The sequence below is a fragment of the Pseudomonas oplopanacis genome (assembly GCF_057128725.1).
In genome coordinates this window covers 114,286-171,678 of sequence record NZ_JBSKHV010000013.1, presented here as the reverse complement: position 1 = coordinate 171,678, position 57,393 = coordinate 114,286, and the positions used below count along the sequence as shown (strand labels likewise).

Sequence of the window (57,393 nt, the reverse complement as noted above, 5' to 3'; positions counted from 1 at the left end):
GCCGGGCTCAACGAGCCACTGACTTTTTCATCAATGGACACCAGCGGGCTGAACGCACTGTCCCCCGCATACAGCTTTTGCAGCGGGCTGGTCTTGCTGGCAATCGACTGTGCTGAAAATCCACCCCAGCCGAGCATTCCCATGATTTCTTCAAGGGCTGCGGGTGCAAGGTAGGCGCGGTACTGACCCGGTGCCAGCGTGCGCAATGGCCGACCGAGATACGCCAATTGCTCGCGCGCCAGGGCGAAGCGTTTGGCAAATCCTTCGCTGCTCCAGTCATGCCCGGCGTAGCTGGCTTTCACCGCTTGGCCATTTTCATGAAACAGGCTGAAGTCGAAGTTGAAACTGTTGGCCTGATGCCAGCCGAACGCGCCCGAGGAGCTGGCGAAACCGCGACTGATCGGGCCCGCCGCGTAGAAACCCACCAGGTCCAGCCCTTCGGCGGCCTGAGTGATTTCGGCGACCACTTGCTCGGTGTCCGGCAGCGGATGATCCTGCACGTTCTTGCTCTGCCAGCCGTTGTGGTTGAGCAGCAGGTACGGGTCCGGCGGCAGCAACGGCAGGGTGTCGCGCAACTGTTGCAGACCTTCGGCCAGACGTTGCACGTCCACTTCCGGGTCGCCGGCCAGCGTGATGTCGAGGTCGGCATGCCGGCCATCGTCGATCAGCTTGAGGCCGATGCTCGCTTGCTGCACCTGACCGGCCTGGCGCACCTTGGCGTGATTGAAACGCACGAAGGCCGACGACTCGGCGGCGTAGCTGAGGGTGAATTGTTCCGGCTCGCGAATGGCGTCGCGCAGCCAATTAACCAAGGCCTTGAACCCATCGGCCTGATTTTTTGAAGTACTCATCAGGCGTCTCCCCCAAACACATCCACATTGCTGAACACGCAGGCTGGCGACGCATGGCCGACGCGAATCACCTGGTTCGGCTCACCCTTGCCGCAGTTCGGCGTACCCAGCACCTTGACGGTGTTGGCGTCGCCGACGGCGCTGAGGCTTTTCCAGAACTGTGCGGAAATCGCCCGGTAGTTCGGGTTTTTGACCACGCCCTTGAGTTCGCCGTTTTCGATCAACTGCGCCCATTCGCAACCGAACTGGAACTTGTTGCGTGCATCGTCGATGGACCACGAGCGGTTGGTCGACATCATGATGCCGTGCTCGATGTTGCCGATCAGTTGCGCCAGCGGTTGATCGCCGGGCTCGATGTTGAGGTTGGCCATGCGGTCGATCGGCGGGCGGTTCCAACCACAGGCGCGGCTGTTGGCGACGCCATTCATACCGGCGCGAAATTGCGACAGCGCGCCGCCCAACGGGCGCAGCAACACACCTTCCTTGATCAGGAATTGCTTGCTCGCGGCGGTGCCGTCGTCGTCATGGCCGTAGCTGGCGAGCTGCTCGGGGATGTCCGGGTCGAACGTCACGTTAAGCAGTTTCGAGCCGTATTGCAGGTGGCCGAAGTCTTCTGCCTTGACGAAACTGGTGCCGGCGTAATTGCGTTCATCGCCCAAGATGCGGTCCAGTTCCAGCGGGTGACCGATGGATTCGTGAATCTGCAGCATCATCTGGTCGGGCATGAGCAGCAGGTCGCGCGGGCCTTGCGGGGTGTTCGGCGCCAGCAGCAATTGCAGCGCCTGGTCGGCGACTTGCGGGCCGGCACCGATCAGGCCACAGCGGCTGATCACATCTGCGCCGCCCTGCTGGCCGAAGTTCTCGCGGCCGAGGCTGCGGGTCTGGCTGTCGCTGCCGTCATAGGCCGTGACGTCGAGGCCCGGGTAGACGAAACGCTGGGCCTGGCGCAGTTCGGCACCGGCGCTGTTGAGGTAGATCTGCTCGACGTTGGTGATGCCGATGCTCACTTGCCAGTTCACCAGCCGCTCGTCCTTGGGCACGGACGCGGATTCGGCACCGAGCAGTTGGTAGCAATCGCTCAGGGACGGGAAGGGCTGGTCGAGGTTGGGCGAAAAATAGTCGGCGCGGTCGTTGGAGACGGCTTGGTCGCGCAGGTCGAGCAGCGCGTGGGGCTTGAGTCGGCGGGCTTGCTGTTCGGCGCGGTCCAGCGCTGATTGCAGGCCTTGTTGCGACAGGTCGTTGGTCGCGGCGTAGGCTTCGACGCCGTTGACGCGCACGGTCAGCATCGCACCTTCATCACGGCTCAGGCTTGGAGGTTCGGCGACATTCTTGCGCACCGACAGGTATTGGCCGGACTCGCGTACATAACGCAGCGAAAAGAATTCAGCGCCCGTGCGCAAGGCAGCGAAGCGCTGCTTGAGCTGGGGGTGGAAATCGAACATTCGGGAACCTCCTTGGAATGGAGTGGCGGTGTTGCGGTGTTGCGAAGGGGGAGGTGAAACGTTTGCGTGGCGCTAGATTAGGCCTGCGCGGGGGGTAGGATCAAGCTTGGATCGGTGTAGGAAAAGGAATGCCGAGAGTTGTGTGGTGTTTTGTAGGGCCCCTTCGCGAGCAGGCTCGCTCCCACATTGGATCTGTGTCGTTCACAAATCTAATGTGGGAGCGAGCCTGCTCGCGAAGGCGGCGCCTCGGTGTAACGGTCTTACTGAGCAGTAGCGCTCACATCCCGCAACGGCTTGCCTTTCACCGGAGCATCACCGGCTACAAAGTAAGCGGCCTTGCTGCGCGGCAGCGGCTGGCGGCCACGGATCTTGTCGGCGATTTTCTCGGCGATCATGATTGTTGGCGCGTTCAGGTTGCCAGTGGTGATGATCGGCATGATCGAGGCATCGACCACGCGCAGCCCTTGCATGCCGTGCACACGGCCTTCGCCATCAACCACGGCCATTTCGTCGGTGCCCATCTTGCACGAGCAGGACGGGTGGAACGCGGTTTCGGCGTGTTCGCGGATGAACTTGTCGAGCTGCTCATCGGTTTGCACGTCGATGCCCGGGCTGATTTCACGGCCACGGAAAGCGTCCAGCGCTGGCTGTTGCATGATTTCACGGGTCAGGCGGATGCCGTCGCGGAATTCCTGCCAGTCCTGCTCGGTGGCCATGTAGTTGAAGAGGATGCTCGGGTATTCGCGCGGGTCTTTCGACTTCGCTTGAATACGGCCACGGCTTGGCGAACGCATGGAACCCATGTGCGCCTGGAATCCGTGCTCTTTCACACCGTTGCTGCCGTTGTAGTTAATCGCGACCGGCAGGAAGTGGTACTGGATGTTCGGCCAATCGAATTCCGGACGAGTACGGATGAAACCGCCGGCTTCGAACTGGTTGCTGGCGCCGATGCCGGTGCCGTTGAACAGCCATTCGGCACCGATGGCCGGCTGGTTGTACCAGAGCAGCGACGGGTACAGCGAAACCGGTTGGGTGCAGGCGTATTGCAGGTACAGCTCAAGGTGATCCTGCAGGTTTTCGCCGACGCCTGGCAGGTCATGGACCACCGGGATGTCGAGCTTGTTCAGCAGTTCGGCCGGGCCGACACCGGAGCGTTGCAGGATCTGCGGCGACGCGATGGCGCCGGAGCACAGCAGCACTTCTTTGCGGGCGCGGGCTTCAACGCGCTCTTCAGCGGCACCGATCAGGTAACGCACGCCGACCGCGCGCTTGCCTTCGAACAGGATCTTGTCGGTCAGGGCGTGGGTGACGATGGTCAGGGTCGAACGCTTCTTGGCGACGTCCAGGTAACCGCGAGCGGTGCTGGCGCGACGGCCGTTCGGCGTCACGGTACGGTCCATTGGGCCGAAGCCTTCTTGCTGGTAACCGTTGAGGTCTTCGGTGCGCGGGTAACCGGCTTGCACGCCGGCTTCAACCATGGCGTGGAACAGCGGGTTGTTGCCGGCTTTCGGCGTGGTCACGCTGACCGGACCTTCGCCGCCGTGGTAATCGTTCGGGCCGATGTCGCGGGTTTCGGCTTTGCGGAAATACGGCAGGCAGTTCAGGTAATCCCAGTCTTCCAGACCTGGCAACTTGGCCCAGTTGTCGTAGTCCATCGCGTTGCCGCGGATGTAGCACATGCCGTTGATCAGCGAGGAACCACCGAGGCCCTTGCCGCGACCGCATTCCATCCGGCGACCGTCCATGTGTGGCTCTGGATCGGTTTCGTACGCCCAATTGTAGCGACGGCCTTGCAGCGGGAACGCGAGGGCGGCCGGCATTTGCGTGCGGAAGTCGAAACGGTAGTCCGGGCCGCCGGCTTCGAGCAGCAGGACGGTGACGCCTTCGTCTTCAGTCAGACGGGTCGCCAGGGTGTTACCGGCCGAGCCGGCACCGATGATGATGTAATCGAATTCTTGGGACATTGAATGCACCCTCTTTGAAGTTGGTCAGGTCAGGCCATGGCGAGTGCTGCGCACTCGATTCGCGAGCAGGCTCGCTCCCACAAGGACAGCGCATGACCTGTGGGAGCGAGCCTGCTCGCGAAGACGGCCTCGCAGGCGAAGCAGATTCCGCCTTAGAACACCGAGGCGTAATCGCCCAGTTCGACCTGTACCGATTTGATGCGTGTGAAGTTGTTCAGCGAGCTGATGCCGTTCTCACGGCCCACACCCGACTGCTTGTAACCGCCGACCGGCATCTTCGCGTCGGACTCGCCCCAGGCGTTGATCCAGCAGATACCGGCTTCCAGTTGATGAATCACGCGGTGAGCGCGGTTCAGGTCCTTGGTGACAACACCAGCGGCCAGGCCGAAGTCGGTGTCGTTGGCACGACGGATCACTTCTTCTTCGGTTTCGTAGGTCAGGATGCTCATCACCGGGCCGAAGATTTCTTCGCGCACGATGGTCATCTCGTCGGTGCAGTCGGTGAACACGGTCGGAGCGACGAATGCGCCTTTGGCGAATTCGCCGTCGGTCAGACGACCGCCGCCGCACAGCACGCGAGCGCCTTCTTCCTTACCTTTGGCGATGTAGCCCAGCACGCTTTCCATGTGGGCGAAGCTGACCAGAGGACCGAAGTTGGTGTTCTCGTCTTCCGGGTTGCCGACGCGGATGCGTGCAACGCGTTCAACGATCTTGGCTTCGAACGCAGCCTTCAGGTGGCTAGGTACGAACACGCGAGTGCCGTTGGTGCAGACCTGACCGGAGCTGTAGAAGTTGGCCATCATCGCGGTGTCGGCGGCGCGATCGAGGTCGGCGTCGTCGAAAATGATCAGCGGGGATTTGCCGCCCAGTTCCATGGTCACGTCTTTCAGCGACGAGGCAGAAGCGCTGGCCATGACCTTCTTGCCGGTGTCGGTGCCGCCGGTGAAGGAGATTTTTTCGATGCGTGGGTGTTCGGTCAACCAGGTGCCGACTTCACGGCCGCTGCCGGTCAGTACGTTGAACACGCCAGCTGGCAAGCCTGCTTCGGTGTAGATCTCGGCCAGTTTCAGGGTCGTCAGGGAAGTGACTTCGCTAGGCTTGAAGATCATCGCGTTACCGGCCGCCAGGGCTGGTGCGGATTTCCACAGGGCGATCTGGATCGGGTAGTTCCACGCGCCGATACCGGCAACGACGCCCAGCGGCTCGCGACGGGTGTAGACGAACGAGGTGGTGCGCAGCGGAATCTGCTCGCCTTCGATAGCCGGGACCAGACCTGCGTAGTACTCCAGCACGTCAGCGCCGGTGACGATGTCGACGTATTTGGTTTCGGAGAACGATTTGCCGGTGTCCAGGGTTTCCAGGGCGGCCAGTTCATCGTTGCGCTCGCGCAGGATGTCGACGGCGCAACGCAGGATGCGCGAACGCTCCATGGCGGTCATCGCGGCCCAGATTTTCTGGCCCTTTTCGGCGCTGACGACAGCGCGTTCAACGTCTTCCTTTGTCGCGCGTTGTACTTTTGCGAGGACTTCACCGTTAGCCGGGTTGATGGCTTCGAAAGTTGCGTCGCTGCTGGCGTCACTGTAGCCGCCATCGATGTAGAGTTTTTGCAGTTCGAAACGGGCCATAAAGTCCTCGCAAGTGCATAAGTGGTTGGCGTTGACCACTGGGCGTGCCGTGTTGCGCTGGCACGCTGGTCAGTGGCGGTTCGGGGGTTGAGCGTTCTGTGTGTGCTCTAACTCACCCGCTTGGCCAGTTGGAAATCCATGTATTCGTAAGCGATCCGGTGCGCCTGCTCGGTGTCGAAAGCATCTCCCGACAGCGCGCCGCGCAACCACAAACCGTCAATCAACGCTGCCAGGCCACGGGCTGCACTGCGCGCATCATCGAGCGGCAATACGCGGCGGAACTGGCAGCACAGGTTGGAATACAGACGGTGATCGTTGATCCGCTGCAACCTGTGCAAAGACGGGTGGTGCATGCTGGTGGCCCAGAAGGCCAGCCAGGTTTTCATTGCCGGGCCATTGACCTGGCTGGCGTCGAAGTTGCCTTCGATGATCACCTGCAGATGCGCCCGCGGGCTCTCATCTGTCAGCGCCTGACGGCGTGCGGTGACGTTCTCGCTGAGGACACTCATCAGGTACTGCGCCGTGGCAGCGATCAGGCCGTTCTTGTCCTGAAAGTAATGACTGATGATGCCATTCGAGACACCGGCCAAACGGGCGATCAGCGCAATGCTGGCGTCCCCCATGCCGACCTGATCGACGGCCAGCAATGTGGCTTCGATCAATTGCTGGCGGCGGATGGGTTGCATACCGACCTTGGGCATCTTGCACATCTCCTTAGGCCTTCCGGTGGACGTCAAACGGCTACCGGATTGAGGGCCAGTCTATTTTGTTTTGATTGAACGTTCAATCAACAAAGAATAAGATCTGCGACAAATCGTCGCTGCCTACAGGTTTTTCCTACGCGCAGTGGCGGAAAAAACGACTTCCGAAAATGCTCGAAACCTACGCGCACTGGCGCTTCCGGGGTTTCGGGCTTTTTTCGGGGTGTCTTTATATCACCCGCCGGTCGGCTGCCAACTAACCGATTGGTCGGGTAGCGCGTTGCCTTGTGTTCTTCTCTCGCACTGCCTGGAGCATCTGTGCCATGAGTTCTGCCTCTCTTATAAAGACCCCACCCGATAAGGTGACGGTCAACGGTTGGGTGTTCTACACCTCTACCGCGCTGATCCTGTTGTTGACCGCCATTCTGATCATCGCCCCGCAAGAGGCCGGCAGATTGCTCGGTATTGCCCAGGCCTGGTTGTCCCGCAGCTTCGGCTGGTACTACATGGTGGTGATCGCCGCTTACCTGGTGTTCGTGGTCGGCCTGGCGTTTTCGTCTTACGGCAAGCTCAAGCTGGGCAGCAAGGACGACACTCCGGACTTCAGCTACGGCGCCTGGGCGGGGATGTTGTTCTCGTCGGGTATCGGCATTTCGCTGCTGTACTTCGGTGCCTCCGAGCCGCTGGACCACTACTTCAACCCGCCGGAAGGCGTGGCCGCGAGCAACATGGCCGCTCGTCAGGCCGTTCAGCTGACGTTCCTGCACTGGGGCCTGCATGGCTGGGCGATCTACGCATTGGTCGGTCTGGCCGTGGCTTACTTTGCCTACCGTCACAACCAGCCGCTGGCGTTGCGTTCGGCGTTGTATCCGCTGGTGGGCGAGCGTTGGGTCAAAGGCGCGGCCGGTCATGCGGTGGACGGCTTTGGCATGTTCGTGACCCTGCTGGGTCTGGTGACGAACCTGGGGATTGGTTCGTTGCAGGTGTCGTCCGGGTTGGAAAACCTGTTCGGCATGGAACACAGCAACACCAACCTGCTGATCGTGATCATCGTGATGAGCACCGTGGCGACCATCGCCGCGGTGTCCGGTGTGGAAAACGGTATCCGCCGTCTGTCCAACCTGAACATTGTGCTGTTCAGCGGCCTGCTGATTTTCGTCCTGCTGTTCGGCCCGACCCTGCACCTGCTCAACGGCTTTGTGCAGAACGTAGGTGACTACCTGAACGGCGTGGTGCTGAAGACCTTCGACCTGTATGTGTACGAAGGCGACAGTGAGAAGTCCGACCGCTGGTTGGGCCTGTGGACCCTGTTCTACTGGGCTTGGTGGATTTCCTGGGCGCCATTCGTGGGCATGTTCATCGCGCGTATTTCCCGTGGTCGAACGGTGCGTGAACTGGTGGCCGGCGTGCTGCTGATTCCGCTGGGCTTTACTCTGGCGTGGCTGTCGATCTTCGGTAACTCGGCCCTGGACCTGGTGATGAACCATGGGGCGGTGGAGCTCGGGAAGACGGCGCTCGAACAGCCGTCCATGGCGATCTACCAGTTGCTTGAGCATTACCCGGCGTCGAAGGTTGTGATCGGCGTGTCGATCTTTGTCGGTTTCGTGCTGTTCCTGACCCCGGCAGATTCCGGCGCGGTGATGATGGCCAACCTTTCGTGCAAGGGCGGCAATGTCGACGAAGATGCGCCGCACTGGCTGCGGATTTTCTGGTCGGCGGTGATCACCCTGGTAACCATCGGCCTGCTGTTCGCCGGTAACTTCGAAGCCATGCAAACCATGGTGGTGCTGGCCGGTCTGCCGTTCTCGGTGGTGCTGGTGTTCTTCATGTTCGGCTTGCACAAGGCCATGCGCCAGGACGTGCAGATCGAACAGGAGCAAGCGGAGCTGGCTGCGCGCGGTCGCCGTGGTTTCAGCGAGCGTTTGACTCAGTTGGACCTGCAACCGAACCAGTCGATTGTCCAGCGTTTCATGGACAAGCAAGTCAGCCCGGCGCTGGAAGATGCGGCGGTGCAATTGCGTGGTCAGGGTCTGGATGTGCAGACGTTGCTGGGCAAGTCGAAACGCTGCATGGGCGTGCGGATCGAGATGGAAGAGGGCAACCCTTTTGTCTACGAAGTGAGCCTGGACGGCTATCTGGCGGCGGCGAGTGATGCGGCTTCGGCTGAAAGTGCTGATGAACCGCGCGCACGCTACTACCGCGCCGAGGTGTACCTGCACAACGGCAGCCAGGATTACGACTTGATGGGCTTCACCCAGGATCAGATCACCCGTGACGTGCTCGATCAGTTTGAAAGCCATCGGCAACTCCTTGGCCGTGTCTATAGCTAAACCTTGATAGGACGCGGTGTTTCGGTCTGAAGCACCGCGTTATCTTCTTCGCGAGCAGGCTCGCTCCCACATTGGAATGCATACCCCTGTGGGAGCGAGCCTGCTCGCGAAGGGGTCATCAGCTTCAAAACTGCTTTACCCGATGTCCCGATAAACAAAAACGCCGCGATCCTCTCGCGGCGTTTTTGTGTCTGCTGCCTTACCCCAGATTCTTGCCGAGCAGCGCGTGGTACAACTCGCTGTCCCCGAGAATCCCGACCACCTTGTTGTTGTCGTGCAACACCAGTTTGTTGCCTGTCTGATAGCGAATCTGCAGCGCATCGCGCATGCCGATGTTCGAGTCCACCAGCGTCGGCCGACGACCCAGACCTTCCACCGCTTGCCCTGGAATCCAGTTCTGCAGGTCCAGGCTCGCGCCGTTCTGGCGTGCGCCCTTGATGGTGTTGCCTTCGGCCAGGTCCAGCCACGAATCGCCGCCCGGATCGAGGCACACCGAACCGTTGATGCGCTTGCAGTTGTCCAGCGTGCGCATCAGGCTGCGGCCGCACAACACGTTCAGCGGGTTAGTGTGCGCGACGAAGGTCCGCACGTAGTCGTCCGCCGGGTTCAGAACGATCTCTTCCGGCTTGCTGTACTGAATGATCCGGCCGTCTTTCATGATTGCGATACGGCTGCCGAGCTTCAGGGCTTCATCGAGGTCGTGACTCACAAACACGATGGTCTTGCTCAGCTTGCGTTGCAGTTCCAGCAGTTCGTCTTGCAGGCCCTGGCGGATCAGCGGGTCGAGTGCCGAGAACGGTTCGTCCATCAGCAGAATGTCGGCGTCCATCGCCAGTGCGCGGGCCAGGCCCACACGTTGCTGCATACCGCCGGAGAGCTCGTTGGGTTTCTTGTTGCGCCATTGGGTCAGGCCCACCAGCTCCAGCTTGTCATCCACCAGTGTGCGGCGTTCTTTCTCGGGGCGACCCTGCATTTCGAGGCCGAAACTGATGTTCTCGCGCACCGTCAACCAAGGCATCAGGGCGAACTTCTGGAACACCATCGCAATGCGCTTGGTGCGCATCATTTTCAGTTCTGCCGGGGTGCAGGAGGCGATGTCGATCTGCTTGCCTTCGTGCTCGACGAACAGCTTGCCGCGGCTGACGGTGTTGAGGCCGTTGATGCAACGCAGCAGGCTGGACTTGCCGGAGCCGGACAGGCCCATCAGTACGCAGATTTCACCTTTTTCGACGTCCAGGCTGGCCTTTTCCACACCAACGATCTGCCCGGTCTTTTTCAGGATCTCGTTACGGGTCATGCCTTGATCCAGCAGCTTGAGTGCCTCGCGTGGATCTTTGGAGAAGATTACGTCGACGTTATCGAAGCGAATAATGCTCATGCGTCACCCCCTACTTTGGCGTCGGGTTGTTTGCAGATACGGTCGAGCATGATCGCCAGCAATACGATCGCCAGGCCTGCTTCGAAGCCCAGGGCGATATCAGCAGTGTTCAGTGCGTTGACCACGGGTTTGCCCAGGCCGTCGGCGCCTACCAGTGCCGCGATCACCACCATCGACAGCGACAGCATGATGCACTGGGTAATGCCGGCCGCGATGCTTGGCATGGCGTGGGGCAATTCAATCCGTGAGAGCAGTTGACGTCGCGAGCAGCCAAAGGCCTTGCCAGCGTCCATCAATTCTTCCGGAACATCGCGAATGCCCAGGTAAGTCAGGCGGATAGGCGCGGCAATCGCGAACACTACCGTCGAGATCAAGCCCGGGACCACACCCAGACCGAAGAGGGTCAGGGTAGGAATGAGGTACACGAACGTCGGTACGGTCTGCATCAGATCGAGCACCGGACGCATCAGTGTGTAGAACATCGGTTTGTGTGCGGCGACGATGCCCAACGGCACGCCGATGACCACGCAGACCAGGGTGGCGAACAGCACCTGGGCGAGGGTTTCCATGGTTTCCTGCCAGTACCCCAGGTTGAGGATCAGCAGGAAGGAGGCGATGACGAAGACCGTCAGTCCCCACTTGCGTTGAATGAAGTGTGCCAGTAGCGCGATGAGGCCGATCAATGCCAGCGGGTTGAACCAGGTCAGCGCAAAAGTCACGCCGTGGATCATAGTTTCCAGTGTCACGGCGATTGCGTCGAAGGTGCTGGCGCCGTGTTGCGTCAACCATTCAACGAAGCCCGCGATGTACTGGCCTAAAGGGATTTTCTGATCAATCAGCATGGTAGTGAACGTCCGCATGCAAGGAAATAAACAGCCCGGACGGCCTAAGCCGTCCGGCGTAAGCGATTACTGCGCGAGCTTGGCTTTCACGGCCTCCAGGCCTGGTTTACCGTCAATGGTGGTCACGCCAGCGAGCCAGGTATCGAGGACCTGTGGATTCTTTTTGAGCCAGGCCTTGGCGGCCGCGTCAGGCTTCATCTTGTCGTCCAGGATGTTGCCCATCAGAGAGCTTTCCATGTCGACGTTGAATTCCAGGTTCTTCAGCAGTTGGCCGACGTTGCTGCATTCCTGGGTGTAACCCTTGCGGGTGTTGGTTGCCACGGTGGCGGCGCCGAAGTCGGGGCCGAAGAAGTCGTCACCACCGGTGAGGTACTGGATCTTGAAGCGCTTGTTCATAGGGTGCGGCGCCCAGCCGAGGAAGACCACGGCGGTGTCGCGCTTCTGCGCGCGATCGACCTGCGACAACATGCCGGCTTCGCTGGACTCGACCACTTTGAAACCAGCGTCTTTAAGGCCGAAGGCGTTCTTGTCGATCATACTCTGGATCAGACGGTTACCGTCGTTACCAGGTTCGATGCCGTAGATCTTGCCGTCGAGCTCTTTCTTGAATTTGGCGATGTCGGCGAAGTCATGCAGCCCTTTGTCGTACAGCGCTTGTGGCACGGCGAGGGTGTATTTGGCGCCGGTCAGGTTGGTGCGCACAACGTCGACGGTGCCGGCATCGCGGTAGGCCTTGATGTCGTTTTCCATGGTCGGCATCCAGTTACCCAGGAAGACGTCCATGTTCTTGCCGTCGGCCAGGGACTTGTAGGTCACCGGCACGGAAATCATCGTGGTTTTGGTCTTGTAGCCGAGGGCGTCGAGCACGACGCTGGTGGTAGCGGTTGTCGCGGTAATGTCGGTCCAGCCGACATCGGAGAAGTTTACGGTACTGCACTGAGCGGGTTCTGCAGCTTGAGCCAGTAACGGCAGACTCAGCATGGCGGCCAACAACAACGACGGGGAACCTTTCATGGATGGACTCCTTGGTGTTTTTTTTGGCAGTGTTCCGACTGGACCACCGCACTTATAGGTTGCGGTTGGATGGCGTTTTGGAGACAGCTCTACCACGGCGCCTTGCAATCGAGTCGATACGATCATGTACCAGTGAAAATCTGACGCCTACAGGGGGCGTCGTATCCAGTACAGGGATGGTCGCATCCAGTGTCGGTGACGTCGTTTACAGCTTTTTTCAGCCCTCTTTCCCCCTCTGATCCGCTAAAAAACGGCGAAAACATTGCGTCACCGCCCTGCGGCGTTAGTGGGCATGAGTGCGTCGGTGTGAGACGTCGAACGACATGACAAAAGCCTGATGATGCGGCCATCTCGGCGGATTGCAGCTTGAGCGTAGCAGCTCCGCCACTGGGCGCCTTTGCGTCTGGAGTCGGCACATCCAGGAGTTCGGCAGTAATGGCTATCAGCGTTTTCGACCTGTTCAAAATCGGCATCGGTCCTTCCAGTTCGCACACCGTGGGGCCTATGCGGGCCGCTGCGCTGTTTGTCGAGTCGCTACGGGACAAGCATCTACTGGAGCAGGTGCGACGGGTCGAAGTTCAACTTTATGGTTCGCTGTCGGCCACCGGCATCGGTCACGGCAGCGACAATGCGGTGATCATGGGCCTGATGGGCGAGTGGCCCGATGCGATCGATCCGTCGCAAATCGGCATCCGCATCGAAACCCTGCGCGAAACCCATACGTTGCTACTCGACGGTCGTTTGTCGGTGCCGTTCATTTGGGCGCGGGACATGCGCCTGATCGACGAGAACCTGCCGTTCCACCCCAATGCCATGACCCTGATCGTCGAAGGCGATCACGGTGAGCTGCATCGCGACACCTACTATTCCGTCGGCGGTGGTTTTGTCGTGGATGAGGCGCAGGCGTCCAGCGGCGTGGTCGATCTGGACCGCACCGTGTTGCCTTACGATTTCTCCAGTGCCGTCGAACTGTTGAGCCTGTGCCAGACGCACAACCTGCGCGTGGCTGAATTGATGATGGCCAACGAGAAGGTCTGGCGCAGCGAAGAGGAGATCCGCGCCGGCCTGATGAAGTTGTGGCGTGCCATGCAGGATTGCGTCGACCAGGGCCTCAAGCACGAAGGCATCCTGCCCGGTGGCCTGAATGTGCGCCGTCGCGCGGCGAAGTTGCACCGCAGCCTGCAGGAGCTGGGAAAACCCAATGTGATCGGCTCGACCTTGAGCGCCATGGAGTGGGTCAACCTGTTTGCGCTGGCAGTCAACGAAGAGAACGCCGCGGGTGGGCGCATGGTCACGGCGCCGACCAACGGCGCGGCGGGAATCATTCCGGCGGTGTTGCACTACTTTATGAAGTTCAGCGAGGTGGTGACGGAGGCCAACGTGGTCGACTATTTTCTCAGCGCTGCGGCGGTGGGGATTCTGTGCAAGAAGAACGCCTCGATCTCCGGCGCCGAAGTCGGTTGCCAGGGCGAAGTGGGTTCGGCCTGCGCAATGGCGGCAGCGGGGCTGGCGGAGATTCTCGGTGCTACGCCGGAGCAGCTGTGCAACGCTGCCGAGATTGGCCTGGAACACAACCTTGGCCTGACGTGCGACCCGGTGGGCGGACTGGTTCAAGTGCCGTGCATCGAGCGCAATGCGATTGCCGCGGTGAAAGCGATCAACGCGGCGCAGATGGCGCTGCGTGGGGATGGTCAGCACTTTATCTCGCTGGACCGGGTGATCCGCACCATGCGCGATACCGGCGCCGATATGCATGACAAATATAAAGAGACATCGCGGGGTGGGTTGGCGGTTAGCGCGGTGGAGTGCTGAGTCAGTAATACCGAGTCGCCTTCTTCGCGAGCAGGCTCGCTCCCACATTGGAATGCATGCCTACACTGTGGGAGCGAGCCTGCTCGCGAAGGGGCGAGACCAGTCAAAACTGCGCGCTAAATGAACACGCGATCCCAAACACGCCACGTTTTGGCGCGTCGCTTACAGATAAGCGCCGTTCTCAAACACAGGGATCCAAACCGGCCCTGACCACTCGTCACCCGTGCTTGCGGTGACACTCTGTCCCGGCACCTCGCAGCCCTGTTCCCACAAGTGCTACCGATTTGCTCACGCCCAACGGGGCAGGGCGTCTATCGCCGATAATGGCACTTATATCCCCCCTTCTCCGCGCGGCTTATATAGACATGTCGCGACGTCGTTTTCAGGAGTTATTGAACGCGCATTCAATTTTAGGCATGGCAATTGCTCTGTCATTACAAAGCCCGTCTCCCACGCGAGAACGATGGCAATAACAAGAGCCTCCGCCTGAGGCCATCACCCGCTTTGTGTGAGGAGATACCGCGATGACGACGTCCAACTCCGGGGCCCAACCCCAGAACCGTGCGCCTCAATCCATCGGCTTTCTGCTGTTGGACAATTTCACGCTTATTTCTCTGGCCTCCGCAGTTGAACCCCTGCGCATGGCCAACCAATTGTCCGGCCGCGAGCTGTATCGCTGGTCCACACTCACCGTCGATGGCGGCCAGGTCTGGGCTAGTGACGGTCTGCAGATCACCCCCGACTGCTCCATGCACAAAGCCCCGCCACTGGACACCATCATCGTCTGCGGCGGTATCGGCATCCAGCGCACCGTTACCCGTGAACACGTGTCATGGCTGCAAAGCCAGGCGCGTCAATCCCGTCGCCTCGGCGCGGTCTGCACCGGCAGCTGGGCCCTGGCCTGCGCCGGCCTGCTGGACGGTTTCGATTGCAGCGTGCACTGGGAATGCCTGGCCTCGATGCAGGAAGCTTTCCCGCGTGTGGCCATGAGCACCCGCTTGTTCACCCTGGACCGTAACCGGTTCACCAGCTCCGGCGGCACTGCGCCACTGGACATGATGCTGCACCTGATCAGCCGCGATCACGGCCGTGAACTGTCCGCCGCGATCTCGGAAATGTTTGTCTACGAACGCATCCGCAACGAGCAGGATCACCAGCGCGTGCCGCTCAAGCACATGCTCGGGACCAACCAGCCGAAGTTGCAGGAAATCGTTGCGCTGATGGAAGCCAACCTGGAAGAGCCGATCGACCTCGACGAACTGGCGGTGTACGTCGCCGTTTCGCGTCGACAGCTTGAGCGCCTGTTCCAGAAATACCTGCACTGTTCGCCATCGCGCTACTACCTGAAGCTGCGCCTGATCCGCGCCCGGCAGTTGCTCAAGCAAACGCCGATGTCGATCATCGAAGTGGCGTCGGTGTGCGGTTTCGTGTCCACGCCGCACTTCTCCAAGTGCTACCGCGAATACTTCGGCATTCCGCCGCGTGACGAACGCGTAGGTTCCAACACCACGCAACAAGTGGCGATGATGCCGCTGCCGCAAGCGCTGGTGCTGTCGCCGTTGTCCGGGCCGTTGTCGGCGCTGAGTCAGGCGCGGAACGAGTCGACATTCGCTAGCGTACGGCTCTAGACCGAGTCGCTTCATTCGCGAGCAGGCTCGCTCCCACAGGGATATGCGATCCAATGTGGGAGCGAGCCTGCTCGCGAAGGCGGTTTGTCAGGTTCGAGGGCTCTGCTGGTATTGCGCCAATGCTGGCAGTAATTGCCTATCGATCGCCTGGCGCACCGCTGGCAGGATGGTCGCGCTGCTGGTGTACATCTGCTTGACCATGGTCCGCAGTTCCATTGCCCGTTCGTTGTTCAAACCGCGTACCGCGCATTCGCAGGCCTGCTCCGCGGTGGCGCCAGGGGGCACTGCAAAGCCCAACGCCTTGAGCTGGCCCAACAGGTCTTCCTGGTCGATCAAATCGGCGTACATCATGACGCAATCCTTCTTCAGGGAACGGTGTCTTGGCTCGATTCTGGTAGGGGGATGAAGTGGCGGCAAGGGCGATTTGTCGCAATGGCCGCAATACCTATGAACAGGTCGTTTTCGGCTAACTTGTCAATCAAGGGAGTGGGCACACTGGACTCAGCTGGCAACACGAAGGTTTGGTCACCCTCGCGCAACGGCTCCTCAACAGTACCCTCCTCAGCTCCGATCCTGTCACGGCTTGATCGGGGTTTTTTTTGCCTGTAAATCAAGGAAAGTTGTGTTGTCTGGGCTGACGCCTTCGCGAGCAGGCTCGCTCCCACAGTTGACCGTATAACCCTGTGGGAGCGAGCCTGCTCGCGAAGAACGATGACGCGGTTTTAGCGTTGCAACACCAATATCCGCGACAACAACTCATCACGGTCGACATAGCACCCCTGAAAATGCCGGGCGCCACTGGCGGGATCAAACGCATTGCGCGCATGCAGGGTACGGCGATTATCAAAACACCACAGCTCGCCCGGATTCAGCCGCGTCATCAGCCGAAACCGCGCTTCCCGAGTCATCGCAATGAACCGCCGGTAAGCGCGATACAGCTTGGGCATCTGCTCCACCGACGCATCAAACGGTCCGCGCAGGAAGTTCGCCATGCGGATCTCCGACACCTGCCCCCGTGCATCCAGCGCGATGATCGGCGCCAGGCAGCGGTAGTCGCTGTGACGGTCCTTGTTGCGGAACTCCACAGGTATTTCACAGAGACTTTTAAACGCCTCGGGATCCTCATTGCGCAAGGCATCGGCGATGGCAAAACCGTCGACAAAAATACTCTCGCCACCGTCGGCATCATTGACCAGACAGTGCAGGAATTGCAGGCCCGGTTGCAGCTCCCGCGTCGGCAGATCGCTGTGCAACGGCAGGTTGAAAGCGGTGTAGGCATTGCTGTCGGCATCGGCCTTGGATTGCACGTTGAACAGCACGCCGAAATTGCTCTCGCGGATGAAGGAAATCCGCTGGGCGATCAATTTCAGCGAGCCCGGTTCAGTGGGGACGCCGCGCACTTGAGTCAGGCCGATATCGCGCACTGCCAGCAGCCATTGCAACAGGGCGTCGTTGTCATTCATCAGCGCCTGGTAATCGAACACCGGCAACTGCAAATCCCGCTGCCAAAGCCTGGCCTTGGGTTTGCGGGCCTCGCGTTCGGCGCGGGATTCATCGTCGTAGGCGTGGGCGCGCAGCCAGCCCGGATCAAAGCGGCTGAGATGGCCGTCCTGCCAATCGACGCAGAGACAACCTTCAGCATCGACGCGGGAGTCCGTGGGCAACAGGATTTCGGCGACATCGACGATTTCCAGCACTTGCTCGCGGGTCACGGAATAGACGCATTGCGGGCACGGGCAGTTGTCGCGCAGCCACTGATGATGAAAGGGGCTGACACGACCGTCCGCCCAGTTCACTTGAATTCGATCCGCCAGGGTGTGCACGGCGGTCAACGCGCTGATCAACGGGTAGGTACGGAAGTCGGCAAAAGCGGCGGCGGTATTCAATGGCGATCTCCTTGTTATTTTTTTGGAGGTAGAGCAATCACTCGGCCAATGTACTCGGGGGTGGGCAGGTCGATCTGCTCGGCGACGATGGCTTGCAGCTTGCTCAGCGACAGTTCGCTGAATGGCGCGGATCGAGGTCCGGCAAGGTCGACGTGCAGCAACATCTGCTCGTTGCCGGCCAGCTCCTTGTCGTCACCAACCCGATGCAGGCTGTGGTAGAGGTGCAGGCGTTTACTGTCGTGGCCGATGATTTGCGTGTGCACTTCGACGTCGGCATCGAGCTTCACCTCGTGCAGGTAATTGAGGTGCAATTCGAGGGTGAACAGCGAATTGCCGCTGGCTTCGCGGTTGTTGCTGTCCATGCCCAGACGATCCATCAGCGCGTCGGTGGCGTAGCTGAAAATCAGCAGGTAGAAGGCGTCGCGCAGGTGGCCGTTGTAGTCGACCCAGTCGGGGATGATGCGGGTTTGGTAGGTGGTGAGGGTGGGCATGATGAGGATCCAGAATGTGGGGTGACTGGGCTGCCGTCTTCGCGAGCAGGCTCGCTCCCACATTAGATTTGTGAACGACGCAAACCACTGTGGGAGCGAGCCTGCTCGCGAAGGGGTCAGACCTGCTGATGCGTTACTCGCTGAAGGCCATCCCATGCTTCTCTTTGGTGGTCTTCACCGCCTCCAGCACTGCCAGCAGGCAATCATCACGATAGCGCTCCAGCGCCGAAATGCTGTGCGTCCCCAACTGATCAGTGGTGCCATCCACCACATCATCGATCAATTTGTCGGTCAGTTCCGGCGCTGGCAAATAGGTCCACGGCAACTGCAAGGCCGGACCGAACTGCGCCATGAAGTGACGCATCCCGGCATCACCGCCGGCCAGCGTGTAGGTCAGGAACGTGCCCATGAACGACCAGCGCAGACCTGCGCCAAAGCGAATTGCGTCGTCGATTTCACCGGTGGTCGCCACGCCGTCGTTAACCAAGTGCAGCGCTTCACGCCAGAGCGCTTCGAGCAAGCGGTCGGCGATAAATCCAGGGACTTCCTTGCGCACGTGCAGCGGACGCATCCCCAGGGATTCATACACTTTCATCGCGGCTTGAACGGCTTCCGGCGCGGTGTTTTTGCCACCGACCACTTCCACCAGCGGCAGCAGGTAAACCGGGTTGAACGGGTGGCCGACCACACAGCGTTCCGGGTGTGTTGCGCTCTCGTAGAACTCGCTCGGCAACAGGCCCGAAGTACTCGAGCCGATCAGGGCATTGGGCTTGGCGGCGGCGCTGATTTTGCTGTGCAGTTCCAGTTTCAGATCGAGGCGCTCGGGGGCGCTTTCCTGGATGAAATCGGCATCGCGAACGCATTCTTCAATCGTCGCGACAAAGCGCAGGCGGTCCTGGGAAGCGCCAGGCGCCAGGCCTTGTTTCTCCAGTGCGCCCCAGGCATTGGCGACGCGTTTGCGCAGGGCGGCTTCGGCACCGGGCGCCGGGTCCCAGGCGATAACGTCAAGGCCATGGGCGAGGGCGCGAGACACCCAGCCGCTGCCGATGACACCGCTGCCCAAGGCTGCGAAGGTTTTGATTTCGGTGATAAAAGTCATGGCGACGTCCTGAAAGAATTCGGTGGTCCCCTGTGGGAGCGAGCCTGCTCGCGAATGCGCAGTGTCAGTCAGCAGAGATGCCGGATATGACGGCCCTTTCGCGAGCAGGCTCGCTCCCACAGTTGGAAAATGTTGTTGGCCGTTAACCGCGCTTGGTCAGGCCCATTTTTGCCCGGCCTTCCGCCGGCGTCAGAACCCGGGCGCCGAGGCGGCTGAGGATTTCGCCGGCGCGTTCGACCAGTTGGCCGTTGGTCGCCAGTACACCCTTGTCCAGCCAGATGTTGTCTTCCAGACCGACCCGCACGTTACCGCCGAGCAGCACTGCTTGCGCCGCCATCGGCATCTGCATGCGCCCGATGCCGAAACCCGCCCACACGGCATTGGCCGGCAGATTGTCGACCATGGCTTTCATGGTGGTGGTGTCGGCGGGTGCACCCCACGGGATGCCCAGGCACAGTTGGAACAGCGGGTCGTCGAGCAGGCCTTCCTTTATCAGCTGTTTGGCGAACCACAGGTGACCGGTGTCGAAGATTTCCAGCTCGGCTTTCACGCCCAGCTCTTGAATGCGTTTGGCGCCGGCGCGAAGTTGCGCAGGAGTGGACACGTAAATCGTGTCGCCATCGCCGAAGTTCAGGGTGCCGCAATCGAGGGTGCAGATTTCCGGCAGCAGTTCTTCGACATGCGCCAGACGGGTCAGCGGGCCGACCAGGTCAGTGTTCGGGCCGAACTCCATCGGGTTCTCGCCGGCGCCGATTTCCAGGTCGCCACCCATGCCAGCGGTGAGGTTGACGATGATGTCGACATCGGCCTCGCGAATGCGCTCCATCACTTCACGGTACAACGCCACATCGCGGCTGAACTTGCCGGTTTCGGGGTTGCGCACGTGGCAGTGGACCACGGTGGCGCCAGCCTTGGCGGCTTCCACGGCGGCCGCGGCGATTTGTTTCGGGGTGACCGGCACGTGTGGGCTCTTGCTGGTCGTGTCGCCAGCACCGGTGAGTGCGCAGGTGATGATGACGTCGTGGTTCATTGGGCGGTTCCTTACAGGCGAGTGTTTTTCAGGAGAAAGGCCGGGCGAAATGGCCCTGTTCGCAGCCCGGTCGGGCTGCGAATCGGTGGTTCGGTTTTAAAATTTATTTAATGGTCAGTTGCAGGTTTTCAGCCGCCGGTTTGCCATCGAAGGTGGTCACACCTTCGAGCCAGCGCTGCTTGTCTTGCGGGTGATCTTTCAGCCATTGCTTGGCCGATTCGAAGGCGTCCTTGTGATCCAGCAGCGGCTGCATCATCCGGCTCTCGTCTTCGGCGGTGTAAGTCAGGTTGCTCAGCAACCGACCGATGTTCGGGCACTGTTCGGCGTACTTCGGCGCGGTGACGGTCCAGACCGTGGCCATGCCTTCGTTCGGGCCGAGGGCGTCGTCACTGCCGGTGAGGTAGGTCATTTTCACGTTGACGTTCATCGGGTGCGGCGCCCAGCCGAAGAACACCACGGCCTCGTTGCGGCGCACGGCGCGATCCACGGCGGCAAGCATGCCGGCTTCGCTGGACTCGACCAGCTGGAATTTGCCGAGGCCAAATTGATTCTTGGCGATCATCGCCTTGATCTGGGTGTTGGCGCCTGAACCAGGCTCGATGCCGTAGATTTTGCCGCCCAGTTCTTTTTCAAACTTGGCGATGTCGGCGAAGGTTTTCAGGCCCTTGTCGGCGAGGTAAGTCGGTACGGCGAGGGTCGCGCGGGCGTCTTTCAGGCTCGGGGCTTGCAGCACTTTGACCTGGTTGCCATCGACGAACGGGGTGATGGTCTGGGTCATCAGCGGGTTCCAGTAACCGAGGAACAAGTCCAGGCGCTGGTCGCGGATCCCGGCGAAGATAATCTGCTGGGACGCGCTGGTTTGTTTGGTGTTGTAGCCGAGGCCGTCGAGCAGGACCTGGGTCATGGCACTGGTGGCGATCACGTCGGTCCAGTTCACTACGCCCATGCGCACGTTCTGGCACGAGGCGGGTTCGGCGGCCATGACGCTGGCGCTCAGCAAAGCGGTACCACTGAGTGCAAGAACACAGCTGCTGATCAGTCGTTTCATCTCAGGTTCCTCGGCAGTTCGTTTATTGTGGGTCCGGTCGTCTTTGTGCGCCGGTGATGCCAAGTTACGCAGCTAAGCCCCCATGAAAGCGCACTACGGCGACCAGCTCTTGCACTGCAGCGACCTGTCCTCTTGAATGCCATCGACAAGTGGCGTATCAACGTCAACACGCTCCCCGCCCTGACATTACCCGCCAATCGAGTGCGCTCCATGTCCCAGGATTTCTACTTCTTGTTGATGCCGGGTTTCTCGGCGATTGGATTTATCTCGGCCATCGAGCCGCTGCGGGTCGCCAATCGGTTTCGCGGCGAGCTGTATCGCTGGCATGTATTGAGCGCCGATGGCGGGGCAGTGCTGGCCAGCAACGGCATGTCGGTCAACGCCGACGCGGCGCTGGAGCCGTTGAAGAAAGGCGCGACGCTATTGGTCGTCGCCGGTTTCGAACCGCTGAAATTCGCCACCCCGGCACTGGAGCACTGGTTGCGCCGTCTCGACAATGAAGGCGTGACCCTCGGCGCCATCGACACCGGCAGCTTCATCCTCGCCGAGGCCGGCCTGCTCGACGGCCATCGCCTGACCCTGCACTGGGAAGCCATCGACGCCTTCAAGGAGTCGTATCCACAGCTCAGCGTCACCCAGGAGCTGTTCGAGATCGACCGCCGCCGTATCACTTCGGCCGGCGGCACCGCCTCCATCGACCTGATGCTCGACCTCATCGCCCAGGCCCACAGCCCGGAACTGGCAATCCAGGTCAGCGAACAATTCGTACTCGGCCGCATCCGCCCACGCAAAGACCACCAACGCATGGAAGTCGCCACGCGGTATGGCATCAGCAACAAGAAGCTGGTTCACGTGATTGGGGAGATGGAACAGCACAGCGAACCGCCGCTGACCACGCTGGAACTGGCCGAATCGATCAAGGTGACGCGGCGGCAACTGGAGCGATTGTTTCGCTTGCACCTGAACGACACGCCGAGCAATTTTTATCTGCGCTTGCGATTGGAAAAGGCCCGGCAGTTGTTGCGGCAGACGGACATGAGCGTGCTGGAAGTGAGTATTGCGTGCGGGTTTGAATCGCCGTCGTATTTCACCCGTAGCTATCGGGCGAAGTTTGCGCGGTGCCCGCGCGAGGATCGCCGACGGTTAGGTGATGGGCGGGAACTGGTTTGAACACAGATTCAAACAACACCTTACAACCCCTGTGGGAGCGAGCCTGCTCGCGAATGCAATCTGTCAGCCGCCATTGATGTCGACTGACCCACCGCTTTCGCGAGCAGGCTCGCTCCCACAGTTTTAATCTGCTTTGGTCTTACTTCTTCATCAAGGCCGAGCAGGCTGCTTTGTAGGCTTCATGCTGATACTTGTTCAGCGTCGCCGGCGGTTCGAAATCATGCTTCTTGCTCTGCGCATTGATCGTTTGCGGCGACAGCAGCGTCACCTCGCAATTCTCCAGCAGCTGAAACACACCCTCGATCTTGAATGTGGTCGGCCCACCCGCGAACTCGCCTTTCTTGCTGCGCTTCTTGATCGCAATCCGATCAATTGAATTCTCACGCACAAACGACGCCACCTGAGCAGCAAAGACTTTGACGTTCGCCGCGTCCTCGTCATCGTCGAGGGCGATCTTCTTGGTGGCCAACGCAACGTGGCTCAGCACCTGGTCGTCGAGGGAGGCCACGGCGATGATCGCTTCGCTGCCTTTGATTTCAATGCCGCAGATTTTCATTTGAGTCCCTTTCTCGGTAGATGACGTGCAGCTTATAGCTCAAAGAATAAACGTAATGGGCGCACAAGAGGTCGGAAAGGTCTTTTTTGCCTATAAATAAAAGATCAAATGCTATCCGTTAAATGCTCATAATCTATTTTTGAGTCAATATATTGTCTTTTAAATATTAGTTTTCTATCGCGCTGCTACACTTGCTCACATTCCTCTTGAGGTCAACCTATGGCCCTTACCCATATTCTCTACTCCCCCGGAGAGATCGCACTACAGATTGCCGGGAATGCCAAGCGCCTGAGACTCGGCAAGAACCTTTCGCGACGCACGCTCGCGCAAAAATCAGGTGTCCCCGAGTCGAATATCAAGCGCTTTGAAACGACCGGAAAGATCTCTCTGGATGGCTTGTTGCTCATTGCAATTTGCCTCGGGGCGGAAGAACCGTTGACGAGTTTGTTCGCCTCTACGCCGTCGCTGACACTTCAGGAACTGAAAAATTACGAAAGGGCTCGTGGCCGACAATGAAAATCGTCAACGCACTCAGCGTCATGCTTCAAGGTTCAAGAGTCGGCGAGTTGGTCGCGATTCCTCGTCGGGGCGTGTTCTTTTCTTATGATCCGGGGTGGTTGGCGAAAGGCTTCAACCTTGCGCCGTTTCATATGGATTTCTCGATCAAACCCCAGAGTGCGGCTGATCCGTTACTGTTCGACGGTCTGCACGGCGCGTTCAGCGATTCGTTGCCCGATGGTTGGGGACTACTGCTCATGGATCGATTCTTCCGCAGTCAATTGGGCGTCGAGCGCCACGCAATCGGTCCGCTGGATCGTCTGGCCTACATGGGAAATCGCAGTATGGGCGCGCTTGAATACGTACCGATGATGGAAACCGTTGAAGCAGACGAAGACCTCGACCTGGCTGCCCTCTACGAGGCTTCACAAACGATACTTTCAGGCAGTACTGACGACGTCATCAATTCTCTGCGACTGGCAGGTGGTTCCCCCGGTGGTGCACGACCTAAAGCGGTGATCGGTCTTTCGCCAGACAAACATCGCGCCGTTTCGTCATTTGGCAAAATGCCCGTCGGTTTTGAGCACTGGTTAATCAAGTTTCGTTGTGAAGAGGAGCATCGAGACAGCGGCGCTGTTGAGCAGGTTTATGCACTGATGGCCCATCGAGCAGGCATCGAAATTTCCGAATCGAAACTGTTTCAAGTAGAAACCACAAAGGGCAAAGAGCAATTCTTCGCCACGAAACGCTTCGATCGAAAGGAAGGCGCCAAGCGCCACATGCTTACCGCTGCGGCGATTCTATACGCGGACTTCCGGACGCCAAGCCTCGATTACAGTGATTTACTGCGAGCGACCTGGGCAATGACCAAGGACGCGGCAGAGGTCGAGAAAATGGCCCGATTGATGGTGTTCAACGCTCTCGCTCACAACCACGATGATCACGCAAAGAACTTCTCGTTTTTTGGCGAGAAGGATGGCTGGAAAATGGCGCCGGCCTACGACCTGACCTTTTCCAGCACCGCCGGGCGCGGTAACGAACACACCACAGCATTCGCGGGAAGAGGCAAACCCTCACGCAAGGCACTCATTGAAGTGTGCAAACCCTTCAGTTTCCTAGCGCCGGAGCGCTACATGGAACAAACACTGGATGCTTTTTCCGGGTGGAATGCCTGTTGCGCCGATCTGGGCATCGATAAAACGACGAACCAAAAATTGCTGGCGACGCTTGAGTCTGTATGGCAGGCGCTCTAACGCGTCACTCCTGCCCAATCGACTCTAAAAACTCCGACCGCTCATCACTCATCCGCGCCACGCAATCATTTTGCGCAATCGTAAACGCCTTGCTACCACTCGTCGCCGGAAACGCTTCGACTGCGCAATCCGCGTCCCGAGTCTTCAGCCATTGCTGTTGGGCTGCCTTGAGTTTGGCGGTGATGTCGGCCAGTTGCGCCGGGTTCTTGCCGTAGGCCGTTTGCATGCGTTCGGCCAGGCCCTGGTAGTTCTCTTTGAGGAGGTCTTCGGCGGTGGTTCGGCTGAAGGCCGAACATTCGAGGGTCTGGACGTCGTTTTCGACTTTGTCGCAGGGGTTGTCGTCGGATTCTTCAGCGGCGTGTACGCCGGTCGCTATCAGTGCCAAAGCCAGGAAGATCGATTTCATTGCGTCGCCGCCCCAATCCAAAAGTGCATTCAGTAAAGCAGCGAATTCTGGCCCATGCGCAGACCCTTGAACAGGTGGGCAATCGTGCCCCGCGGCGACCCTTTGTCGCGGATTGACGCTTTCGGCAAACCCCCTGTCGTTTTTGCACCCGGCTGCCCCGTCCCTCAGGCATATGCTGGCCCCAAAGCGCCGGCACACGATTCGGCGCATGAATTGCCAAAAGGGGACAGCCTGATGAGCCCAGCCGAATTGCACGCCGACAGTATCGTTATCGACGGGCTGATTATTGCCAAGTGGAACCGTGAACTGTTCGAAGACATGCGCAAGGGCGGTCTGACCGCAGCCAACTGCACCGTGTCGGTGTGGGAGGGCTTCCAGGCCACCGTCAATAACATCGCCGCCAGTCAGAAGCTGATTCGCGAGAACAGCGACCTGGTGATTCCGGTGCGCACCACCGCCGACATCCGTAAAGCCAAGGAGCAGGGCAAGACCGGCATCCTGTTCGGCTTCCAGAATGCTCACGCGTTTGAAGACCAGATCGGCTATGTCGAGGTGTTCAAGCAGCTCGGCGTCGGCATCGTGCAGATGTGCTACAACACCCAGAACCTGGTGGGTACCGGCTGCTACGAGCGCGATGGCGGCCTGTCGGGTTTCGGTCGTGAAATCGTCGCCGAGATGAACCGCGTGGGCGTCATGTGCGACCTGTCCCACGTTGGGTCGAAAACCTCCGAAGAAGTCATCCTCGAATCGAAGAAGCCAGTGTGCTACTCGCACTGCCTGCCGTCGGGCCTGAAAATCCACCCGCGCAACAAGTCCGATGAAGAACTGAAGTTCATCGCCGATCACGGCGGTTTCGTCGGCGTGACCATGTTCGCGCCGTTCCTGGCCAAGGGCATTGATTCGACCATCGACGACTACGCCGAAGCCATCGAATACACCATGAACATCGTCGGCGAAGACGCCATCGGCATCGGCACCGACTTCACCCAGGGCCATGGCCAGGACTTCTTCGAATACCTGACCCATGACAAGGGCTACGCCCGCCGCCTGACCAGCTTCGGCAAGATCATTAACCCGCTGGGTATCCGCACCGTCGGCGAGTTCCCGAACCTGACCGAAACCTTGCTCAAGCGCGGCCATTCCGAGCGCGTGGTGCGCAAGATCATGGGCGAGAACTGGGTGAACGTCCTCAAGGACGTTTGGGGCGAGTAAGCCACCGCACCTCTGAATCCTTTCCCCCGGCCATCCGCGCCGGGGGCAACACCAAAATTTTTCTGGAGTTAAGTTTCCATGGCCAAGATCGCCCCGCAATTGCCAATCGAAGTCGACAGCGAAACCGGTGTCTGGACCTCCGACGCCCTGCCGATGCTGTACGTGCCACGTCACTTCTTCGTGAATAACCACATGGGCATCGAGGAAGTGCTGGGCGCCGAAGCCTACGCGGAAATCCTTTACAAGGCCGGCTACAAATCCGCTTGGCACTGGTGCGAAAAAGAAGCTGAATGCCACGGCCTGGAAGGCGTTGCGGTGTTCGAGCACTACATGAAACGCCTGTCGCAACGCGGCTGGGGCCTGTTCAAGATCCAGGACATTGACCTCGACAAAGGCACCGCCAGCGTCAAGCTCGAACACTCGGCGTTCGTCTACGTCTACGGCAAGGTCGGGCGCAAGGTCGACTACATGTTCACCGGTTGGTTTGCCGGTGCCATGGACCAGATTCTGCAGGCCCGCGGCAGCAAGATCCGTACGGTTGCCGAGCAAGTCTACGGTGGCTCCGAAGAAGGCCACGACGACGGTTTGTTCACCGTCAAGCCGTTGTAAGTCGAGGACCCCGCCATGGCTTTCGAAGCAATGTTCCAGCCGATCCAGATCGGCAAACTGACCATCCGTAACCGCGTGCTCAGCACCGCGCACGCCGAGGTCTATGCCACCGACGGCGGCATGACCACCGACCGGTACGTCAAGTATTACGAAGAGAAAGCCAAGGGCGGGATCGGCCTGGCGATTTGCGGCGGTTCCTCCAGCGTGGCCATCGACAGCCCGCAAGGCTGGTGGAAGTCGGTCAACCTGGCCGACGACCGGATCATCCCGCACTTCCAGAACCTGGCCGATGCCATGCACAAGCATGGCGCCAAGATCATGATCCAGATTACTCACATGGGTCGTCGTTCTCGCTGGGACGGCGAGCATTGGCCGACCCTGCTGTCGCCGTCGGGTATCCGTGAACCGGTGCACCGTGCAACCTGCAAAACCATCGAGCCGGAAGAAATCTGGCGGGTGATCGGCAACTACGCCAGCGCCGCTGCGCGTGCCAAGGCCGGTGGTCTCGACGGTGTCGAACTGTCGGCGGTGCACCAGCACATGATCGACCAGTTCTGGAGCCCGCGCGTCAACAAACGGACCGACGAATGGGGCGGCAGCTTCGAAAACCGCATGCGTTTCGGCCTCGAAGTCCTCAAGGCTGTGCGCGCTGAAGTCGGCCCGGACTTCTGCGTCGGCATCCGTCTGTGCGGTGACGAGTTCCACCCGGACGGTTTGTCCCACGAGGACATGAAGCAGATCGCCAAGTACTACGACGACACCGGCATGATCGACTTCATCGGCGTGGTCGGCTCGGGTTGCGACACCCACAACACCCTGGCCAACGTTATCCCCAACATGAGTTATCCGCCGGAGCCATTCCTGCACCTGGCGGCCGGGATCAAGGAAGTGGTCAAGGCCCCGGTCCTGCACGCGCAGAACATCAAGGACCCGAACCAGGCGACCCGTATTCTGGAAGGCGGCTACGTCGACATGGTCGGCATGACCCGCGCCCACATTGCGGACCCGCACCTGATCGCCAAGATCAAGATGGGCCAGGTCGACCAGATCAAGCAATGCGTCGGCGCCAACTACTGCATCGACCGCCAGTACCAGGGCCTGGACGTGCTGTGCATCCAGAACGCCGCGACCTCCCGTGAATACATGGGCGTGCCGCACATCATCGAGAAGTCGACCGGTGTGAAGCGCAAAGTCGTGGTGGTCGGTGCCGGTCCTGCCGGAATGGAAGCCGCTCGCGTGTCGGCCGAACGTGGCCACGACGTGACCCTGTTCGAGAAGAAAGAATTCATCGGCGGCCAGATCACCACCGCTTCGAAAGCCCCGCAACGGGACCAGATCGCCGGTATCACTCGCTGGTTCCAACTGGAATTGGCGCGTTTGAAAGTTGACCTGCGCCTGGGCGTGGCGGCCGATGCGGCAACCATTCTCGACCTGCGTCCGGACGTGGTGGTACTCGCCGTCGGCGGTCATCCATTCCTGGAGCAGAACGAGCATTGGGGCGCGGCTGAAGGCCTGGTGGTCAGCAGCTGGGACATCCTTGACGGCAAAGTAGCGCCGGGCAAGAACGTGCTGGTCTACGACACCATTTGTGAATTCACCGGGATGTCGACCGCCGACTTCCTTGCCGACAAGGGCAGCCAGGTCGAGATCGTCACTGACGACATCAAACCGGGCGTGGCGATTGGCGGCACCTCGTTCCCGACGTACTACCGCAGCATGTACCCGAAAGAAGTGATCATGACCGGGGACATGATGCTGGAGAAGGTCTACCGTGAAGGCGACAAGCTGGTGGCGGTGCTGGAAAACGAATACACCGGCGCCAAAGAGGAGCGGGTGGTGGACCAGGTCGTCGTCGAAAACGGCGTGCGTCCAGACGAAGAAATCTACTACGCGCTGAAGGAAGGCTCGCGCAACAAAGGCCAGATGGACATCGAAGCCTTGTTCGCGATCAAGCCGCAACCTTCGCTGAGCCAGGCGGGCGACGGCTACTTGCTGTTCCGCATCGGCGACTGCGTGGCGCAGCGCAACACCCACGCGGCGATCTACGACGCCCTGCGGTTGTGCAAGGATTTCTAAGAGCTTGTGGATAAACCTGTGGGAGCGAGCCTGCTCGCGAATGCAATCTGTCAGCCGCCATTGATGTCGACTGACCCACCGCTTTCGCGAGCAGGCTCGCTCCCACAGGAGTCGGGCAAGGCATCCAGGTAGTTTGGCCTGCAAGACCCTGCGGTCTTTGGGAGCTCCACCATGTTGAACACCCTTCTTCCAATCCTGTTGTTCGCTGCCTTGGGCCTTGCCGTCCTGGGCGCGTTGCGGCGGGTGGCCATGTGGCGCCGGGGCCGGGCTTCGAAAGTCGACCTGATCGGCGGCCTGTTCGCCATGCCCAAGCGTTACATGGTCGACTTGCACCATGTGGTCGCGCGGGACAAATACATCGCCAACACCCACGTCGCCACGGCCGGTGGTGCAGTGGCGTCCATCGTGCTGGCGATTCTGGTGCACGGTTTCGGCCTGCATAACCGCATCCTCGGTTATGCACTGCTGTTAATGACGGCCGTGATGTTCGTCGGTGCGATCTTCGTTTACCTGCGTCGACGCAACCCGCCGGCGCGCCTGTCCAAAGGCCCGTGGATGCGCCTGCCGAAAAGCCTGTTGGCGTTCTCGGCATCGTTCTTCCTGTTGACCCTGCCGGTCGCCGGCATCCTTCCGGAAAACTTCGGTGGTTGGCTGGTGGCGGCGATCCTCGGCGTCGGTGTGCTGTGGGGCGTCAGTGAACTGTTCTTCGGCATGACCTGGGGCGGGCCGATGAAGCACGCCTTCGCCGGTGCGCTGCACCTGGCCTGGCACCGTCGCGCCGAACGTTTTAATGGCGGTCGTTCCACCGGATTGAAACCGTTGGACCTGAACGACCCGACAGCGCCGCTGGGCGTGGAAAAACCCAAGGATTTCACCTGGAACCAACTGCTCGGTTTCGACGCCTGCGTGCAGTGCGGTAAGTGCGAAGCCGCGTGCCCGGCCTACGCCGCTGGCCAGCCGCTGAACCCGAAAAAGCTGATTCAAGACATGGTCGTCGGCCTGGCCGGTGGCACCGATGCGAAATTCGCCGGCAGCCCGTATCCAGGTAAAGCCATCGGCGAACACGCCGGCAATCCGCATCAACCGATCGTCAACGGTCTGGTGGACGCCGAAACCCTGTGGTCCTGCACCACTTGCCGCGCCTGCGTCGAGGAGTGCCCGATGATGATCGAGCACGTCGACGCCATCGTCGACATGCGCCGCCATCTGACCCTGGAAAAAGGTGCGACCCCGAACAAGGGCGCCGAAGTCCTGGAAAACCTGATCGCCACCGACAACCCCGGCGGTTTCGCGCCGGGCGGGCGGATGAACTGGGCGGCGGACTTGAACCTCACGCTGATGAGCGAAAAGAAATCCGTCGACGTGCTGTTCTGGGTCGGCGACGGTGCGTTCGACATGCGCAACCAGCGCACCTTGCGCGCCTTCGTCAAAGTGCTGAAAGCGGCCAAGGTCGACTTCGCGGTGCTTGGCCTCGAAGAACGTGACAGCGGTGACGTGGCCCGACGTCTGGGCGACGAAGCAACATTCCAGCTGTTGGCCAAACGCAACATCCAGACCCTGGCCAAGTACAGCTTCAACCGCATCGTCACCTGCGACCCGCACAGCTTCCACGTGCTGAAAAACGAGTACGGCGCCTTCGACGGCAACTACCTCGTGCAGCACCACAGCACCTACATGGCGGAAATCATCGGCGCTGGCGCCCTGAACCTCGGCCAGCACAAAGGCAGCAGCGTGACTTATCACGATCCGTGCTACCTCGGCCGTTACAACGGCGAATACGAGGCGCCGCGTGAAGTGCTGCGCGCCCTCGGGATTGAAGTGAAAGAAATGCAACGCTCCGGTTTCCGTTCGCGCTGCTGCGGCGGCGGTGGCGGCGCGCCGATCACCGACATTCCGGGCAAGCAGCGGATCCCCGACATGCGCATGGAAGACATCCGCGAAACCGGCGCCGAACTGGTGGCCGTGGGTTGTCCACAATGCACCGCGATGCTGGAGGGCGTGGTCGAACCGCGTCCGTTGATCAAGGACATCGCCGAACTGGTGGCCGACGCGTTGCTCGAAGACGCAGCGCCGAGCAAACCCACCACGCCAGCCCAGCGTGAACCTGCGGAGGCCCACTGATGAGCGACATTATCCGCCGCGACCCCCGCGCCGAATGGATTGCCCGTAACCGCTTGCACCCGCTGCACGCGGCCATGCAACCGGCGCAACACAGCTGGATGGGCCCCAACGGCGTCATCCGCAAGAATCTGCACGGCATCGGTTTTATCGGCCCCAACGGCATCAAGCGCATTGACCGCAGCGGCGCTCAGCAGGGCGGGGCGACCAAACGTACGGCAGCCGTTGAAGTGCAATTGCCGCTGCATCAAGTGTCGGCACCAGCGTTCTACATCAGCGTGGTGCCGGACATGGTCGGCGGCCGCTTGAGCAGCCACGACCGCGACTTGCTCGGGCTGGCCCGTCAGTTGGCCGGCCAGGATGGCGCGGTGTTGGCCGTGGTCTTTGGCGAACACAAGGAAAACGCCTTTGCGACGGCGGGTGTTGATCGCTTGCTGGTGCTGGAAGGCGATGAATTCAGCGGTTATGCACCGGAGCAACGGGTCCAGGGCCTGCGGGCTGTGGATAACCAGTTCAGTCCGCGTCATTGGTTGCTGCCGGACAGTCGCAGCGGTGGCGGTGAACTCGGTCGACGCTTTGCCGCTGCACTGGGCGAACGCCCGGCCACGCGGGTCTGGCAGGTCAAGGATCAGGAATGCATCGGTCGCGCCGGTGCGGGTTTGCAAGACCTTGCGCGCCCGGTTGCACGCTTGATTCTGGCCGCTGCCGAATGCGCCGAACCGGTCAGCGAAACCCGTCACGAAGCACTGCCGGTGGAGTTATCCACAGCCGTGGTTCGCAGCCTGTCGCGCATCGAAGATTTGGGCGCGGTGGCGGTGGACCCGGCGGCGATTCCGATGGCCGAGGCCGAGTTCATCTTCTCCGGCGGCAACGGGGTCAAGGACTGGGGACTTTTCCACAGGACCGCCGAAGCACTGGGCGCCACCGAAGGCGCGTCCCGAGTGGCGGTGGACGATGGGTTCATGGCGCGCGACCGTCAGGTCGGCGCGTCCGGCACTTGGGTCACAGCACGGGTTTATGTGGCGGTGGGGATTTCCGGGGCGATCCAGCACCTGCAAGGCATCGGTGCCTGCGACAAGGTGGTGGCGATCAACCTCGACCCTGGCTGCGACATGATCAAACGGGCCGACCTGTCGGTGATCGGCGAGAGCGCCGAGATTCTTCAAGCCTTGATCGACGCGGTAGCGGCTTACCGCAACGACGCCAAGCGCGATGCGGCTTAAGGGAAGGAAAGGGTTATGAGCACGAAAATCATCAGCCTGGTGTCCATCGGGGCCCACCCGACTTCCGGCCGGCCACGTCGCGCGGAGCAGGATGCGCGAGCAGTGGAACTGGGCCTGCAACTGGCTGGGGATAACCTGCAAGTGCTGCATGCCGGCGACGTCGCGGAGCCGGCGCTGCGCGCTTATCTGGGTATGGGGCTGGAACAGTTGCATGTGCTGGAACAGCCATCAGGCGCGGATGCCTTGCCGGCGTTGACCGCTTATTTGCGCGATGCGGGGGCGCAAGTCGTATTGACCGGCAGTCAGGCCGAAACCGGTGAAGGCTCGGGCATGTTGCCGTTCTTGCTGGCGGAAAGCCTCGGCTGGCCGCTGGTGGTCGGGTTGGCGCAAGTGGAATCCATCGACGGCCATTCGGCGCTGGTGCTGCAAGCCTTGCCGCGTGGCCAGCGACGTCGCTTGAAAGTACGCCTGCCGTTTCTCGCGACGGTGGATAACGCTGCGCCGAAGCCTCGGCAAAGCGCCTACGGCCCGGCTCGACGCGGTGTACTGCAAGCCGATGAAGTCGAAGTGATCGACGATGAACTGCTGGCGGTCGCCGCGTTGCAACCGGCCAAACCTCGGCCTAAACGCCTCAAGGTGATCAAGGCCAAGAGCGGCGCAGACCGGATGAAAGCGGCCACAGCCAAGGCCAGTGGCGGCGGCGGGCAGGTGCTCAAAGGCGTCACGGCGCAAGCGGGTGCCGAGGCCATTCTCAAGTTACTGATCGAAGAAGGCGTGGTCCGCTAACAGGTATCAACACAAATCTAATGTGGGAGCGAGCCTGCTCGCGAAAGCGGTGGGTCAGTCAACATCTCCGGCGACTGATACAGCGCTTTCGCGAGCAGGCTCGCTCCCACAGGATGTTCGTGTTACCGACATTTATGGGGAAATAATGACCGTTGAATTTCGTTCGGCCCTGCGCGCGGATGCGCGGGAGATTGCTCGCTTGTTCCAGATTTCATCAGAGGGCGCTGCGGATTACATCTGGAGCCAGATAGCCGAGCCCGGCCAGGACCTGTTGGACGTTGGCGCCCTGCGCTATGCCCGCGACGGTGTGGACTTCTCCTGGCAGAATTGCCTGATCGCCGAGGCAAACGGGGAAGTCATCGGCATGATGCACAGCTACGTGATGCGTCATGACCCGATGGCGGCGCCCGTCACCGACCCGGTGCTGGCGCCGTACGCCACAATGGAAATCCCCGACACCCTCTACATTTCCAGCCTGGCGCTGCATGAGGGGTGGCGAAATCAGGGCCTGGGCAAGCAGTTCCTCGCTTTCGCCTACGATCGAGCCAATCAGTTGGGGCTCAATGGCCTGAGCCTGATCGACTACGCCGCCAACACTGGTGCCCGGCGGTTTTATGAGCGGCACGGCTTCCGTATCGTCGACACCTGCCAGATCACCCCCCACCCGATGATTGGGGTCACGGGTGAAGCCTATCTGATGTACCGGCCGTAGGGCTGCCTCCCGCCATACCACTCGGTGAACTACAGTTTTGCTGTGCGCTGGTTAAGGGTGCAGCACGGTTCACGGAGCTTTCAGACGTTCAGCGCTGAGTCATAAAACCCGTTTATAGGCGTGGGTTGAACATGAAGGCGTTGCGTTGGCGTGCGGCCTGGTTGCTCTGCGGGGTAATGTGCGTGCCTGCCGGGTTGATGGCGGCTGCCAGTACTGAATCCGATCAGGATTTTTATCAGTGGTTAGAGTCGGACCAAGGGCAAACAGCCTCCTTGGCCCAACTGCGCCAGCAGTGCGACAAGGTGGTGGACGCCACGAACAACCTCAACTGTTCAGTGTCCGTGTTCGCCCGAATGTTCGAGGCCAAAGCCGCCAATCAATTGCCAGATTACTATCTGGCAATCAAGCGCCGCCATGCCCGGGCCATCGCGATTGACCCCGAACTCAACGTGCTGTTTTCCATGTTTGGCCGTCAATCGATTGCGACTCTGCGCGCGACCGGCGATTTTTCGGTGTCCAGCACCAAACGCCATGAAGTGCTAACGGTTTATCCACGCCCCAGTGAAGGCTATGTCACGGACGAAGTGCTGCCGTACATCGACGTCAAAGCGGCCAACGGCGTCTCCTCGCGCTTTATTGTCGATACCGGCGCACCGCAAACCCGGGTCAACGCCGAAACCGCGAAACGCATGGGCATCACGCTGTTAACCGACTCCCATTACGGCTACAGCACGTTTTATGGGGAGCATGACCTGTCGGCCAAACTCGGGGTCCTTCAATCGTTGAAGGTCGGCGGGAACGAGTTCAGGAACGTCCTGGTGTTTGTCAGCGACCGGGATAACTTGTTGGGCCTGGATCTGGTCGGCAAGTTGGGGCGTTTGAAGCTCACGAAAAAGACTCTGGAACTCAACGCGGAACCTCCCGCGCGGTGCGATTCGCCGGTTAGCTATTCGCGTGCGGACATCAATCAACGACTGACCGTCGCCGCGCGGCTGGATCGTCGGGCGACGTTGGCGATTCTGGACACCGGGAATGTGGATTACCTGACGTCGGCCTCGCCCGGTGACTTGCCTGTTCACGTCGCCGAAAACTCGCGCCACGAGACCTTCAAGGGCGAGCTGGATTTGTCTGGCGACATCCGGGCAATCACCTACAAATACTATCCAGGCTTCACCATCCCTCCGTCGTTGGTGGCCGGGCAGTACGTGCCTTCGATTTTGCTCGGATGGCGGGTATTCAATGATTATGAATTGAACCTGGACACGCTATCGGGTCGCTCGTGCCTGAATAAAATCTGATTTAGCCACAAAGCCTGTTAGTGCTTCTGTGGATAACGTGTTCGCCCCTCGCTGCACCCCATACAAATCAAGGGCTACGAGCCTGCGTACAAAAAACAACCAGCCTAACCTGCGGTTTTTTCACGCTTTTTGCGGTGGATAAGGTTTGCCGCTATTCAATACTTGCCCCCAATCTCTGTTGGCGCTTCTGTGGATAAGATGTTTGCTAACCTCTACAGGCCATGTAAACCGGGTCGTTCAGGCTTTTGGTTGAAAAACGATCAAATCACAAGTTTGGCCCCTTGAACGTCGCGCAATGCCCGATTTATCGCGGCTTCCGGCGGTTTTCCACAGAACCGCAGAAGTTGCCCCCAAAGTCTGTTGGCGCTTCTGTGGATAAGGTGTTTGCCATCCTCTGCAAGCCACGCCGAACGTGCCCTGTAAGCTTTCGATCAAAAAACAATCAGCGGCTGCTCAAAACCGGGCTTCTGGATAAGTCACGGATTTTCTTCGGTTTCTGTGGAGAAAGTTTTGCGTAAAACCACACTTGTCCCCAATAGCTGTGGGTGGAGGTGTGGATAACTTGTTTGTGGAAGGCTGGAAGGTGCGCGGGGCATAGCTCTGAACGGAATAGATCATATTTCGTACAGTTATGAGTGGGAGAGGGGAATCACGGATGGATGTGCTGATAGAGAGGGCGCTTTCGCGAGCAGGCTCCCACATTTGATTTGTGTCGTTCACAAATCCCCTGTGGGAGCGAGCCTGCTCGCGAAGCTTCTGACTTAGCCTTGAACAGGAACACCTTTAAGGTAAGGCGCAGGCTCGGCTCCGAGGTTGCTCAGCAGACGCTCGCTGTACCAGTCCACAAAGTTCACCACACCAAACTCATACGTCTTGGAGTACGGGCCAGGCTGGTACGCCGTGGAGTTGATGCCGCGCTGGTTTTCTTCCGCCAGTCGACGGTCCTGGTTGTTGGTTTCATCCCACACTTTGCGCATGCGTTCTACGTCGTAATCCACGCCTTCGACCGCATCCTTGTGCACGATCCACTTGGTGGTGACCATGGTTTCCTGAGCGCTGATCGGCCACACGGTGAAGACGATGATGTGGTCGCCCATGCAGTGGTTCCACGAGTGCGGCAGGTGCAGGATGCGCATCGAGCCCAGGTCCGGGTTCTTGATGCGGCCCATGAGCTTGGCGCAGCCCTGTTTGCCGTCCATGGTCATCGACACGGTGCCTTTGAGCAGCGGCATGCGCACGATGCGGTTGCGCAGGCCGAAGCTGGCGTGGGCGTAAGGGATCTTCTCGGCTTCCCAGGCAGCGGCGGAGGCGGCGACGTGGTCCTTGAAGGCCTGGTCGGCGCGCGGGTCGGTGACGTCGTCCCATTCCAGCAGGGATTTCAACAGCTCCGGGTGCGACGCGTTGCAGTGGTAGCACTCGCGGTTGTTTTCCAGCACCAGTTTCCAGTTGGCTTTTTCGTACAGGTTGGTCTGGATCGCCACCTTGGTGTTTTCCATGTCGTACGGTTCCATGTAATGGCTCAACGTCGACAGGAAGTCATCAATGGCCGGCGGATTCTCCGACAGGCTGATGAAGATGTAACCACCGGCGGTCTTCACGTTCACCGGTTTGAGGCCGTACTGCTTCATGTCGAAGTCGGCGCCCATTTCGGTGCCGGCGAACAGTAGGCGGCCGTCCAGCTCATACGTCCACTGGTGGTAGTGGCAGACCAGCTTGGCGACTTTGCCTTTTTCACTGGTGCACAGACGCGAACCGCGGTGGCGGCAGACGTTGTGGAAAGCATGCACCACGCCGTCAGCGCCGCGAATCACGATGATCGGGTTCTTGCCGACTTGCAGGGTCAGGTAGTTGCCCTTGGTCGGGATCTCGCAGGTCATGCCGGCGATCAACCACTCTTTCTGGAAGATTTCCTGCATGTCGATATCAAACAGCCGCTCGTCAGAGTAAAACGGCTGCGGCAGCGAGAACGTACGCTCGCGCTCTTGCAGCATCTGTGCGGTGGCCTTGCGTGCGGGTTCCAGTGGATCGCCCAGGCTCAGGGTAGTGGTGACGTCCATCATTTAATCCTCAAGGCCATTCTGTGTGGCCGGCGAAAGTGGCTAATCAGGTTTGCTACGCAAGGTGTAAAGAAACTGTCGTTGTGTGGAGCGAGTGTGGGGCCGGCGCTGGCCAGAACCTTATCTACGAGCGACATGGCCCACTCTGTTCCCGACGCGCAACCCCCGGTAGTTGGGGCTTGGTCGCGATAAGTATGTGAATGTCGCAGATAGGTAAATGGGTGGTTCGCACGTTACGCAGAATCGCCAACATAAGGCCGAGCATCGGCGGTGGAGAACAGCATGTCCAACAGCTTCCTGAATCCGGTAACGACCCAGACCTGGGCCAATGGTCGACACATCGTCCGTTGCGTCAAAGTCATCCAGGAAACCTGGGATGTGCGCACCTTCTGCTTTATGGCTGACCAGCCGATCCTGTTCTTTTTCAAGCCGGGGCAGTTCGTCACCCTGGAGCTGGAAATCGACGGCGTGCCGATCATGCGCTCCTACACCATTTCCAGCTCGCCCTCGGTGCCTTACAGCTTCTCGGTGACGATCAAGCGCGTGCCCGGCGGCAAGGTCTCGAACTGGCTGCACGACACCCTGCATGAAGGTCAGGAACTGGCGGTGCACGGCCCGGTCGGGCTGTTCAACGCCATGGACTTCACCGCACCGAAGGTGCTCTACCTCAGCGGCGGCGTCGGCATCACGCCGGTCATGTCCATGACGCGCTGGTTCTACGACACCAACGGCAACGTCGACATGGTGTTTATCCACAGCGCCCGCTCGCCCAAAGACATCATTTACCACCGCGAACTGGAACACATGGCGTCGCGGATCGATAACTTCAGCCTGCACCTGATCTGCGAGAAGCACGGTCTGGGTGAGCCGTGGGCCGGTTATCGCGGCTACCTGAACCACAAGATGCTCGAATTGATGGCGCCCGACTTCCTCGAGCGCGAAGTCTTCTGCTGCGGCCCGACGCCGTACATGAACGCGGTGAAACGCATGCTCGAGACCGCCGGTTTCGACATGTCGCGTTACCACGAGGAATCGTTCGGTGCGACGCCACCGGAAGCGCGCGCCGACGCCGTGGAGCAAGCCGAGCAAGCGGCGGATGCACCGGAAGTCGATGTGGCGGACCTGCATCAGGTGGAATTCACCGCGTCCGGCAAAAGCATTCGTGTGGCGCCGGGTGAAACGGTGCACGCGGCTGCGGCCAAGCTTGGGTTGTTGATTCCGAAAGCGTGCGGGATGGGGATTTGCGGTACGTGCAAGGTGATGAAGCTGGGTGGCGAGGTCGAGATGGACCACAACGGTGGGATCACCGAGGAAGACGAAGCCGAAGGGTTCATCCTGTCGTGCTGCAGCGTGCCGAAGGGCGACGTACGTATCGAGTTCTAAAACCTGTGGGAGCGAGCTTGCTCGCGATAGCGGTGGACCAGTCAATATCAATGTTGAATGGTCCAGCCTCATCGCGAGCAAGCTCGCTCCCACAGTGGTTTGTGTTTCAGTCCACAAACAGATCCGGCATCAGCTTGTCATGGGTGCCGGGCTCAAAGCGGTAGTGATCGAATTCGGTCACGCCATGCTCCCGCAGAATCTCCTCATCAATCAGCAATCGCCCGGTGATGGTGCGACCGCTGCTGTCCAGAATGACGTGGGCGGCATCGGCCATGATCTCGGGCGTTCGCGCATGCTTGAACGATTCCCGAGATCCAAGCTGAAACTCAATGGCGGCGGTGGCGATCATGGTCTGTGGCCATAGCGAATTGGCGCTGATGCCGTAATTCTTGAATTCTTCGCTCATGCCAATCGTCAGCATGCTCATGCCGTATTTGGTCACGGTGTAGGGGCTGTACTGGGCGAACCATTGGGTGGCCAGATTGAGCGGCGGCGACAGGTTGAGAATGTGCCCACCGGTTTTTTTCAGATAGGGCAGGGCAGCCTGGCTGCATAGCAAAACGGCGCGGGTGTTGATCTGGTGCATTAGGTCGAAGCGCTTGAGTTCGATGTGTTGAACTCCGGTCAGCTTGATTGCGCCGGCGTTGTTGATCAGCGCATCGATGCCGCCGAAATGTTCGTTAGCCTGGGCGAGCGCGTTTCGTACCGCGTCTTCGTCACGCACATCCACCTGCAAGGCCAGTGCCTTGCCGCCCGCCGCCTCAACTTCCTGCGCCACGCTGAAAATCGTGCCCGGCAACTTCGGGTGCGGCTCGGCGCTTTTGGCCGCAATCACAATGTTGGCCCCGTCACGCGCCGCGCGTAGCGCGATCTCCCGACCGATCCCGCGGCTGGCGCCAGTGATGAACAGGGTTTTGCCTTTCAAGGACATGCGTGCGCTCCTGATTATTGTTATGAGAGCGGATTGAAACCGCTCGCAGACAATGTAGACGATGTCTTCAGGTAGGCGCGCTTACTGTGGCGAGGGGGCTTGCCCCCGTTGGGCTGCGTAGCGGCCCTAAATACTGAGAATGCGGTCTATCAGGCAGACCGCATTGGCTGGTTTACGACGGCTCCGCCGCCGAACGGGGGCAAGCCCCCTCACCACAGGGGATTGGATTGCTGCTTAGCGGGCCATGACTTCGCGGATGTCGGCGGCCAGCTCGCGTACGCGTTCTTCTTCGGTGTCCCACGAGCACATGAAGCGTGCGCCGCCGTTGCCGATGAAGGTGTAGAAGCGCCAGCCCTTGGCGGTCAATGCGGCGATGGCCGGTTCCGAGAGTTGCAGGAACACGCCGTTGGCCTGTACCGGGAACATCAGTTCCACGCCCGGGATGTCGCTCACCAGTTCGGCCAGCAACTGCGCGCAGCGGTTGGCGTGGCGGGCATATTTGAGCCAGGCGTCGTTTTCCAGAATCCCGACCCAGGGCGCCGAGAGGAAGCGCATTTTCGAGGCCAGTTGCCCGGCCTGTTTGCAGCGGTAGTCGAAGTCTTCCGCCAGCTTGTGGTTGAAGAACAGAATCGCCTCACCCACCGCCATGCCGTTTTTCGTGCCGCCGAAGCACAACACGTCTACGCCGGCCTTCCAGGTCAGGTCTGCCGGGGAGCAACCGAGGAACGCACACGCATTGGAGAACCGCGCGCCGTCCATGTGCAGGTTCAGGCCCAGCTCTTTGCAGGTGGCGCTGATGGCGCGGATTTCTTCCGGGGTGTAGACGCTGCCGACTTCGGTGGCCTGGGTCAGGGTCACGACGCGCGGTTTCGGGTAGTGAATATCCTGGCGCTTGAGAGCGACTTCGCGGATCGATTCCGGGGTCAGCTTGCCGTTTTCAGTGCGGGCGATCAGCAGTTTTGAACCGTTGGAGAAGAATTCCGGTGCGCCGCATTCGTCGGTTTCGACGTGGGCAGTTTCCGAGCAGATCACGCTGTGGTAACTCTGGCACAGCGACGACAGGGCCAGCGAGTTGGCGGCGGTGCCGTTGAAGGCGAAGAACACTTCGCAGTCGGTTTCAAACAGTTTGCGGAAGTCGTCGGACGCGCGAGCGGTCCATTCATCGTCGCCGTATGCGCGCTGGTGGCCGTGGTTGGCCTGTTCCATGGCGGCCCAGGCTTCAGGGCAGATACCGGAATAGTTGTCGCTGGCGAATTGTTGGCTCTTATCGGTCATGGCCCTGCTTTCCGTGGTCGAGACGCTTATGGTGAAGCGACTCGTGGTCAATGATGGTGCGCACTTTACCGAAGATCATCCGGGGAGCACACGCGATGCGTCTGACAGAAAAATACAAAGACGACGGGCAATTATGCACATGACTCAACGGGATGGGGCACTGGATCTGCTCAAGTGGCTGGCGCTGTTGAGCATGGTGCTCGATCACCTGCGATATGTCGGTTATTCCGTCGATCTGCTGTATGTGCCGGGGCGGCTGGCATTTCCGTGGTTCTGTCTGGCGATGGCGGTGAATGTTTCCCGTGCACGGGAAGTTACACATCAGTGGCGGTATCTGGGCTGGTTACTGCTGTTCAGTGCCATCAGCGAGATCCCTTACAGGCTGTACATTCCTGATCCCGAGACGTTGAACGTGTTGCCTACGCTGGCGCTTGGGCTGTTGGTCGCGCGGGGCTGGCAGCACCCGACGTTGCAATCGCGACTGCTGGCGGTTGCCGCTTTGACGCTGGCAGCAGTGTTCCCGGAGCGACTGATGTTTGGTTTCTTCGGGGTGTTGTTGCCGCTGGCGATGTTGCTGGTGATCCGGCGTCCCTGGTATTTCGCGCTGCTACCGGGGCTGGTGTGTCTGGCGGCCAATGAGTGGCGGGTGCTGATTGATGCTGCGAAGCTGGGCAACAGTGCTGCGATTCCGGGTATTGCCGCTTGTCTGATTGCGCCATTGTTGGGAATGGCGCTTTTGCGACATGCCAAAGGCATTCATCCACCGCCGATGCGGCGTTGGGCGTATGCCCTGTATCCCCTGCATTTTTTCCTGCTGTTACTCGTCCGCCAAATCGCCACCTGACCCTTGTGGGAGCGAGCCTGCTCGCGAAGGCGGTGTGTCAGCAGCATGGATGTTTACCGACACACCGCCTTCGCGAGCAGGCTCGCTCCCACAGGGATCCTTGGTGGTTCGGGGACCGTGTCCGGTCAGGCATTTCGGCTCATGTCGTAAACGCACCTTTGCGTGGCGTCCGTAGGCATTTGGCCTGTCTGCGCCGGTCATACCATCGGCATCAAAGGGCACTGTCGAAACACCAGTGCCTTACCGAGACGAATGGCGCATAGATGCCGCTGGGAGAGACGCGATGTTCAGCAAGCAAGACCAGATCCAGGGTTACGACGATGCACTGCTGGCGGCGATGAATGCCGAAGAGCAACGCCAGGAAGATCACATCGAGCTGATCGCGTCAGAGAACTACACCAGCAAACGCGTCATGGAAGCGCAAGGCAGTGGCCTGACCAACAAATACGCCGAAGGCTATCCGGGCAAGCGCTACTACGGTGGCTGCGAGCACGTCGACAAGGTCGAAGCCCTGGCCATCGAACGCGCCAAGCAATTGTTCGGTGCCGATTACGCCAACGTCCAGCCACACTCCGGCTCTTCGGCCAACAGCGCCGTTTACCTGGCCCTGATCCAGCCGGGCGACACCATCCTCGGCATGAGCCTGGCCCACGGTGGTCACCTGACCCACGGCGCCAAAGTGTCGTCCTCGGGCAAGCTGTACAACGCCGTGCAGTACGGCATCGACACCAAGACCGGGCTGATCGACTACGACGAAGTCGAGCGCCTGGCCGTCGAGTGCAAGCCGAAGATGATCGTTGCCGGCTTCTCCGCTTACTCCAAGACCCTCGACTTCCCACGCTTCCGCCAGATCGCCGACAAGGTCGGTGCCCTGCTGTTCGTCGACATGGCGCACGTCGCCGGTCTGGTCGCTGCCGGCCTGTACCCGAACCCGCTGCCGTACGCTGATGTGGTGACCACCACCACGCACAAGACCCTGCGCGGTCCACGTGGCGGCCTGATCCTGGCCAAGTCCAACGAAGAAATCGAGAAGAAGCTCAACGCGGCCGTTTTCCCGGGTGCCCAGGGCGGCCCGCTGATGCACGTGATCGCTGGTAAAGCGGTGTGCTTCAAGGAAGCGCTGGAGCCTGGCTTCAAGGTTTACCAACAACAAGTGATCGACAACGCCCAGGCCATGGCCGGCGTGTTTATCAAACGCGGCTACGATGTAGTGTCCGGCGGCACCGATAACCACCTGTTCCTGGTCAGCCTGATCCGTCAGGGCCTCACCGGCAAAGACGCGGACGCAGCACTCGGTCGCGCCCACATCACTGTGAACAAGAACGCTGTCCCGAACGATCCACAGTCGCCGTTCGTAACCTCCGGCCTGCGCATCGGCACCCCGGCGGTGACCACGCGCGGCTTCAAGGTGACCCAGTGCGTCACGCTGGCCGGCTGGATCTGCGACATCCTCGACAACCTCGGCGATGCCGATGTCGAGGCCAATGTCGCCGAGCAGGTTTCGGCCCTGTGCGCGGACTTCCCGGTTTATCGCTGAGCGCGGTTTTGGAGTAAATGACTATGCAACGCTACTCGGGCTTCGGCCTCTTCAAACACTCCCTCAGCCATCACGAAAACTGGCAGAAAATGTGGCGCACGCCGACCCCTAAAAAGGTCTATGACGTGGTCATCGTCGGCGGCGGCGGGCATGGTCTGGCGACCGCCTACTACCTCGCCAAAGAACACGGCATCACCAACGTGGCCGTGGTCGAAAAGGGCTGGCTGGGCGGCGGTAACACCGCGCGCAACACCACCATCGTTCGCTCCAACTACCTGTGGGACGAGTCGGCGCACCTGTACGAACACGCGATGAAACTGTGGGAAGGCCTGTCCCAGGACCTGAACTACAACGTGATGTTCTCCCAGCGCGGCGTTTACAACCTGTGCCACACCCTGCAAGACATTCGTGATTCCGAGCGTCGGGTCAGCGCCAACCGCCTCAACGGCGTCGATGGCGAACTGCTCGATGCCAAACAAGTGGCTGACGAGATTCCGTACCTCGATTGCTCGAAAAACACTCGTTACCCGGTAATGGGCGCAACCGTCCAGCGCCGTGGCGGCGTGGCCCGTCACGATGCCGTGGCGTGGGGTTTTGCCCGTGCCGCCGACGCACTGGGCGTGGACCTGATTCAACAGACCGAAGTGATCGGTTTCCGCAAGGAAAACGGTGTGTGCATCGGTGTTGAAACCAACAAGGGCTTCATCGGCGCCAAGCGCGTCGGCGTAGTCACTGCCGGTAACTCCGGGCACATGGCCAAGCTCGCCGGTTTCCGTCTGCCGATCGAATCGCACCCGCTGCAAGCGCTGGTGTCCGAGCCGATCAAGCCGATTATCGACAGCGTGATCATGTCCAACGCCGTACACGGTTACATCAGCCAGTCCGACAAGGGCGACCTGGTGATCGGCGCCGGTATCGACGGCTACAACGGCTACGGCCAGCGTGGTTCGTACCCGGTGATCGAGCACACCATCCAGGCCATCGTCGAGATGTTCCCGGTGTTGTCCCGCGTACGCATGAACCGGCAGTGGGGCGGCATCGTCGACACCACGCCGGATGCGTGCCCGATCATTTCGAAAACCCCGGTGCCGAACATGTTCTTCAACTGCGGTTGGGGCACCGGCGGCTTCAAAGCGACACCTGGCTCGGGCAACGTGTTTGCCGCGAGTCTGGCCAAGGGTGAAATGCACCCATTGGCTGCACCTTTCTCCATCGACCGTTTCCACAACGGTGCGTTGATCGATGAACACGGCGCTGCTGCAGTTGCCCACTAACAGGAGAAATCCCCATGTTGCATATCTTCTGTCCTCACTGCGGCGAACTGCGCTCCGAAGAGGAATTCCACGCATCCGGCCAGGCGCATATCCCGCGCCCACTGGACCCGACCACCTGCACCGACGAGGAGTGGGGCGACTACATGTTCTTCCGCGATAACCCTCGCGGCCTGCACCACGAGTTGTGGGACCACGTTGCCGGTTGCCGTCAGTACTTCAACGTCACCCGCGACACCGTGACCTACGAGATTCTCGAGACCTACAAGATCGGCACCAAGCCGCAGTTCACCGACAAGACTGAAAGTCCGAAAGCGGCCGCGCAGGCTCTGGGAGCTAAGGTATGAGCCAGATCAATCGCCTGTCCAACGGTGGACGGATCGACCGCAACAAAGTGCTGAACTTCACTTTCAACGGCCAGAGCTACAAAGGCTTTGAAGGCGACTCGCTGGCCGCTGCACTGCTGGCCAACGGCGTCGACATCATCGGTCGCAGCTTCAAGTATTCCCGTCCGCGCGGCATCTTCGCTGCGGGCGCTGAAGAGCCGAACGCCGTGCTGCAGATCGGTGCGACCGAAGCCACGCAGATTCCGAACGTACGCGCCACGCAACAAGCGCTGTACCAAGGCCTGGTCGCCACCAGCACCAACGGCTGGCCAAGCGTGAACAACGACATGATGGGAATTCTCGGCAAGGTCGGCGGCAAGCTGATGCCGCCGGGCTTCTACTACAAAACCTTCATGTACCCGCAATCGTTCTGGATGACCTACGAGAAGTACATTCGCAAGGCCGCCGGTCTTGGCCGTTCGCCGACCGAGAATGATCCGGACACCTACGACTACATGAACCAGCACTGCGACGTGCTGATCGTCGGCGGTGGCCCTGCTGGCCTGGCCGCTGCACTGGCTGCTGCACGCAGCGGTGCCCGTGTGATCCTCGCCGATGAACAGGAAGAGTTCGGCGGCAGCCTGCTCGACTCCCGCGAAAGCCTCGACGGCAAGCCTGCTGCCGAATGGATCGCCAGCGTCATCGCCGAACTGAAAGACACCCCGGACGTGCTGCTGTTGCCGCGCGCCACGGTCAACGGTTACCACGACCACAACTTCCTGACCATTCACGAGCGCCTGACCGATCACCTCGGCGACCGTGCTCCGATTGGCCAGGTGCGTCAGCGCATCCACCGGGTTCGCGCCAAGCGTGTCGTGCTGGCGACCGGTGCTCACGAGCGTCCGCTGGTCTACGGCAACAACGACGTGCCGGGCAACATGCTGGCTGGTGCAGTCTCGACTTACGTTCGTCGTTACGGCGTGGCACCGGGCAAAAAACTGGTGCTGTCGACCAACAACGATCACGCCTACCGCGTTGCTCTGGATTGGCTCGACGCCAGCCTGCAAGTGGTGGCTATCGCCGACGCCCGCAGCAATCCGCGTGGCGCTTTGGTTGAAGAAGCTCGCGCCAAAGGCATCCGCATCCTCACCGGCAGCGCCGTGATCGAGGCCCGTGGCAGCAAGCACGTGACTGCTGCTCGTGTGGCGGCGATTGATGTCAAAGCACACGCCGTGACCAGCCCTGGCGAGTGGCTCGACTGCGATCTGGTGGCCAGTTCCGGCGGTTACAGCCCGGTGGTTCACTTGGCTTCGCACTTGGGTGGCAAGCCGATCTGGCGTGAAGACATCCTCGGTTTTGTACCGGGCGAAGCACCGCAAAAACGCGTGTGCGTCGGTGGCATCAACGGCGTCTATGGCCTCGGCGATTCCCTGGCCGATGGTTTTGAAGGGGGCGCTCGCGCCGCTGCCGAAGCCGGGTTCCAAACGGTCGAAGGCGTACTGCCAAAAGCCCTGAGCCGTCTGGAGGAGCCAACCCTCGCGCTGTTCCAGGTACCCCACGAAAAAGCTACCGCACGGGCACCGAAGCAATTCGTCGACCTGCAAAACGACGTCACCGCCGCCGCCATCGAACTGGCGACCCGCGAAGGCTTCGAGTCGGTCGAGCACGTCAAACGCTACACCGCACTGGGTTTCGGTACCGACCAGGGCAAGCTCGGCAACGTCAACGGCTTGGCCATTGCCGCCCGTTCGCTGAACGTGACCATCCCGCAGATGGGCACCACCATGTTCCGCCCGAACTACACGCCGGTGACGTTCGGCGCCGTGGCCGGTCGTCACTGTGGGCACATTTTCGAGCCGGTCCGTCACACCGCACTGCATCACTGGCACGTGAAAAACGGCGCCGAGTTTGAGGATGTCGGTCAGTGGAAGCGTCCGTGGTACTTCCCGAAAAGCGGTGAAAACATTCATGCCGCCGTGAAACGCGAATGCAAAGCCGTGCGCGACAGCGTCGGCCTGCTGGACGCGTCGACCCTGGGCAAGATTGATATCCAGGGCCCGGATTGCCGCGAGTTCCTCAACCGCATCTACACCAACGCCTGGACCAAGCTCGACGTGGGCAAGGCGCGCTACGGCCTGATGTGCAAAGAAGACGGCATGGTCTTCGACGACGGTGTCACCGCTTGCCTCGCCGACAACCATTTCGTGATGACCACCACCACCGGCGGCGCTGCACGCGTGCTGCAATGGCTGGAAATCTACCACCAGACCGAATGGCCGGAGCTGAAGGTGTATTTCACCTCCGTGACGGATCACTGGGCCACCATGACCCTGTCCGGGCCGAACAGCCGCAAGCTGCTCAGCGAAGTGACCGACGCCGATCTGAGCAACGAAGCCTTCCCGTTCATGACCTGGAAAGAAGCTCTGGTCGGCGGTGTGCCAGCGCGGATTTTCCGGATTTCGTTTACCGGTGAGCTGTCGTACGAAGTCAACGTGCAGGCCGACTACGCCATGGGCGTGCTCGAGAAAATCGCCGAGGCCGGCAAGAAGTACAACCTGACTCCATATGGCACAGAAACGATGCACATCCTGCGGGCCGAGAAGGGTTTCATCATCGTTGGGCAGGACACTGACGGGTCGATGACGCCGGATGACTTGAACATGGGCTGGTGTGTCGGTCGCACCAAACCGTTCTCGTGGATCGGCCAGCGTGGCATGAACCGCGAAGACTGCGTGCGTGATCAACGCAAGCAACTGGTGGGCCTCAAGCCGATCGATCCGACCAAATGGCTGCCGGAAGGTGCGCAACTGGTGTTCAACACCAAGCAAGCGATCCCGATGACCATGGTCGGCCACGTGACCTCCAGCTACCTGCACAACTCCCTGGGTTATTCGTTTGCGATGGGCGTAGTGAAAGGCGGATTGAAGCGCATCGGCGAGCGTGTGTTCGCACCGCTGGCGGATGGCAGCGTGATCGAGGCGGAAATTGTTTCTTCGGTGTTCTTCGATCCTAAGGGTGATCGCCAGAACATTTAATGACCTCGGGTCCTGTGGGCGGGCGGCTATTCGCGAGCAAGCCCGCTCCCACAGGGGAACGCGGTCGAATGTGGGAGCGGGCTTGCTCGCGAAGGCGGCAGCACAGCCACCACAAGGGCCAGAACAAACAGAATTCAGGAAAGGTGCTTTATGACCGCAGCCAATGTTTACCAACAACGCCCAACCACCGGGGCCAAGGCCGAGTCGTCGCTGCACCATGCCGACCTCGCCAGCTTGGCGGGCAAGGGCCGCAAAAACGCCGGCGTGATTGTGCGTGAGAAAAAACTCCTCGGCCACCTGACCATTCGTGGCGATGGCCACGATGCTGCGTTTGCCGCCGGCGTACACAAGGCCCTCGGGATCGAATTGCCGGGTGCGCTGACCGTCGTCATCAAAGGCGAAACCAGCCTGCAATGGATGGGGCCGGATGAGTGGCTGCTGATTGTGCCGAGCGGTGAAGAATTGGCCGCCGAGCAAAAACTGCGTGAAGCGCTGGGCGACTTGCACATCGCAATCACCAACGTCAGCGGCGGCCAGCAGATCCTCGAACTGAGCGGCCCGAACGTGCGCCAGGTGCTGATGAAATCCACCAGCTACGACGTGCACCCCAACAGCTTCCCGGTGGGCAAGGCCGTGGGCACGGTGTTCGCCAAGTCGCAACTGGTGATCCGCCATACCGCTGAAGACACCTGGGAACTGCTGATTCGCCGCAGCTTCTCGGATTACTGGTGGTTGTGGTTGCAGGATGCGGCGGCTGAATACGGCCTTAGCGTCCAGGCCTGAGATTTTATCGCCAGCAAGCCGGCTCCTACAGGTCTGTGTCTTACACATCATTTGTGAACGACAGAAAACTGTAGGAGCCGGCTTGCTGGCGATCAACCGCGCAGCGGTTGCCCATAACAACAGGAGTCACCGCACTATGAGCCGCGCCCCAGACACATGGATTCTGACCGCCGACTGCCCCAGCGTCCTCGGCACCGTGGACGCGGTGACCCGCTTTCTGTTCGAGCAGGGCTGCTACGTCACCGAGCACCATTCTTTCGATGACCGGCTCTCCGGCCGCTTCTTCATTCGTGTGGAGTTCCGTCAACCCGACGGCTTCGACGAGCAGGTCTTCCGCGCCGGTCTCGAAGAGCGCGGTGCCAACTTCGGCATGGTCTTCGAACTGACTGCGCCGAACTACCGGCCAAAAGTGGTGATCATGGTCTCCAAGGCCGATCACTGCCTCAACGACTTGCTCTACCGCCAGCGTATCGGCCAATTGTCGATGGACGTGGCCGCCGTGGTCTCCAACCACCCGGACCTCAAGCCGCTGGCCGACTGGCACCAGATTCCGTACTACCACTTCCCGCTGGACCCGAACGACAAACCGTCCCAGGAGCGTCAGGTCTGGCAGGTGATCGAAGAGTCCGGCGCCGAACTGGTGATCCTTGCCCGCTACATGCAAGTCCTGTCGCCAGAGCTGTGCCGCAAACTCGACGGCAAGGCGATCAACATCCATCACTCCCTGCTGCCCGGTTTCAAGGGCGCCAAACCGTATCACCAGGCCTATAACAAGGGCGTGAAACTGGTCGGCGCGACGGCGCATTACATCAACAACGACCTGGACGAGGGGCCGATCATTGCCCAGGGCGTCGAGGCGGTGGACCACAGTCATTACCCGGAAGATCTGATCGCCAAGGGGCGGGATATCGAAGGGCTGACGTTGGCGCGGGCGGTTGGGTATCACATTGAACGCAGGGTTTTCCTCAACGCGAACAGGACCGTCGTTCTTTAGATCGCTTTCGCGAGCAGGCTCGCTCCCACAGGTTTTGTGTTGGTCACAGACCTTGTGTACGCCCCGGATCCAATGTGGGAGCGAGCCTGCTCGCGATGAGGCCCAATCAGACAACACAAGACACACAGGCAATAACCCGAGCAATCAACGCGCCGCCGCTCCATGGCGACGCGACCGCTACATAAAAACAACAGCGAGGTGAAAGCATGTCTGGCAATCGTGGTGTGGTGTATCTCGGCAATGGCAAAGTCGAAATACAGAAAATCGACTATCCGAAAATGCAGGACCCGCGCGGCAGGAAGATTAACCACGCTGTCATCCTGCGTGTGGTTTCCACCAATATCTGTGGTTCCGACCAGCACATGGTGCGCGGCCGTACCACCGCTCAGACCGGTCTGGTGCTCGGCCACGAGATCACCGGCGAAGTCATCGAGAAGGGCAGCGACGTCGAAAACCTGCAAATCGGCGATCTGGTGTCCGTACCGTTCAACGTCGCTTGCGGGCGCTGCCGTTCCTGCAAAGAGATGCACACCGGTGTCTGCCTCAGCGTTAACCCGGCCCGTCCCGGCGGTGCCTACGGTTACGTCGACATGGGCGACTGGACTGGCGGCCAGGCCGAGTACGCGATGGTGCCGTACGCCGACTTCAACCTGCTGAAACTGCCGGACCGCGATCGCGCGATGGAAAAAATCCGCGACCTGACCTGCCTCTCCGACATCCTGCCAACCGGTTACCACGGCGCAGTGACGGCCGGCGTTGGCCCAGGCAGCACTGTGTACATCGCCGGCGCTGGCCCGGTTGGCCTGGCGGCTGCCGCGTCTGCTCGCCTGTTGGGCGCAGCGGTGGTGATCATCGGTGACGTCAACACCGTTCGCCTGGCGCACGCCAAGGCCCAGGGTTTCGAAATCGCCGACCTGTCCCTGGACACCCCGCTGCACGAACAAATTGCCGCACTGCTGGGCGAACCGGAAGTGGATTGCGCCGTCGACGCCGTAGGCTTCGAAGCACGCGGCCACGGTCATGACGGAGTGAAACACGAGGCTCCGGCCACCGTGCTCAACTCGCTGATGGGCGTGGTTCGTGTGGCCGGTAAAATCGGTATCCCGGGCCTCTACGTGACTGAAGACCCGGGTGCTGTGGACGCCGCCGCGAAAATGGGCAGCCTGAGCATTCGCTTTGGTCTGGGCTGGGCCAAATCCCATAGCTTCCACACCGGCCAGACGCCAGTGATGAAGTACAACCGCCAGCTGATGCAGGCGATCATGTGGGACCGCATTCACATTGCCGACATCGTAGGCGTGGAAGTCATCAGCCTGGATGACGCGCCACGTGGTTACGGCGAGTTCGATGCGGGCGTGCCGAAGAAGTTTGTGATCGATCCGCACAAACTGTTCAGCGCGGCGTAAGCCTTAAAGCAACGCAAAACGGCGACCTTCGGGTCGCCGTTTTTTTTGGGCCTCACACACAACCCTGTGGCGAGGGGGCTTGCTGTGGCGAGGGGGCTTACCCCCGTTGGGTTGCGAAGCAGCCCCTAAGCCATTCTGCGTGGAGTATCAGGTGATACGCATTGGTTGGATTACGACGGCTGCGCCATCGGACGGGGGCAAGCCCCCTCGCCACAAAAGCGAATCACAGGGCTGCCAACGCGCCTTGATACAGGACCGGCCCGGTCGGCTGCCCGGTCGGCGAGCCACCTTTTGGCTCAAGACTCACCGCCAGTGCAATCGGCTTGCCGATCAAGGTTTTTTGCGCGGCGCTCAACTCAACCTTGCCTTTGCCGCCCGCCGGTATCACACCGAGTGAAATCGGTTTGCCATCCGCTGGAATCGCCCACAGTTCGAGGCTACGACCCGGATCCACCGCCGCCAATGTCAGCGGTTCAACGTTCAGGTAATCCTCATGCGCTTCAACCTTCAGCGCCGGTTGTGCGTTGGCCGTCAGCAACGTAGCGCTGTATCGCGCCGTGTCGCGGGTGTAGATCACGCCCAAGGTCACGGCGATCACCAGCGAACACGCCGCCGCCGTAATCCGCAGCCAATTCCAGAACGGACGCTTCTCAGGCACATGCAGCACTTGCGGCTCTATTCTCGCGGTAATCCCGTGCCACACCCGTTCAGGCACCGGTTGCTCGGGCACTGCTTCAGTCAGGCTGGCCAGGCTTTCCTGCCACTGCGCCAGTTCTGCACGCAACGCCGCGTCCTCCAGCAGCAATTGCTCAAAACGCCGACGCGCGCCAGCGGACATCAGGCCGATGGTGTAATCGGCCGCCAGCGCACGACGCAGGGACGGGGTTTGATAGTTCATGATTCAAGGCACCTGCGCAGGCGTTCCATGCCCCTGCGGATCCAGGATTTCACCGAGCCCAGTGGCGCGGCCAGATGCTCGGCCAGTTCCGAGCAGGACAGGCCTTGAAAGTAAGCCACGGTGATCGACCGGCGTTGCATGCCTTCGAGCGTTTCCAGGCAACGGTTCAGGGCGTTGGCCTCGCGGGCGCTGGTCAATTGTTCGTGGGCCGAGGGGCTTTCATCCACCAGCGACTGTTCTTCGAGATCGGTCAGTGGCCGGTCGCGGTGTTTGCGCAACTGGTCGATGGCCTGGTTTCGCGTGATGTTGATCATCCACGTCAGCGGTGCCGACAGGTGCGCCTCATACCGCGAGGCGTTGTTCCAGATGCGCACAAAACTTTCCTGCAGCACTTCTTCCGCCAGATCAGGACGACCCATGAAGCGCAGGGCCACACCGTGCAAGCGTGGGCTGACGCTGCGGTAAAGCGTCTCGAAAGCGCGGCGGTCGCCCAGTGAACATTGGGCCAACAGCTGCCTGAGCTGATCGATGTCGGCGGTGGAAATAGCGGTTCTCCAGACAATCGAGGGAGCAGCGGTGGGCGGTGTGCGGTACCGGTTGCAGCCAGAGGTTAGTTCACTGCGCGCGGTTGTTCCATTCACGGCCGGACACCTCGAAAAAGCCCGCCGACCCCGATGCGCGGGGCCGGCGGTACGGCTCAGCTTTTCGGCATCAGCACTTTGTCGATGACCTGAATCACGCCGTTGGACTGGTACACGTCGTAGGTGGTGATGTCCGCGACATCACCTTTTTCATCCTTGATGGTGATGTTGTGCGGGCCATTCATCGTCGCCCAAAGCTTGCCGCCGGCAACGGTGGTGAGCTCGGTCTTGCCACCACCGGCCTTGATCTTCTCGGCCAGGGTCTTCATGTCGAGCGTGCCGGCAACCACGTGGTAGGTCAGGAGTTTGCTCAATGCTGCTTTGTTTTCAGGTTTGAGCAGCGTATCGACCGTACCGGCAGGCAGGGCGGTGAAGGCCGAGTTGACCGGGGCGAATACGGTAAACGGCCCTTTACCTTTCAGGGTATCGACCAGGCCGGCGGCTTTTACTGCTGCGACAAGCGTGGTGTGGTCGGCGGAGTTCACCGCGTTCTCGACGATGTTTTTGCTGGGCAACATGCTTTGCCCGCCGACCATGACGGTGTCGTGGCTCATGTCGGCTGCTTGTACGGTGTTCAAGGCAAATACGCCGCCAAGGGCCAGGGTCAGCAGGCTGGCAATCAACGGTGTTTTGATCGAAGTGCGTTTCATGGTGATGTCCTTGTGGGGAGAATCGGCCAGGAATGTCTGTCCGTACTTGATATACGCGGCACGGAGTAGACTGGATGCAGCACCCAATAAATATGTGTGGCACACGTGACCTGTGTGGGAGCGAGTTTGCTCGCGATGAGGGCGTTACATTCAAAATCGATGTTGACTGACATGCCGCTATCGCGAGCAAGCTCGCTCCCACAGGGGCTGGGAACAATCCCCGGGGATTCCAGTCCAACGGACAGTTTTTCGCCGCCCATTGATGGGCGGTTTTCATGGCATAAGAGGATGTCTGGATGAAGATTTCACGCGGTTTTGCACTGGCTTCGCTGATGTCACTGGCCGCCAGCCCGGTCTTCGCAGGCTTCAGCCTGGATGACGTGACCAAAGCGGCGTCGAGCATGCAGGGCGGCAACGCGGCAACGGCTGCTGCGCCGACGCAGGAAACGGCCAATCTGTTGGGCGCGCTGACTTCGCAATTGAACGTAAAACCGGAGCAAGCCGTCGGTGGCACCGCGGCGATGTTGGGGCTGGCGAAAAATCAGTTGAGCACGACCGACTATTCGCAACTGGCCAAGAGCGTACCGGGGCTGGACAAGCTGTCCGGTGGCGGAGAGCTCGGTGCCCTCGCGGGTATGCTTGGCTCTTCCGGCAAGTCGGCCGGTCTTGAGAACGCGCTGGGCAACGTCAAGGACACCAATGACCTGAACACCGCGTTCAGTGCCTTGGGCATGGACAGCGGCATGGTCGGTCAGTTTGCTCCGGTACTGCTCGATTTCCTCGGTAAGCAAGGCGTTGGCAGTCCACTGCTGAATAGTCTGGGCAGCATCTGGGGCGCCGGCACCGGCAGTTGATTCAACGGCCCTCGGCGCGCAATGCGTCGATGCGCTGGTCTTTTTCAATCCAGAGCTGGTTGACCCAGTTCTGGATTTTTTCGCGAAACAGCGGATCGTTTTCGTAATCGCCTTGCCACAGCGCCGGGTCTAGCTCGCGGGTCTTGATGTCGATAATGACCCTCGGCACGTTACCGCTGATCAAATCCCAGAACCCCGGAATTGCCTGCTGCGGATACACCACCGTCACATCGAGCACGGCGTCCAGCTGTTCGCCCATTGCTGCCAGCACAAACGCCACACCGCCGGCCTTGGGCCGAAGCAGGTGAGTGAAGGGGGATTGCTGCTGGGCGCTTTTTGCCGCGGTGTAGCGTGTGCCCTCCAGGTAATTGACCACCGTCACCGGCTGACGCTTGAACAGCTCGCACGCCGCTTTGGTGATGTCCAGATCCTTGCCGGCCAACTCCGGGTGCTTGGCCAGGTAGGCCTTGGTGTAGCGCTTCATGAACGGATAATCCAGCGCCCACCACGCCAGCCCCAGGAACGGCACCCAGATTAGCTCCTTCTTGAGGAAGAACTTGAAGAACGGCGTGCGCCGGTTCAGGGTCTGGATCAATGCCGGGATATCAACCCAGGATTGATGGTTGCTGATCACCAGATAGGACGTGTCGACACGCAAGCCTTCGCCGCCGCGGATGTCCCAGCGGGTCGGGATGCACAGACGGAAGATCAGCTTGTCGATTTCGGCCCAGGTCTCGGCGATCCACATCACGGCCCATGAGGCGTAGTCGCGATAGCGACCGGGCAGGATCAGTTTGAGCAGGGCAAACACCATCAGCGGCCCGATCAGGACCAGGGTGTTGAGCAACAGCAGCAGGGTGACGAAACAGCCGGTGAGCAGGCGGCGCATAAATAACTCTTGGGATCATTTGGGCGCGCCATGATAAGCAGCTTCGGGCGGGAGGCCAAATCGGGGGTGACGAATGTTTCACCTTTGAGGCGTTAATCTTGGAACCTGATGATATCTAATGTGGCGAGGGGGCTTGCCCCCGTTGGGCGGCGAAGCGGCCCCAAAAGGATGTGTCGCGATCTATCAGGTAGATCGAATGAACCGGTTTACGACTGCTTTGCAGTCGGACGGGGGCAAGCCCCCTCGCCACAGGTATCTATGACAGTCCAACTATCGTTGTTGTTTGCGGTCTAGAGTTCGGCCACTGCGCCCCAATTTCCAAAGGATGCCCATTACGTGAAATCGATCCTCGCACTGCTTTCCCTGGTGGCCCTGCCAGTCCTGGCCGCCGAGCCGACCCTGTACGGGCGTTACGAATACATCGCGCTGCCGGAAATCGGCGGCGAGGTGCTCAAGGCCAAGATGGACACCGGCGCCTTGACCGCGTCGCTGTCGGCCAAGGACATCGAAACCTTCACCCGCGACGGCGAAGACTGGGTGCGTTTCCGCCTCGCCACCAAGGACGCCAGCAACAAGGTCTACGAACACAAAGTCGCGCGGATCAGCAAGATCAAGACCCGCTCCGAAGAAGAGGACGATGACAAGGAAGCGGTCGAGCCAACCAAGCGTCCGGTGGTTGATCTGGAACTGTGCCTGGGCAACGTCAAGCGCACCGTCGAGGTCAACCTGACCGACCGCAGCAGCTTCAACTACCCTTTGTTGATCGGCGCCAAAGCCTTGCGTGAATTCGGCGCAGCGGTGAACCCGGCACGCCGTTTTACCGCGGACAAGCCCGACTGCTGAATTCAAGTGGTCTCATTGACGTGACGTGAGCCTTGGGGCACCGTTCGCCCACTTCATAAACGGGCCAGGACGCCATGCCTCATATCTTGATTGTCGAAGACGAAGCGGCGATTGCCGACACCCTGGTTTTCGCGTTGCAGGGTGAAGGCTTCACCACGACCTGGCTGAGCCTGGGCGCGGCAGCGCTGGAGCATCAGCGTGCCGCGCCAGCGGATTTGATCATTCTCGACATTGGTTTGCCCGATATCAGCGGCTTCGAGACCTGCAAGCAATTGCGCCGTTTCAGCGAAGTGCCGGTGATCTTCCTCAGTGCCCGCGATGCCGAAATCGATCGTGTGGTGGGCCTGGAAATCGGTGCCGACGATTACGTGGTCAAGCCGTTCAGTCCGCGGGAAGTAGCCGCTCGGGTCCGGGCCATTCTCAAACGCATGGCGCCAAGGACGGTGGCCGAATCCTCATCGGCGTTGTTCCGGATCGACAACGAACGGGTGCAAATCAATTATCGCGGTCAACCGCTGAGCCTGACCCGTCACGAATTCCGCCTGCTGCAGTGCCTGCTGGAACAACCCGAGCGGGTGTTCAGCCGCGACCAGTTGCTGGATGCGTTGGGCATCGCCGCCGATGCCGGTTACGAGCGCAGCATCGACAGCCACATCAAGAGCGTGCGCGCCAAATTGCGCTTGGTGCGGGCAGACGCCGAGCCAATCCAGACCCATCGCGGCCTCGGCTACAGCTACAGCCCGGGGCACAGCTGATGCCGCTGGGGATCCGGATTTTCCTGGTCTACGTGCTGTTCATCGGCCTGACCGGTTACTTCGTGCTCAACACCGTGATGGAAGAAATCCGTCCCGGCGTGCGCCAGTCCACCGAAGAAACCCTGGTCGACACGGCAAACCTGATGGCCGAAATCCTGCGCGACGACTTCAAGGCCGGGACCCTCAACCAGAATCGCTGGCCCGAGTTGCTCAAGGCCTACGGCGAGCGGCAACCGAAGGCAAGCATCTGGGGCTTGCCGAAGAATCAGGTCAATCACCGCATCTATGTCACCGACGCCAAAGGCGTTGTGGTGCTGGACTCCAGCGGCGCGGCGGTGGGGCAGGATTACTCGCGCTGGAACGACGTCTACCTGACCCTGCGCGGCGAATACGGCGCCCGCTCCACGCGCAGCGATCCGAACGACGCCAATTCCTCGGTGATGCATGTAGGCGCGCCGATCCGCGACAACGGCCAGATCATCGGCGTGGTTACCGTGGCCAAGCCCAACAGCTCGTTGCAGCCTTACGTCGATCGCACCGAACGGCGATTGCTGGTGTATGGCGCCGGGCTGATTGGCCTTGGCCTGTTGTTCGGGGCGTTGTTGTCGTGGTGGTTGAGCGCAGCGCTACGACGGTTGACCGCTTATGCGCAAGCGGTGAGTGACGGCCGACGGGTCGAGGTGCCGCATTACCGCGGCGGCGAACTGGAGCAACTGGCGACAGCGGTGGAGCACATGCGCACGCAGCTCGAAGGCAAGGCCTACGTCGAGCGTTACGTGCACACGCTGACCCATGAATTGAAGAGTCCATTGGCGGCGATTCGCGGGGCGGCGGAGTTGCTGCAGGGCGAGATGCCATTGGCACAGCAGCAGCGGTTCGTCAGCAATATTGATAGCGAAAGCGTGCGGATGCAGCAGTTGATTGAGCGGCTGTTGAACCTGGCGCAGGTGGAGCAACGCCAAG

At 60.3% G+C, this 57,393-nt stretch carries 50 protein-coding genes (2 of these 50 cut by a window edge); 27 read left to right on the top strand and 23 right to left on the bottom strand.

Translation table 11 applies throughout. The features are described 5' to 3' along the window. The 5 genes from ACWKV5_RS23415 to betI all read right to left on the bottom strand — a co-directional run. Positions 1-851: the 5' portion of a TldD/PmbA family protein gene (locus ACWKV5_RS23415; RefSeq protein WP_483843170.1), read on the bottom strand. 487 nt of this gene lie to the left of the window's left edge; the window shows 851 of its 1,338 coding nt (coding positions 1-851); its start codon is at positions 849-851; its stop codon lies off the left edge, out of view. Then, complete coding sequence (locus ACWKV5_RS23410; protein WP_483843169.1) at positions 851-2,293, bottom strand: TldD/PmbA family protein; 1,443 nt, start codon at positions 2,291-2,293, stop codon at positions 851-853. The genes ACWKV5_RS23415 and ACWKV5_RS23410 overlap by 1 nt, the downstream gene beginning before the upstream one ends. Positions 2,294-2,553: 260 nt before the next feature. Then, on the bottom strand, positions 2,554-4,257 hold the full coding sequence (gene betA / locus ACWKV5_RS23405) for a choline dehydrogenase (protein WP_483843168.1): 1,704 nt from the start codon (positions 4,255-4,257) through the stop codon (positions 2,554-2,556). 152 nt (positions 4,258-4,409) lie between these two features. Then, a complete protein-coding gene (gene betB / locus ACWKV5_RS23400) occupies positions 4,410-5,882 on the bottom strand; it encodes a betaine-aldehyde dehydrogenase (protein WP_483843167.1) in 1,473 nt (490 codons plus the stop codon). A gap of 107 nt (positions 5,883-5,989) precedes the next feature. Further along, positions 5,990-6,583, bottom strand: coding sequence for a transcriptional regulator BetI (gene betI, locus ACWKV5_RS23395; protein ID WP_483843166.1), 594 nt, complete (start codon positions 6,581-6,583; stop codon positions 5,990-5,992). 380 nt (positions 6,584-6,963) lie between these two features. Between betI and ACWKV5_RS23390 the strand changes: the two genes are divergently transcribed. Next, the gene (locus tag ACWKV5_RS23390; protein ID WP_483843183.1) at positions 6,964-8,913 is read left to right on the top strand and encodes a BCCT family transporter; all 1,950 of its coding nucleotides are present in this window, start codon (positions 6,964-6,966) and stop codon (positions 8,911-8,913) included. A gap of 199 nt (positions 8,914-9,112) precedes the next feature. Here ACWKV5_RS23390 and choV read toward each other — a convergent pair whose 3' ends face one another. The 3 genes from choV to ACWKV5_RS23375 form a co-directional block, all read right to left on the bottom strand. Further along, complete coding sequence (gene choV / locus ACWKV5_RS23385; protein ID WP_027926638.1) at positions 9,113-10,291, bottom strand: choline ABC transporter ATP-binding protein; 1,179 nt, start codon at positions 10,289-10,291, stop codon at positions 9,113-9,115. Then, on the bottom strand, positions 10,288-11,133 hold the full coding sequence (gene choW / locus ACWKV5_RS23380) for a choline ABC transporter permease subunit (RefSeq protein WP_140671217.1): 846 nt from the start codon (positions 11,131-11,133) through the stop codon (positions 10,288-10,290). Before choW ends, choV begins: the two co-directional genes overlap by 4 nt. 66 nt (positions 11,134-11,199) lie before the next feature. After that, a complete protein-coding gene (locus ACWKV5_RS23375) occupies positions 11,200-12,147 on the bottom strand; it encodes a choline ABC transporter substrate-binding protein (protein ID WP_123434660.1) in 948 nt (315 codons plus the stop codon). Between the two features lie 435 nt (positions 12,148-12,582). On the opposite strand from ACWKV5_RS23375, the gene ACWKV5_RS23370 reads away from it, so the two are divergent. Together ACWKV5_RS23370 and gbdR are read left to right on the top strand one after the other, a co-directional pair. After that, entirely contained in the window at positions 12,583-13,959 is a 1,377-nt protein-coding gene (locus ACWKV5_RS23370) for an L-serine ammonia-lyase (RefSeq protein WP_483843165.1), read from the top strand. A gap of 524 nt (positions 13,960-14,483) precedes the next feature. After that, positions 14,484-15,587: a choline metabolism transcriptional regulator GbdR gene (gene gbdR, locus ACWKV5_RS23365; RefSeq protein WP_027926642.1), complete on the top strand. Its 1,104-nt coding sequence runs from the start codon at positions 14,484-14,486 to the stop codon at positions 15,585-15,587. Positions 15,588-15,674: 87 nt separating this feature from the next. Here the strand turns inward: gbdR and ACWKV5_RS23360 are convergent, their stop codons facing one another. From ACWKV5_RS23360 to choX, 6 genes are all read right to left on the bottom strand, one after another. Beyond that, positions 15,675-15,938, bottom strand: coding sequence for a hypothetical protein (locus ACWKV5_RS23360; RefSeq protein ID WP_483843164.1), 264 nt, complete (start codon positions 15,936-15,938; stop codon positions 15,675-15,677). A gap of 371 nt (positions 15,939-16,309) precedes the next feature. Next, positions 16,310-17,473, bottom strand: coding sequence for a gamma-butyrobetaine dioxygenase (locus ACWKV5_RS23355; protein ID WP_483843163.1), 1,164 nt, complete (start codon positions 17,471-17,473; stop codon positions 16,310-16,312). A gap of 14 nt (positions 17,474-17,487) precedes the next feature. Next, entirely contained in the window at positions 17,488-17,964 is a 477-nt protein-coding gene (locus ACWKV5_RS23350; protein WP_483843162.1) for a thioesterase family protein, read from the bottom strand. A 133-nt stretch (positions 17,965-18,097) separates the two neighbouring features. Further along, the gene (locus ACWKV5_RS23345) at positions 18,098-19,063 is read right to left on the bottom strand and encodes an L-carnitine dehydrogenase (RefSeq protein WP_027926646.1); all 966 of its coding nucleotides are present in this window, start codon (positions 19,061-19,063) and stop codon (positions 18,098-18,100) included. 142 nt (positions 19,064-19,205) lie between these two features. Further along, positions 19,206-20,093, bottom strand: a complete 888-nt coding sequence (cdhC, locus tag ACWKV5_RS23340) for a 3-dehydrocarnitine:acetyl-CoA trimethylamine transferase CdhC (protein ID WP_123434654.1) — start codon at positions 20,091-20,093, stop codon at positions 19,206-19,208. 103 nt (positions 20,094-20,196) lie between these two features. Continuing rightward, positions 20,197-21,141, bottom strand: coding sequence for a choline ABC transporter substrate-binding protein (gene choX, locus ACWKV5_RS23335; protein WP_483843161.1), 945 nt, complete (start codon positions 21,139-21,141; stop codon positions 20,197-20,199). A gap of 210 nt (positions 21,142-21,351) precedes the next feature. Between choX and ACWKV5_RS23330 the strand changes: the two genes are divergently transcribed. Next, positions 21,352-22,311 carry a GlxA family transcriptional regulator gene (locus ACWKV5_RS23330; protein ID WP_483843182.1) on the top strand — a complete coding sequence of 320 codons (960 nt, stop codon included), beginning with the start codon at positions 21,352-21,354 and terminating at the stop codon, positions 22,309-22,311. Between the two features lie 139 nt (positions 22,312-22,450). On the opposite strand, the gene ACWKV5_RS23325 is transcribed toward ACWKV5_RS23330, so the two are convergent. Then, complete coding sequence (locus ACWKV5_RS23325) at positions 22,451-22,867, bottom strand: DUF3010 family protein (RefSeq protein ID WP_483843160.1); 417 nt, start codon at positions 22,865-22,867, stop codon at positions 22,451-22,453. Between the two features lie 219 nt (positions 22,868-23,086). Between ACWKV5_RS23325 and ACWKV5_RS23320 the strand changes: the two genes are divergently transcribed. Together ACWKV5_RS23320 and ACWKV5_RS23315 are read left to right on the top strand one after the other, a co-directional pair. Further along, complete coding sequence (locus ACWKV5_RS23320) at positions 23,087-23,383, top strand: helix-turn-helix domain-containing protein (RefSeq protein WP_483843159.1); 297 nt, start codon at positions 23,087-23,089, stop codon at positions 23,381-23,383. Continuing rightward, complete coding sequence (locus ACWKV5_RS23315) at positions 23,380-24,618, top strand: type II toxin-antitoxin system HipA family toxin (RefSeq protein ID WP_483843158.1); 1,239 nt, start codon at positions 23,380-23,382, stop codon at positions 24,616-24,618. Before ACWKV5_RS23320 ends, ACWKV5_RS23315 begins: the two co-directional genes overlap by 4 nt. Positions 24,619-24,622: 4 nt before the next feature. On the opposite strand, the gene ACWKV5_RS23310 is transcribed toward ACWKV5_RS23315, so the two are convergent. Continuing rightward, positions 24,623-25,024: a lysozyme inhibitor LprI family protein gene (locus ACWKV5_RS23310; RefSeq protein WP_027926653.1), complete on the bottom strand. Its 402-nt coding sequence runs from the start codon at positions 25,022-25,024 to the stop codon at positions 24,623-24,625. A 234-nt stretch (positions 25,025-25,258) separates the two neighbouring features. Between ACWKV5_RS23310 and ACWKV5_RS23305 the strand changes: the two genes are divergently transcribed. From ACWKV5_RS23305 to ACWKV5_RS23270, 8 genes are all read left to right on the top strand, one after another. Next, positions 25,259-26,236 carry a dipeptidase gene (locus ACWKV5_RS23305; RefSeq protein WP_008033250.1) on the top strand — a complete coding sequence of 326 codons (978 nt, stop codon included), beginning with the start codon at positions 25,259-25,261 and terminating at the stop codon, positions 26,234-26,236. A 78-nt stretch (positions 26,237-26,314) separates the two neighbouring features. After that, a complete protein-coding gene (locus tag ACWKV5_RS23300; protein ID WP_007947752.1) occupies positions 26,315-26,845 on the top strand; it encodes a DUF5943 domain-containing protein in 531 nt (176 codons plus the stop codon). A 15-nt stretch (positions 26,846-26,860) separates the two neighbouring features. After that, on the top strand, positions 26,861-28,921 hold the full coding sequence (gene dgcA, locus ACWKV5_RS23295) for a dimethylglycine demethylation protein DgcA (RefSeq protein ID WP_462020814.1): 2,061 nt from the start codon (positions 26,861-26,863) through the stop codon (positions 28,919-28,921). Positions 28,922-29,092: 171 nt separating this feature from the next. Continuing rightward, positions 29,093-31,042: a dimethylglycine demethylation protein DgcB gene (gene dgcB / locus ACWKV5_RS23290; protein WP_483843157.1), complete on the top strand. Its 1,950-nt coding sequence runs from the start codon at positions 29,093-29,095 to the stop codon at positions 31,040-31,042. Next, positions 31,042-32,262, top strand: a complete 1,221-nt coding sequence (etfA, locus tag ACWKV5_RS23285; RefSeq protein ID WP_483843156.1) for an electron transfer flavoprotein subunit alpha — start codon at positions 31,042-31,044, stop codon at positions 32,260-32,262. Before dgcB ends, etfA begins: the two co-directional genes overlap by 1 nt. A 15-nt stretch (positions 32,263-32,277) precedes the next feature. Beyond that, positions 32,278-33,048 carry an electron transfer flavoprotein subunit beta gene (gene etfB / locus ACWKV5_RS23280; RefSeq protein ID WP_483843155.1) on the top strand — a complete coding sequence of 257 codons (771 nt, stop codon included), beginning with the start codon at positions 32,278-32,280 and terminating at the stop codon, positions 33,046-33,048. A 145-nt stretch (positions 33,049-33,193) separates the two neighbouring features. Further along, positions 33,194-33,760: an N-acetyltransferase family protein gene (locus ACWKV5_RS23275; RefSeq protein WP_483843154.1), complete on the top strand. Its 567-nt coding sequence runs from the start codon at positions 33,194-33,196 to the stop codon at positions 33,758-33,760. A gap of 131 nt (positions 33,761-33,891) precedes the next feature. Further along, the gene (locus tag ACWKV5_RS23270; protein ID WP_483843153.1) at positions 33,892-35,058 is read left to right on the top strand and encodes a retropepsin-like aspartic protease; all 1,167 of its coding nucleotides are present in this window, start codon (positions 33,892-33,894) and stop codon (positions 35,056-35,058) included. Positions 35,059-35,819: 761 nt separating this feature from the next. Here the strand turns inward: ACWKV5_RS23270 and gbcA are convergent. Beyond that, positions 35,820-37,115: a glycine-betaine demethylase subunit GbcA gene (gene gbcA, locus ACWKV5_RS23265; protein ID WP_483843152.1), complete on the bottom strand. Its 1,296-nt coding sequence runs from the start codon at positions 37,113-37,115 to the stop codon at positions 35,820-35,822. Positions 37,116-37,397: 282 nt separating this feature from the next. Between gbcA and gbcB the strand changes: the two genes are divergently transcribed. Further along, complete coding sequence (gene gbcB / locus ACWKV5_RS23260) at positions 37,398-38,498, top strand: glycine-betaine demethylase subunit GbcB (RefSeq protein WP_123434641.1); 1,101 nt, start codon at positions 37,398-37,400, stop codon at positions 38,496-38,498. Between the two features lie 106 nt (positions 38,499-38,604). Here gbcB and ACWKV5_RS23255 read toward each other — a convergent pair whose 3' ends face one another. Both ACWKV5_RS23255 and ACWKV5_RS23250 read right to left on the bottom strand, forming a co-directional pair. Beyond that, complete coding sequence (locus tag ACWKV5_RS23255; RefSeq protein WP_483843151.1) at positions 38,605-39,429, bottom strand: SDR family oxidoreductase; 825 nt, start codon at positions 39,427-39,429, stop codon at positions 38,605-38,607. Positions 39,430-39,663: 234 nt separating this feature from the next. Then, positions 39,664-40,704 carry a threonine aldolase family protein gene (locus tag ACWKV5_RS23250; protein WP_483843150.1) on the bottom strand — a complete coding sequence of 347 codons (1,041 nt, stop codon included), beginning with the start codon at positions 40,702-40,704 and terminating at the stop codon, positions 39,664-39,666. A gap of 133 nt (positions 40,705-40,837) precedes the next feature. Between ACWKV5_RS23250 and ACWKV5_RS23245 the strand changes: the two genes are divergently transcribed. The 8 genes from ACWKV5_RS23245 to fdhA all read left to right on the top strand — a co-directional run bounded on the left by ACWKV5_RS23245 (position 40,838) and on the right by fdhA (position 50,900). Continuing rightward, complete coding sequence (locus tag ACWKV5_RS23245) at positions 40,838-41,548, top strand: TraX family protein (protein ID WP_483843149.1); 711 nt, start codon at positions 40,838-40,840, stop codon at positions 41,546-41,548. Between the two features lie 283 nt (positions 41,549-41,831). Further along, positions 41,832-43,085, top strand: a complete 1,254-nt coding sequence (gene glyA / locus ACWKV5_RS23240) for a serine hydroxymethyltransferase (RefSeq protein ID WP_483843148.1) — start codon at positions 41,832-41,834, stop codon at positions 43,083-43,085. Between the two features lie 23 nt (positions 43,086-43,108). After that, positions 43,109-44,359, top strand: coding sequence for a sarcosine oxidase subunit beta (locus ACWKV5_RS23235; protein WP_007947735.1), 1,251 nt, complete (start codon positions 43,109-43,111; stop codon positions 44,357-44,359). A 14-nt stretch (positions 44,360-44,373) separates the two neighbouring features. After that, positions 44,374-44,703 carry a sarcosine oxidase subunit delta gene (locus ACWKV5_RS23230; protein ID WP_007947734.1) on the top strand — a complete coding sequence of 110 codons (330 nt, stop codon included), beginning with the start codon at positions 44,374-44,376 and terminating at the stop codon, positions 44,701-44,703. Then, the gene (locus ACWKV5_RS23225) at positions 44,700-47,717 is read left to right on the top strand and encodes a sarcosine oxidase subunit alpha (protein WP_483843147.1); all 3,018 of its coding nucleotides are present in this window, start codon (positions 44,700-44,702) and stop codon (positions 47,715-47,717) included. Before ACWKV5_RS23230 ends, ACWKV5_RS23225 begins: the two co-directional genes overlap by 4 nt. A 150-nt stretch (positions 47,718-47,867) precedes the next feature. Beyond that, positions 47,868-48,500, top strand: a complete 633-nt coding sequence (locus ACWKV5_RS23220; protein WP_483843146.1) for a sarcosine oxidase subunit gamma — start codon at positions 47,868-47,870, stop codon at positions 48,498-48,500. 136 nt (positions 48,501-48,636) lie between these two features. After that, the gene (gene purU, locus ACWKV5_RS23215) at positions 48,637-49,494 is read left to right on the top strand and encodes a formyltetrahydrofolate deformylase (RefSeq protein ID WP_483843145.1); all 858 of its coding nucleotides are present in this window, start codon (positions 48,637-48,639) and stop codon (positions 49,492-49,494) included. Between the two features lie 206 nt (positions 49,495-49,700). Continuing rightward, complete coding sequence (gene fdhA, locus ACWKV5_RS23210) at positions 49,701-50,900, top strand: formaldehyde dehydrogenase, glutathione-independent (protein WP_007947729.1); 1,200 nt, start codon at positions 49,701-49,703, stop codon at positions 50,898-50,900. A gap of 223 nt (positions 50,901-51,123) precedes the next feature. Here fdhA and ACWKV5_RS23205 read toward each other — a convergent pair whose 3' ends face one another. Genes ACWKV5_RS23205 through ACWKV5_RS23195 form a run of 3 tightly spaced genes read right to left on the bottom strand, consistent with a single transcriptional unit; the run spans position 51,124 to position 53,089 of the window. Beyond that, a complete protein-coding gene (locus tag ACWKV5_RS23205) occupies positions 51,124-51,798 on the bottom strand; it encodes an anti-sigma factor (protein WP_483843144.1) in 675 nt (224 codons plus the stop codon). Further along, positions 51,795-52,439 carry a sigma-70 family RNA polymerase sigma factor gene (locus tag ACWKV5_RS23200; protein WP_483843143.1) on the bottom strand — a complete coding sequence of 215 codons (645 nt, stop codon included), beginning with the start codon at positions 52,437-52,439 and terminating at the stop codon, positions 51,795-51,797. Before ACWKV5_RS23200 ends, ACWKV5_RS23205 begins: the two co-directional genes overlap by 4 nt. A 56-nt stretch (positions 52,440-52,495) precedes the next feature. Next, on the bottom strand, positions 52,496-53,089 hold the full coding sequence (locus ACWKV5_RS23195) for a fasciclin domain-containing protein (protein WP_483843142.1): 594 nt from the start codon (positions 53,087-53,089) through the stop codon (positions 52,496-52,498). 296 nt (positions 53,090-53,385) lie between these two features. Between ACWKV5_RS23195 and ACWKV5_RS23190 the strand changes: the two genes are divergently transcribed. After that, positions 53,386-53,943 (top strand): DUF2780 domain-containing protein, encoded by a 558-nt coding sequence (locus ACWKV5_RS23190; protein WP_483843141.1) that lies wholly within the window; start codon positions 53,386-53,388, stop codon positions 53,941-53,943. Position 53,944: 1 nt separating this feature from the next. Here ACWKV5_RS23190 and ACWKV5_RS23185 read toward each other — a convergent pair whose 3' ends face one another. After that, on the bottom strand, positions 53,945-54,832 hold the full coding sequence (locus ACWKV5_RS23185; protein ID WP_483843140.1) for a 1-acylglycerol-3-phosphate O-acyltransferase, YihG family: 888 nt from the start codon (positions 54,830-54,832) through the stop codon (positions 53,945-53,947). Between the two features lie 336 nt (positions 54,833-55,168). Here ACWKV5_RS23185 and rloA2 point away from each other — a divergent pair, with 336 nt between their 5' ends. From rloA2 to creC, 3 genes are all read left to right on the top strand, one after another. Next, positions 55,169-55,675, top strand: coding sequence for a retropepsin-like aspartic peptidase RloA2 (rloA2, locus tag ACWKV5_RS23180; protein ID WP_123433040.1), 507 nt, complete (start codon positions 55,169-55,171; stop codon positions 55,673-55,675). A gap of 74 nt (positions 55,676-55,749) precedes the next feature. After that, positions 55,750-56,430, top strand: coding sequence for a two-component system response regulator CreB (gene creB / locus ACWKV5_RS23175; protein ID WP_483843139.1), 681 nt, complete (start codon positions 55,750-55,752; stop codon positions 56,428-56,430). Next, positions 56,430-57,393, top strand: partial view of a two-component system sensor histidine kinase CreC gene (gene creC / locus ACWKV5_RS23170; protein ID WP_483843138.1) — the 5' portion only. It continues 455 nt past the right edge of the window; only the first 964 of its 1,419 coding nucleotides appear in the window; it begins with the start codon at positions 56,430-56,432; its stop codon lies off the right edge, out of view. Before creB ends, creC begins: the two co-directional genes overlap by 1 nt.

What these genes read in the sequence shown, in the direction of transcription:
- ACWKV5_RS23410 (WP_483843169.1), bottom strand. Translation starts at nt 2,293, where the DNA reads ATGTTCGATTTCCACCCCCAGCTCAAGCAGCGCTTCGCTGCCTTGCGC.
- betA (WP_483843168.1), bottom strand. Translation starts at nt 4,257, where the DNA reads ATGTCCCAAGAATTCGATTACATCATCATCGGTGCCGGCTCGGCCGGT.
- betB (WP_483843167.1), bottom strand. Translation starts at nt 5,882, where the DNA reads ATGGCCCGTTTCGAACTGCAAAAACTCTACATCGATGGCGGCTACAGT.
- betI (WP_483843166.1), bottom strand. Translation starts at nt 6,583, where the DNA reads ATGCCCAAGGTCGGTATGCAACCCATCCGCCGCCAGCAATTGATCGAA.
- choV (WP_027926638.1), bottom strand. Translation starts at nt 10,291, where the DNA reads ATGAGCATTATTCGCTTCGATAACGTCGACGTAATCTTCTCCAAAGAT.
- choW (WP_140671217.1), bottom strand. Translation starts at nt 11,133, where the DNA reads ATGCTGATTGATCAGAAAATCCCTTTAGGCCAGTACATCGCGGGCTTC.
- ACWKV5_RS23375 (WP_123434660.1), bottom strand. Translation starts at nt 12,147, where the DNA reads ATGAAAGGTTCCCCGTCGTTGTTGTTGGCCGCCATGCTGAGTCTGCCG.
- ACWKV5_RS23370 (WP_483843165.1), top strand. Translation starts at nt 12,583, where the DNA reads ATGGCTATCAGCGTTTTCGACCTGTTCAAAATCGGCATCGGTCCTTCC.
- gbdR (WP_027926642.1), top strand. Translation starts at nt 14,484, where the DNA reads ATGACGACGTCCAACTCCGGGGCCCAACCCCAGAACCGTGCGCCTCAA.
- ACWKV5_RS23360 (WP_483843164.1), bottom strand. Translation starts at nt 15,938, where the DNA reads ATGATGTACGCCGATTTGATCGACCAGGAAGACCTGTTGGGCCAGCTC.
- ACWKV5_RS23350 (WP_483843162.1), bottom strand. Translation starts at nt 17,964, where the DNA reads ATGCCCACCCTCACCACCTACCAAACCCGCATCATCCCCGACTGGGTC.
- ACWKV5_RS23345 (WP_027926646.1), bottom strand. Translation starts at nt 19,063, where the DNA reads ATGACTTTTATCACCGAAATCAAAACCTTCGCAGCCTTGGGCAGCGGT.
- cdhC (WP_123434654.1), bottom strand. Translation starts at nt 20,093, where the DNA reads ATGAACCACGACGTCATCATCACCTGCGCACTCACCGGTGCTGGCGAC.
- choX (WP_483843161.1), bottom strand. Translation starts at nt 21,141, where the DNA reads ATGAAACGACTGATCAGCAGCTGTGTTCTTGCACTCAGTGGTACCGCT.
- ACWKV5_RS23330 (WP_483843182.1), top strand. Translation starts at nt 21,352, where the DNA reads ATGTCCCAGGATTTCTACTTCTTGTTGATGCCGGGTTTCTCGGCGATT.
- ACWKV5_RS23325 (WP_483843160.1), bottom strand. Translation starts at nt 22,867, where the DNA reads ATGAAAATCTGCGGCATTGAAATCAAAGGCAGCGAAGCGATCATCGCC.
- ACWKV5_RS23320 (WP_483843159.1), top strand. Translation starts at nt 23,087, where the DNA reads ATGGCCCTTACCCATATTCTCTACTCCCCCGGAGAGATCGCACTACAG.
- ACWKV5_RS23315 (WP_483843158.1), top strand. Translation starts at nt 23,380, where the DNA reads ATGAAAATCGTCAACGCACTCAGCGTCATGCTTCAAGGTTCAAGAGTC.
- ACWKV5_RS23310 (WP_027926653.1), bottom strand. Translation starts at nt 25,024, where the DNA reads ATGAAATCGATCTTCCTGGCTTTGGCACTGATAGCGACCGGCGTACAC.
- ACWKV5_RS23305 (WP_008033250.1), top strand. Translation starts at nt 25,259, where the DNA reads ATGAGCCCAGCCGAATTGCACGCCGACAGTATCGTTATCGACGGGCTG.
- ACWKV5_RS23300 (WP_007947752.1), top strand. Translation starts at nt 26,315, where the DNA reads ATGGCCAAGATCGCCCCGCAATTGCCAATCGAAGTCGACAGCGAAACC.
- dgcA (WP_462020814.1), top strand. Translation starts at nt 26,861, where the DNA reads ATGGCTTTCGAAGCAATGTTCCAGCCGATCCAGATCGGCAAACTGACC.
- dgcB (WP_483843157.1), top strand. Translation starts at nt 29,093, where the DNA reads ATGTTGAACACCCTTCTTCCAATCCTGTTGTTCGCTGCCTTGGGCCTT.
- etfA (WP_483843156.1), top strand. Translation starts at nt 31,042, where the DNA reads ATGAGCGACATTATCCGCCGCGACCCCCGCGCCGAATGGATTGCCCGT.
- etfB (WP_483843155.1), top strand. Translation starts at nt 32,278, where the DNA reads ATGAGCACGAAAATCATCAGCCTGGTGTCCATCGGGGCCCACCCGACT.
- ACWKV5_RS23275 (WP_483843154.1), top strand. Translation starts at nt 33,194, where the DNA reads ATGACCGTTGAATTTCGTTCGGCCCTGCGCGCGGATGCGCGGGAGATT.
- ACWKV5_RS23270 (WP_483843153.1), top strand. Translation starts at nt 33,892, where the DNA reads ATGAAGGCGTTGCGTTGGCGTGCGGCCTGGTTGCTCTGCGGGGTAATG.
- gbcA (WP_483843152.1), bottom strand. Translation starts at nt 37,115, where the DNA reads ATGGACGTCACCACTACCCTGAGCCTGGGCGATCCACTGGAACCCGCA.
- gbcB (WP_123434641.1), top strand. Translation starts at nt 37,398, where the DNA reads ATGTCCAACAGCTTCCTGAATCCGGTAACGACCCAGACCTGGGCCAAT.
- ACWKV5_RS23255 (WP_483843151.1), bottom strand. Translation starts at nt 39,429, where the DNA reads ATGTCCTTGAAAGGCAAAACCCTGTTCATCACTGGCGCCAGCCGCGGG.
- ACWKV5_RS23250 (WP_483843150.1), bottom strand. Translation starts at nt 40,704, where the DNA reads ATGACCGATAAGAGCCAACAATTCGCCAGCGACAACTATTCCGGTATC.
- ACWKV5_RS23245 (WP_483843149.1), top strand. Translation starts at nt 40,838, where the DNA reads ATGCACATGACTCAACGGGATGGGGCACTGGATCTGCTCAAGTGGCTG.
- glyA (WP_483843148.1), top strand. Translation starts at nt 41,832, where the DNA reads ATGTTCAGCAAGCAAGACCAGATCCAGGGTTACGACGATGCACTGCTG.
- ACWKV5_RS23235 (WP_007947735.1), top strand. Translation starts at nt 43,109, where the DNA reads ATGCAACGCTACTCGGGCTTCGGCCTCTTCAAACACTCCCTCAGCCAT.
- ACWKV5_RS23230 (WP_007947734.1), top strand. Translation starts at nt 44,374, where the DNA reads ATGTTGCATATCTTCTGTCCTCACTGCGGCGAACTGCGCTCCGAAGAG.
- ACWKV5_RS23225 (WP_483843147.1), top strand. Translation starts at nt 44,700, where the DNA reads ATGAGCCAGATCAATCGCCTGTCCAACGGTGGACGGATCGACCGCAAC.
- ACWKV5_RS23220 (WP_483843146.1), top strand. Translation starts at nt 47,868, where the DNA reads ATGACCGCAGCCAATGTTTACCAACAACGCCCAACCACCGGGGCCAAG.
- purU (WP_483843145.1), top strand. Translation starts at nt 48,637, where the DNA reads ATGAGCCGCGCCCCAGACACATGGATTCTGACCGCCGACTGCCCCAGC.
- fdhA (WP_007947729.1), top strand. Translation starts at nt 49,701, where the DNA reads ATGTCTGGCAATCGTGGTGTGGTGTATCTCGGCAATGGCAAAGTCGAA.
- ACWKV5_RS23205 (WP_483843144.1), bottom strand. Translation starts at nt 51,798, where the DNA reads ATGAACTATCAAACCCCGTCCCTGCGTCGTGCGCTGGCGGCCGATTAC.
- ACWKV5_RS23195 (WP_483843142.1), bottom strand. Translation starts at nt 53,089, where the DNA reads ATGAAACGCACTTCGATCAAAACACCGTTGATTGCCAGCCTGCTGACC.
- ACWKV5_RS23190 (WP_483843141.1), top strand. Translation starts at nt 53,386, where the DNA reads ATGAAGATTTCACGCGGTTTTGCACTGGCTTCGCTGATGTCACTGGCC.
- ACWKV5_RS23185 (WP_483843140.1), bottom strand. Translation starts at nt 54,832, where the DNA reads ATGCGCCGCCTGCTCACCGGCTGTTTCGTCACCCTGCTGCTGTTGCTC.
- creB (WP_483843139.1), top strand. Translation starts at nt 55,750, where the DNA reads ATGCCTCATATCTTGATTGTCGAAGACGAAGCGGCGATTGCCGACACC.